General features: G+C 69.3%; 45 protein-coding genes. 20 read left to right on the top strand and 25 right to left on the bottom strand.

What is annotated here, in order from left to right:
• Positions 1–126: 126 nt before the first annotated feature.
• Complete coding sequence (locus ACFWY9_RS09195; RefSeq protein ID WP_378326636.1) at positions 127–669, bottom strand: DoxX family membrane protein; 543 nt, start codon at positions 667–669, stop codon at positions 127–129.
• Positions 670–902: 233 nt separating this feature from the next.
• On the opposite strand from ACFWY9_RS09195, the gene ACFWY9_RS09200 reads away from it, so the two are divergent.
• From ACFWY9_RS09200 to ACFWY9_RS09220, 5 genes are all read left to right on the top strand, one after another.
• A complete protein-coding gene (locus ACFWY9_RS09200; RefSeq protein ID WP_378326635.1) occupies positions 903–1,661 on the top strand; it encodes a MerR family transcriptional regulator in 759 nt (252 codons plus the stop codon).
• Positions 1,662–1,804: 143 nt separating this feature from the next.
• Positions 1,805–2,995 carry an AAA family ATPase gene (locus ACFWY9_RS09205; protein WP_378326634.1) on the top strand — a complete coding sequence of 397 codons (1,191 nt, stop codon included), beginning with the start codon at positions 1,805–1,807 and terminating at the stop codon, positions 2,993–2,995.
• A gap of 241 nt (positions 2,996–3,236) precedes the next feature.
• A complete protein-coding gene (locus ACFWY9_RS09210) occupies positions 3,237–3,398 on the top strand; it encodes a hypothetical protein (protein WP_345396244.1) in 162 nt (53 codons plus the stop codon).
• A gap of 244 nt (positions 3,399–3,642) precedes the next feature.
• Entirely contained in the window at positions 3,643–4,572 is a 930-nt protein-coding gene (locus tag ACFWY9_RS09215; RefSeq protein ID WP_378338589.1) for a GNAT family N-acetyltransferase, read from the top strand.
• 1 nt (position 4,573) lies between these two features.
• Positions 4,574–4,870 (top strand): hypothetical protein, encoded by a 297-nt coding sequence (locus tag ACFWY9_RS09220; RefSeq protein ID WP_378338590.1) that lies wholly within the window; start codon positions 4,574–4,576, stop codon positions 4,868–4,870.
• A gap of 6 nt (positions 4,871–4,876) precedes the next feature.
• On the opposite strand, the gene ACFWY9_RS09225 is transcribed toward ACFWY9_RS09220, so the two are convergent.
• The 3 genes from ACFWY9_RS09225 to ACFWY9_RS09235 all read right to left on the bottom strand — a co-directional run bounded on the left by ACFWY9_RS09225 (position 4,877) and on the right by ACFWY9_RS09235 (position 7,480).
• Positions 4,877–5,458, bottom strand: a complete 582-nt coding sequence (locus ACFWY9_RS09225) for a peroxidase-related enzyme (protein ID WP_378326631.1) — start codon at positions 5,456–5,458, stop codon at positions 4,877–4,879.
• Between the two features lie 91 nt (positions 5,459–5,549).
• Positions 5,550–7,205 (bottom strand): monocarboxylate uptake permease MctP, encoded by a 1,656-nt coding sequence (gene mctP, locus ACFWY9_RS09230; protein WP_378338591.1) that lies wholly within the window; start codon positions 7,203–7,205, stop codon positions 5,550–5,552.
• Positions 7,202–7,480 (bottom strand): DUF3311 domain-containing protein, encoded by a 279-nt coding sequence (locus ACFWY9_RS09235; protein WP_378326629.1) that lies wholly within the window; start codon positions 7,478–7,480, stop codon positions 7,202–7,204. The genes mctP and ACFWY9_RS09235 overlap by 4 nt, the downstream gene beginning before the upstream one ends.
• Before the next feature lie 184 nt (positions 7,481–7,664).
• On the opposite strand from ACFWY9_RS09235, the gene ACFWY9_RS09240 reads away from it, so the two are divergent.
• Both ACFWY9_RS09240 and ACFWY9_RS09245 read left to right on the top strand, forming a co-directional pair.
• Positions 7,665–9,269 (top strand): alpha/beta hydrolase, encoded by a 1,605-nt coding sequence (locus tag ACFWY9_RS09240; RefSeq protein ID WP_378338592.1) that lies wholly within the window; start codon positions 7,665–7,667, stop codon positions 9,267–9,269.
• Positions 9,270–9,418: 149 nt separating this feature from the next.
• Complete coding sequence (locus ACFWY9_RS09245) at positions 9,419–9,688, top strand: helix-turn-helix domain-containing protein (RefSeq protein WP_378326627.1); 270 nt, start codon at positions 9,419–9,421, stop codon at positions 9,686–9,688.
• Here ACFWY9_RS09245 and ACFWY9_RS09250 read toward each other — a convergent pair.
• The 4 genes from ACFWY9_RS09250 to ACFWY9_RS09265 form a co-directional block, all read right to left on the bottom strand.
• Positions 9,648–10,259: an EndoU domain-containing protein gene (locus ACFWY9_RS09250; RefSeq protein ID WP_378326626.1), complete on the bottom strand. Its 612-nt coding sequence runs from the start codon at positions 10,257–10,259 to the stop codon at positions 9,648–9,650. The genes ACFWY9_RS09245 and ACFWY9_RS09250 overlap by 41 nt on opposite strands.
• 78 nt (positions 10,260–10,337) lie before the next feature.
• Positions 10,338–11,579 carry a hypothetical protein gene (locus ACFWY9_RS09255; protein WP_378338593.1) on the bottom strand — a complete coding sequence of 414 codons (1,242 nt, stop codon included), beginning with the start codon at positions 11,577–11,579 and terminating at the stop codon, positions 10,338–10,340.
• Between the two features lie 113 nt (positions 11,580–11,692).
• Entirely contained in the window at positions 11,693–12,298 is a 606-nt protein-coding gene (locus tag ACFWY9_RS09260; protein WP_378326624.1) for an ATP-binding cassette domain-containing protein, read from the bottom strand.
• Positions 12,295–13,185 carry a TIGR03621 family F420-dependent LLM class oxidoreductase gene (locus tag ACFWY9_RS09265; RefSeq protein WP_378338594.1) on the bottom strand — a complete coding sequence of 297 codons (891 nt, stop codon included), beginning with the start codon at positions 13,183–13,185 and terminating at the stop codon, positions 12,295–12,297. The genes ACFWY9_RS09260 and ACFWY9_RS09265 overlap by 4 nt, the downstream gene beginning before the upstream one ends.
• Before the next feature lie 115 nt (positions 13,186–13,300).
• Between ACFWY9_RS09265 and ACFWY9_RS09270 the strand changes: the two genes are divergently transcribed.
• Positions 13,301–13,579 (top strand): hypothetical protein, encoded by a 279-nt coding sequence (locus tag ACFWY9_RS09270; RefSeq protein WP_378326622.1) that lies wholly within the window; start codon positions 13,301–13,303, stop codon positions 13,577–13,579.
• Positions 13,580–13,650: 71 nt separating this feature from the next.
• Here ACFWY9_RS09270 and ACFWY9_RS09275 read toward each other — a convergent pair whose 3' ends face one another.
• The 8 genes from ACFWY9_RS09275 to ACFWY9_RS09310 form a co-directional block, all read right to left on the bottom strand.
• Positions 13,651–15,474, bottom strand: coding sequence for a phosphoenolpyruvate carboxykinase (GTP) (locus ACFWY9_RS09275; protein ID WP_378326621.1), 1,824 nt, complete (start codon positions 15,472–15,474; stop codon positions 13,651–13,653).
• A 391-nt stretch (positions 15,475–15,865) separates the two neighbouring features.
• Positions 15,866–16,585, bottom strand: coding sequence for a hypothetical protein (locus ACFWY9_RS09280; RefSeq protein ID WP_378338595.1), 720 nt, complete (start codon positions 16,583–16,585; stop codon positions 15,866–15,868).
• A gap of 173 nt (positions 16,586–16,758) precedes the next feature.
• Complete coding sequence (locus tag ACFWY9_RS09285; RefSeq protein ID WP_378326619.1) at positions 16,759–18,597, bottom strand: dynamin family protein; 1,839 nt, start codon at positions 18,595–18,597, stop codon at positions 16,759–16,761.
• The gene (gene grpE / locus ACFWY9_RS09290; RefSeq protein ID WP_378326618.1) at positions 18,594–19,073 is read right to left on the bottom strand and encodes a nucleotide exchange factor GrpE; all 480 of its coding nucleotides are present in this window, start codon (positions 19,071–19,073) and stop codon (positions 18,594–18,596) included. Before grpE ends, ACFWY9_RS09285 begins: the two co-directional genes overlap by 4 nt.
• 23 nt (positions 19,074–19,096) lie before the next feature.
• Positions 19,097–19,753, bottom strand: a complete 657-nt coding sequence (locus tag ACFWY9_RS09295) for a TetR/AcrR family transcriptional regulator (RefSeq protein ID WP_378326617.1) — start codon at positions 19,751–19,753, stop codon at positions 19,097–19,099.
• Positions 19,750–20,229: a hypothetical protein gene (locus ACFWY9_RS09300; RefSeq protein ID WP_378326616.1), complete on the bottom strand. Its 480-nt coding sequence runs from the start codon at positions 20,227–20,229 to the stop codon at positions 19,750–19,752. Before ACFWY9_RS09300 ends, ACFWY9_RS09295 begins: the two co-directional genes overlap by 4 nt.
• A gap of 45 nt (positions 20,230–20,274) precedes the next feature.
• Positions 20,275–20,919 (bottom strand): hypothetical protein, encoded by a 645-nt coding sequence (locus ACFWY9_RS09305; RefSeq protein WP_378326615.1) that lies wholly within the window; start codon positions 20,917–20,919, stop codon positions 20,275–20,277.
• Positions 20,920–20,991: 72 nt separating this feature from the next.
• A complete protein-coding gene (locus ACFWY9_RS09310) occupies positions 20,992–22,608 on the bottom strand; it encodes a dynamin family protein (protein WP_378338596.1) in 1,617 nt (538 codons plus the stop codon).
• Between the two features lie 115 nt (positions 22,609–22,723).
• Between ACFWY9_RS09310 and ACFWY9_RS09315 the strand changes: the two genes are divergently transcribed.
• Positions 22,724–23,920 carry a sensor histidine kinase gene (locus ACFWY9_RS09315; RefSeq protein ID WP_378326644.1) on the top strand — a complete coding sequence of 399 codons (1,197 nt, stop codon included), beginning with the start codon at positions 22,724–22,726 and terminating at the stop codon, positions 23,918–23,920.
• Entirely contained in the window at positions 23,917–24,573 is a 657-nt protein-coding gene (locus ACFWY9_RS09320; protein WP_378326613.1) for a response regulator, read from the top strand. Before ACFWY9_RS09315 ends, ACFWY9_RS09320 begins: the two co-directional genes overlap by 4 nt.
• Positions 24,574–24,672: 99 nt before the next feature.
• On the opposite strand, the gene ACFWY9_RS09325 is transcribed toward ACFWY9_RS09320, so the two are convergent.
• Together ACFWY9_RS09325 and ACFWY9_RS09330 are read right to left on the bottom strand one after the other, a co-directional pair.
• Positions 24,673–25,572 carry an SDR family oxidoreductase gene (locus tag ACFWY9_RS09325; protein WP_378326643.1) on the bottom strand — a complete coding sequence of 300 codons (900 nt, stop codon included), beginning with the start codon at positions 25,570–25,572 and terminating at the stop codon, positions 24,673–24,675.
• Between the two features lie 5 nt (positions 25,573–25,577).
• Positions 25,578–26,165, bottom strand: coding sequence for a TetR/AcrR family transcriptional regulator (locus ACFWY9_RS09330; protein ID WP_378326612.1), 588 nt, complete (start codon positions 26,163–26,165; stop codon positions 25,578–25,580).
• 273 nt (positions 26,166–26,438) lie between these two features.
• Between ACFWY9_RS09330 and ACFWY9_RS09335 the strand changes: the two genes are divergently transcribed.
• The 6 genes from ACFWY9_RS09335 (at position 26,439) to trmB (ending at position 31,453) form a co-directional block, all read left to right on the top strand.
• A complete protein-coding gene (locus ACFWY9_RS09335) occupies positions 26,439–27,380 on the top strand; it encodes an ABC transporter ATP-binding protein (protein WP_378326611.1) in 942 nt (313 codons plus the stop codon).
• Positions 27,381–27,402: 22 nt separating this feature from the next.
• Positions 27,403–28,152: an ABC transporter permease gene (locus ACFWY9_RS09340; RefSeq protein WP_378326610.1), complete on the top strand. Its 750-nt coding sequence runs from the start codon at positions 27,403–27,405 to the stop codon at positions 28,150–28,152.
• Between the two features lie 174 nt (positions 28,153–28,326).
• A complete protein-coding gene (locus ACFWY9_RS09345) occupies positions 28,327–29,244 on the top strand; it encodes an ABC transporter ATP-binding protein (RefSeq protein ID WP_378326609.1) in 918 nt (305 codons plus the stop codon).
• The gene (locus tag ACFWY9_RS09350) at positions 29,241–29,984 is read left to right on the top strand and encodes a hypothetical protein (protein ID WP_378326608.1); all 744 of its coding nucleotides are present in this window, start codon (positions 29,241–29,243) and stop codon (positions 29,982–29,984) included. The genes ACFWY9_RS09345 and ACFWY9_RS09350 overlap by 4 nt, the downstream gene beginning before the upstream one ends.
• Positions 29,985–30,206: 222 nt before the next feature.
• Positions 30,207–30,725: a hypothetical protein gene (locus ACFWY9_RS09355; protein WP_378326642.1), complete on the top strand. Its 519-nt coding sequence runs from the start codon at positions 30,207–30,209 to the stop codon at positions 30,723–30,725.
• Positions 30,726–30,745: 20 nt separating this feature from the next.
• Positions 30,746–31,453 carry a tRNA (guanosine(46)-N7)-methyltransferase TrmB gene (gene trmB / locus ACFWY9_RS09360; RefSeq protein ID WP_378326607.1) on the top strand — a complete coding sequence of 236 codons (708 nt, stop codon included), beginning with the start codon at positions 30,746–30,748 and terminating at the stop codon, positions 31,451–31,453.
• A 514-nt stretch (positions 31,454–31,967) separates the two neighbouring features.
• Here the strand turns inward: trmB and ACFWY9_RS09365 are convergent.
• Together ACFWY9_RS09365 and ACFWY9_RS09370 are read right to left on the bottom strand one after the other, a co-directional pair.
• A complete protein-coding gene (locus tag ACFWY9_RS09365) occupies positions 31,968–34,277 on the bottom strand; it encodes an FtsX-like permease family protein (RefSeq protein WP_378326606.1) in 2,310 nt (769 codons plus the stop codon).
• A 76-nt stretch (positions 34,278–34,353) separates the two neighbouring features.
• Positions 34,354–35,064 carry an ABC transporter ATP-binding protein gene (locus ACFWY9_RS09370; protein WP_378326605.1) on the bottom strand — a complete coding sequence of 237 codons (711 nt, stop codon included), beginning with the start codon at positions 35,062–35,064 and terminating at the stop codon, positions 34,354–34,356.
• Between the two features lie 179 nt (positions 35,065–35,243).
• On the opposite strand from ACFWY9_RS09370, the gene ACFWY9_RS09375 reads away from it, so the two are divergent.
• From ACFWY9_RS09375 to ACFWY9_RS09385, 3 genes are read left to right on the top strand one after another with little or no spacing between them, the layout of a single operon-like run.
• Positions 35,244–37,043, top strand: a complete 1,800-nt coding sequence (locus tag ACFWY9_RS09375) for a sensor histidine kinase (RefSeq protein ID WP_378326604.1) — start codon at positions 35,244–35,246, stop codon at positions 37,041–37,043.
• Entirely contained in the window at positions 37,040–37,696 is a 657-nt protein-coding gene (locus ACFWY9_RS09380) for a response regulator (RefSeq protein WP_378326603.1), read from the top strand. The genes ACFWY9_RS09375 and ACFWY9_RS09380 overlap by 4 nt, the downstream gene beginning before the upstream one ends.
• A 25-nt stretch (positions 37,697–37,721) precedes the next feature.
• Complete coding sequence (locus tag ACFWY9_RS09385; RefSeq protein ID WP_378326602.1) at positions 37,722–39,032, top strand: amidohydrolase family protein; 1,311 nt, start codon at positions 37,722–37,724, stop codon at positions 39,030–39,032.
• On the opposite strand, the gene ACFWY9_RS09390 is transcribed toward ACFWY9_RS09385, so the two are convergent.
• From ACFWY9_RS09390 to ACFWY9_RS09410, 5 genes are all read right to left on the bottom strand, one after another.
• Positions 39,029–39,715: an SDR family oxidoreductase gene (locus ACFWY9_RS09390; RefSeq protein ID WP_378326601.1), complete on the bottom strand. Its 687-nt coding sequence runs from the start codon at positions 39,713–39,715 to the stop codon at positions 39,029–39,031. The two genes, ACFWY9_RS09385 and ACFWY9_RS09390, sit on opposite strands and share 4 nt — an antisense overlap.
• 280 nt (positions 39,716–39,995) lie before the next feature.
• Positions 39,996–41,345, bottom strand: a complete 1,350-nt coding sequence (locus ACFWY9_RS09395) for an SdrD B-like domain-containing protein (RefSeq protein ID WP_378326600.1) — start codon at positions 41,343–41,345, stop codon at positions 39,996–39,998.
• 112 nt (positions 41,346–41,457) lie between these two features.
• On the bottom strand, positions 41,458–43,560 hold the full coding sequence (locus tag ACFWY9_RS09400) for a PhoX family protein (RefSeq protein ID WP_378338597.1): 2,103 nt from the start codon (positions 43,558–43,560) through the stop codon (positions 41,458–41,460).
• 121 nt (positions 43,561–43,681) lie between these two features.
• Positions 43,682–44,902, bottom strand: a complete 1,221-nt coding sequence (locus ACFWY9_RS09405; protein WP_378326598.1) for an MFS transporter — start codon at positions 44,900–44,902, stop codon at positions 43,682–43,684.
• On the bottom strand, positions 44,892–45,362 hold the full coding sequence (locus tag ACFWY9_RS09410) for a MarR family winged helix-turn-helix transcriptional regulator (RefSeq protein WP_378326597.1): 471 nt from the start codon (positions 45,360–45,362) through the stop codon (positions 44,892–44,894). Before ACFWY9_RS09410 ends, ACFWY9_RS09405 begins: the two co-directional genes overlap by 11 nt.
• A gap of 65 nt (positions 45,363–45,427) precedes the next feature.
• Between ACFWY9_RS09410 and ACFWY9_RS09415 the strand changes: the two genes are divergently transcribed.
• On the top strand, positions 45,428–46,066 hold the full coding sequence (locus tag ACFWY9_RS09415) for an HAD family hydrolase (RefSeq protein ID WP_378338598.1): 639 nt from the start codon (positions 45,428–45,430) through the stop codon (positions 46,064–46,066).
• Positions 46,067–46,191 lie beyond the last annotated feature (125 nt).

Raw genomic sequence — 46,191 nt, forward strand, 5'->3', positions numbered from 1 at the left:
CGGGGGTCCGCCCGCGCGCGAGTCGTTTCTGTGGGGGTGTGGGGGCCTGGCCGTCGCGGGGGCGCCGCGGTGCTGCCGCGCCCCCCGCACCCCCCCCCCCCCCCCCCCCCTTCAGCACGCTTGGGGTCAGTCGCCAGGCAGGGCCTTGGCGGCCTTCTTGCGAAGCTTCTTCGCGCGCTTCTCGGCCTTCTTGCCGAGGTCTTCCGAAAAGTCGCCGGCCTTCTTCGCGGCGCGACGCGCACGCCAGCCCACCGACGGCTTACCCGCGGTGTCGCCGATCGCGAGCAGCAGCCCACCGGCCAGACTCGCGTTCTTGATGAACTGAATCTGTTGCTGCTGCTTCTCCGCCGGGTCCTTGCTCTCCCAGAACCGGTGCCCGGCCAGCGTCGTCGGCACGAGACTGCCGAGCAGGGCCAGCGACGCCAGGCGCGGCGCCTTGCCCGCGGCGAGCGCGAGCCCGGCGGTCACCTTCACTGCGGCGTCGATCCGGACGAGGGTCGCGGGATCACGCGGCACGGCGTCCGGGACGATGCCCTCGACCTTGTCGAACGTGTCGGTGAGGAACGGTTCGACGGCCTTCGCGTGCCCCTGGGCGTCCCTCAGCGCACCGATCCCGCCGAAGATGAAGATCGAGGCGAGCAGTGGTCTTGCCACACGGCGGAGTATCACGGTCCTTGCCTTCCTTGTTCCGAAGCCTGCAACGCGAACCTACGCCCTGAATGCCCCCACAGCCCGGCACCAAACCGGTACTAGCGGCCTATGTCCGAATATTGCTCCAGCCCTAGATAGCGGTAGACGGCGTTAGCGAGCGAGATAGAGCACTAGCGGCACGAGGGTTGACTTTGACGTTACGTCAACTTTTAACCTGGTTTCACCGACGAGATCAGGAGGGAGGCGGGCAGATGACGCGGTCGGAGTGGTCCATCCAGGACCTCGCCAAGTCCGCCGGGACGACGAGCCGGACGTTGCGCCACTACGGCGCGATCGGCCTGCTCGAGCCCAGCCGGATCGGCGGCAACGGCTACCGCTACTACGACGAGCACTCGCTCGTCCGGCTGCAGCGGATCCTGCTGTTGCGCGAACTCGGCCTCGGCCTGCCCGCGATCGCCGAGGTGCTCGACGGGCAACAGGACCGCGTCGCTGCCCTCGAAACGCATCTGGAGCTGCTGGAACAGGAACAGCAGCGGCTGGCGCGACAGATCGAGTCGGTCCGCACCACGGTGAAGAAACTGAAGGGAGGTGAACGACTCATGGCCAACGAAGTGTTCGAGGGATTCGACCACACGAAGTACGAGAAGGAGGTCACCGAGCGCTGGGGCGCCGACGCCTACCGCAAGAGTGCCGACTGGTGGCGCTCGCTGAGCGACGAGCAGAAGAAGGCGTTCCAGCAGGAGCAGCTCGACATCGCGGCAGCGTTCGGCGAGGCGCACTCGACCGGACTGCCGGTCGACGGCGCCGAGACACAGGCGATCACGCAGCGGCTGTACGAGTGGCTGCGGCCCGCGGCGTCCTCGGTGTCGAAGTGCTACTTCGCCGGTCTCGGCCAGCTGTACGTCGACGACCCGCGTTATGGCAAGTACGACGAGAAGTACGGCGCGGGCACGGCGGAGTACATCCGCGACGCGATGCGTGTCTACGCCGAGCGGAACCTGACCGACTAGACAGGTCAGGGGGCGGGGCTGCAGACCCGCCCGTCTCCCGCGAACGGCGGGTACTCGTCCATCCGGGCCAACCTGGCCAACACGCGCTAGGTCCGTATCCGCAAATATCGGGCTCACGCTAGATACCCCGATAACGTGGCAGAGTGGACCCGATCCGCAATCCCTTCGCCCCGGGCGCCGGTCAACGGCCGCCCGAGCTGGCAGGCCGCGAACGCGAGCTGAAAGCGTTCGAGGTGGTGCTGGAGCGGGTCGCGCGCGGACGCCCCGAACGCAGTCTGGTCCTGACCGGACTGCGCGGGGTCGGCAAGACGGTGCTGCTCGGCGAGCTGCGCTCGATGGCGATCAAGCACGGCTGGGGCGCGGGCAAGATCGAGGCACGACCGGACGCGGAGCTGCGGCGGCCGCTGTCGGCGGCACTGCACCGGGCGATCCGGGATCTCGCGGTACGGCACCGCGCGCCGGACCGCGTCGAAGATGTGCTCGCCGTGCTCAAGGCGTTCGCACTGCGCGCCAACAAGGCCGACGCGAAGCTCCGCGACCGCTGGCAGCCCGGCATCGACGTTCCGGCCGCGCAGGGCCGCGCCGACTCCGGCGACATCGAGATCGACCTGGTCGAGCTGTTCACCGACGTCGCCGAACTCGCCGCCGACGTCGGCACCGGCGTCACCCTGCTCATCGACGAGATGCAGGACCTCCAGCCGGACGACGTCTCGGCGCTGTGCGCGGCCTGTCATGAGCTGTCGCAGTCCGGGGCACCGCTGGTCGTGGTCGGGGCCGGGCTGCCCCATGTACCCGCGGTGCTCTCGGCGTCGAAGTCGTACTCCGAGCGGCTCTTCCGCTACGCGCGGATCGACCGGCTCGACCGCGAGTACGCCGACATCGCGGTGATGGCGCCGATCGAGCGCGAGGACGCCGGGATCGAGCCCGAGGCGCTGGACGCGTTGTTCGACGCCTCGGGCGGCTATCCGTACTTCATCCAGGCCTACGGCAAGGCGGCCTGGGACGCGGCCCCGGCCGATCCGATCACCGTCAAGGACGTCCAGGTCGCCGCCCCCGAGGCCGAAGCCGAGCTCGCCGTCGGATTCTTCGGCTCGCGCTACGAACGCGCGACCCCGGCAGAGCGCGAGTACCTGCTCGCGATGGCCGAGCTGACCCAGGGCCGCGACGAGGCGGCAGGCACCGCCGATGTGGCCGTCTACCTGGGCCGTAAGCCTTCGTCATTGTCACCGGCGCGGGACAGCCTGATGAAAAAGGGCCTGGTGTATTCGGCCGAGCGCGGGCAGATCGCGTTCACGGTGCCGCACTTCGGCCACTACCTGCTCGGCCGCGACTGAGCTTCCCGTACCTCTCTCACGGAGTATGCGCCTGCCTAAGGCTCTATAGCTTGAAAGCTAGAGATACTTAGACAGCTCTAGGCCGTTAGCGAAACGTGACCGGCGACACGAAGTCTCTCCGGCGATAAGCCAAGTTTGCCTACGATTCATCGGCAAGTGCGCCATATCACCGTCGATTCGTTCGCTTCCTTGTGAAAAAAGGTGCATACTAGAGACACAGCAACCGAGACCCTCGAAGGGGATGCAGAAACCGATGAACAACATCGCCGCCAAGCTCCGTGCCCGCCGCGCCGAGGCTCGCACTCGCCGGGCGCTGAACCGGGCGATTGACACCGCGGCCACCGCGACCGTTCGTCAGGAACTGATCGCCATCGCTCAGGCGCGCCAGGGCTACATGCGCTGACGCGTCACCCACGTAGTCGACACCCATTCGAGTGACCTACACCACATAGTGCTCAGGGTGTAACGCCACAGAAAGTTGTGTCGATACCCCCTACGACCCCGTGATGCTGGCGGACCCCCGACCTGGCAGCATCACGGGGTTTCCATATGTCCGGGTGGACGTGCAAGAACCCGGCAAATGAGTTGCTCATGGCCACCATCCGGAGTAATGATTGACCGCGTCAACGAATTTGTTGAGGTGGTCAGTGAACGACACGCAGCTTGCCGACCGGGTCGCCACGGTCCGCGCCTTCAACCGCCTGTACACCGGGGTCATCGGCGTTCTCGACGAGGGACCAGCCGACGCCGAGTACTCGCTGAGCGAAGCGCGGGTGCTGTTCGAACTCGCCCAGCACGACCAGGTCTACGTCACCGACCTGCGCAAACAGCTCGATCTGGACGCCGGGTACGCGAGCAGGCTGCTCGCCAGGCTGGAGACCCGGGGGCTGGTTGTCCGGGAACGCTGCGACGAGGACGGCCGCCGCCAGCTCGTCCGGCTGACCCCGGCGGGCACCGACGCGTTCGCGATGCTCAACGAGCGCAGCTCCCAGCGCATCGGCGGACTGCTCGAACAGTTCCCCGACGAGGACCAGCGACGGCTGCTCGGCGCGATGGACACTATCGCCGGAGTGGTGCGCGGGCGCCCCGCAGCGCCTTCGCTGGTTTTACGGTCCCCACGTCCGGGTGACCTCGGGTGGGTGGTGCATCGTCACGGAGCGTTGTATGCCCGGGAGTACGGGTTCAACGACCGGTTCGAAGCACTGACCGCGCGGGTCGTCGCGGATTTCGCCGACCGTCGCGACGATCCCGGCCAGGCCGGGTGGATCGCCGAGGTCGACGGCGAGCGGGTGGGCAGTGTCTTCTGCATGCGCGCCGAGGACCCGCAGGTCGCGAAGCTCCGGTTACTGCTCGTGGAGCCGAGCGCGCGTGGTCTCGGCGCAGGCAAGCGGCTCGTCGGCGAATGCGTGGAGTTCGCCAGGGCGACCGGATACACGGCGATGGAGCTGTGGACCGTCTCGGTGCTCACGGCAGCCCGCGACATCTACCGCAAGAACGGCTTCCAACTGGTCGGCGAGGAGCCGACCGAGAACTTCGGGCCGAAGCTGATCGGTGAGACCTGGCGGTTGGAGCTGTGAGATGTTCGTCGTCTACTGCGCCGAATGCGATCGCCGGACCCTGCTCGGCGTGGACGAGGTCGACTGGGTCGAGAACCTGACCCCCGGCATGATCTCGGTGTCCGGGCACTGCCCGCGCGGGCACGAGGTGGTCGTGCTGACCGGCGACGCCTTCACCCCGCACGAGGACCCACGCTACTACGGACCCGCGCCGCGGCTCTGGACGAAACCGCTCAGCCGCGTCCGCGCGCTCTTCGGCCTGCTGCTGGCCAGATTCGAGGTCCGGCGTGACCTGCCGGGCCCGTTCTACCGGTACTGATCCGGCTCACGACTCGCGCGGCAGCCTGCCCAGCAGGTAGAACTCGGCGTTGGGCCGCAACGCCGTGAGGTGCGCGAGCCGGTTCGACATCGCGAAGAGCGCCGTGATCGCGCCGACGTCCCAAATCTCGTCGTCCGTCAGGCCCGCCTCGCGCGCGGCGTCGATGTCGGCCTCGCCGAAGAGCGCGGAATCCTGGGCCAGTGCGAGCGCGAGGTCCACGATCGCCCGGCCGCGTTCGTCGAGTTCGACCTGCCAGGGGTTGCTCGACACCCGGTCCGCGAGCTGCGGGTCCTTGGCGCGGACACGCAGGATCGCGCCGTGCGCGACGACGCAGTAGGTGCAGTGGTTGGCGCCCGAGGTGGCGACCACGACGAGTTCGCGTTCGGCCTTGCTCAGCCCGTCGGAGCGGTCCATGAGCGCGTCGTGATAGTCGAGGAAGGCCCGCAGTTCGGCGGGCCGATGCCCGAGGGCGCGGAAGATGTTGGGCACGAACCCGGACTTCCGCGCGATCTCGCCGACTCGCTCGCGCAGGTCCTCGGGCAGGTCTTCGAGGTCTACCACCGGAAACCGGCTCACCGACTCGCTCATGGGTCCCACGCTAGTCGCCCGGACGCCGTGAAGGCCTCCTTACCGGCACTGGTTGCCGGTAAAGAGGCCTTCACGGACTGTCCTCTGTGGACTAGTGGACGCCGATGGGGCGGAGGTCCTTGTCGTGCTCGTCGGCGTGGTAGTCCTCCGGCTCGGTCTGGTCCGTGCCGTTGACGACCTTCAGCTGCCGCGCGATGACGGTGACGATCACGGCCACCACGATGTTCGCGATCAGCGCCACGAACCCGGGGTAGATCTGCACGGCCGAGCCCGCGAACGGGTGCCAGCCGAAGATCGACAGGTCGCCCATCGGCAGCGCCGAACCGCCGAAGTGCTTCTTGCCGTTGGCCGGGTTCGGGATGCCGTAGAGCATGATCAGGCCCCAGCCCATGCCGACGACCCAGCCCGCGATCAGGCCCCACCGGTGGAACCACCGGGTGTACAGCGAGAGCGCCACCGCCGGCAGGGTCTGCAGGATCATCACCCCGCCCATGAGCTGCAGGTCGATGGAGAACTGCGGGTCGATGAACAGGATGAACGCGACCGCGCCGAACTTCACGATCAGCGAAGCGAGCTTCGCCTGCTTCGCCTCCTGGCCCGGCGTCGCGTTCTTCTTGATGTACTCCTTGTAGATGTTGCGCGTCCACAGGTTCGCCGCGGCGATCGACATGATCGCGGCGGGCACCAGCGCGCCGATCCCGATCGCGGCGAAAGCGATGCCCGCGAACCAGGACGGGAACTGGGTGTCGAACAGCACCGGCACGATGGTGTTGCTGTCCGGTTTGCCGGTCGCGTTGTTGTTGATCGGCTTCACACCGGCAGTGATCGCGACGTAGCCGAGCAGCGCCAGCAGGCCGAGCAGCAGCGAGTACGCCGGGAGCGCGACCATGTTCCGCTTGATCACGCTGCGCCCGCGCGAGGCGAGGACGCTGGTGAGCGAGTGCGGGTAGAGGAACAACGCCAGCGCCGAGCCGAGTGCGAGCGTCGCGTACTGGAGCTGGTTGTTCGAGGTCAGCAGGACCGACCCGGACGGCTTCCCGGTGGCCGGGTTCGGCTTGGCCAGCTTCGCCGCCGCGGAGTCGAAGATGTGCGACCAGCCGCCGAGCTTGATCGGCAGGTAGATGATCGCCACCAGGATCACGATGTAGATCAGGATGTCCTTGACGAACGCGATCAGCGCGGGCGCGCGCAGGCCCGACTGGTAGGTGTAGAGCGCCAGGATCACGAACGCGATCAGCAGCGGCAGGTGCCCGACGATGCCGGAACCGTTGAGGCCCATCGTGCGCAGCACCGACTCGAGGCCGACGAGCTGCAGCGCGATGTAGGGCATCGTCGCGACGATGCCGGTGATCGCGACGAGCAGCGCCAGCGTCGGCGAGCCGAACCGGCCGCGGACGAAGTCGGCGGGGGTGACGTACCCGCGCGACCGCGAGACCGACCACATGCGCAGCGCCGGGAGCAACACGATCGGGTAGACAATGATCGTGTAAGGCAGAGCGTACATGCCGAGCGCGCCGGCGCCGAACATCAGCGCGGGCACCGCGACGAAGGTGTAGGCCGTGTAGAGGTCACCGCCGAGCAGGAACCAGGTGATCCACGAGCCGAACTTGCGCCCGCCGAGACCCCATTCGTCGAGATGGTCGAGCGTGTTGCCCGCCTTCCACCGCGAAGCGACGAAGCCGAGCACCGTCACCAACAGAAAAAGAAGGGTGAAAATGACCAGCTCCGGCCATTGCAGGTTGCTCATTCGCCGCTCCCCGCGTCGAGGTCGTCCACACTCAGCCGATCCGGCTCGTCACTGACCGGTTTTCCTTTGGTGGCCCAGTAGACGATCGCGGTGCTGAGCACACCGACGAGCACCATCGCGAACTGGAACCAGTAGAAGAACGGCATCCCGAACAGCCGGGGTCCGTCCAGATTGAACAGTGGTGTGACCAGCACCAACAGCGGGACGATCAGGAGCAGGTTCCACGGGCTGAACTGGAACCCGCGCACCTTCCCGCCTTGTTTGGCAGACGACATCAGACCTCACCTAACACTCGCGCGACACCGCGTCCGCACGACACTAGAACCTGGGTACGACATCGTCACCCCAGTCCGGTATCGATTCGATCAGTGATGGTGACGATGCCGACGAAGGGCGGTTGCCGCCTCTGCCCCCGACGGATATCAATAGCCAGAGATTCCGACACAAAGGGGCATCCGGATGACGAAACTCCGCTATGCGGTGGTGATCCCGGCCGTGGCCGGCACCCTGCTGGCCGGGTTCACGCCTGCCTTCGCGGGCGAGGAGGCGAAGCAGCCTCTGAACTCCACGAACATTCCAGCGCAGTACGCGAACCAGAAGCTGGCCTGGCACAAGTGCACGTCGAGCGAGCTGCCGACACCGCCGCCGCCGGGCGCCGAGGACATCGAATGCGCGACCTACCAGACGCCGCGCAACTGGTACCGCGCCGACGACAAGATCGACCTGACCATCGCCGTCAGCCGCCTCAAGGCGACCAGCGGCAAGGCGACCGACAGCGTGGTCACCAACCCGGGCGGTCCCGGCGCACCCGGCCGCAACTTCCCCGCCCGGTTCCGTAACCAGGCCAAGCTGCGGGCCAACCAGGAAATCGTCGGGATGGACCCGCGGGGCACCGGCAAGAGCACGAACATCACCTGCGGTGGCGCCATCGGCACGGGCAGCGACCTCGACCCGCGGGACCGCCGCAAGGAGAACCTCAACCTGATCCTGGACGCCACGCGGTACGCGGCGCACTCGTGCCAGGTCAAGTCCGGTGAGCTGGGCCCGCTCATCAACACCGACCAGACCGTGCGCGACATCGATCTGCTGCGCGTCCTGCTCGGCCGCGACAAGATCAACTGGGCTGGTTACTCGGCGGGTACCTGGCTGGGCGCGCACTACGCACAGCAGTTCCCGACCCGCACCGGCCGCTTCCTGCTGGACTCCTCGACGGAGTTCACCACGACCTGGCAGAAGTCGTTCGACTGGCAGCCGCTCGGCTTCGAGCGCCGCTTCCGGCAGGACTTCCTGCCGTGGCTGGCGAAGTACGACAAGCTCTACCACTTCGGCACCACCGGCGAGGAAGCTCGGCAGACCTACGAGCAGGTCCGCTACGCGCTGACGCAGCACCCGGTGACGCTGGACGGCACCACAGTGTCGGCCAACGCGCTCGACTCGTTCATCGCGAACCAGCTCTACAACAAGCGGAACTTCGTCCCGCTGGCCCAGTACCTGGTCAACGTCCGGACGCTGACCCAGGGCGGCGCCTCGCAGCAGCAGAAGGCCGAGGCCGCGAAGCAGGTCAAAGCCAAGGTCAACGACAAGGTGGTTGGCCCGCAGCCGCTGATGGTGCCGAGTGACGGCGACGCCTACGACGCGAGCTTCTGGACCATCCCGTGCAACGAGGGACCGTGGACCGGCAGCCCGAACAGCGCCATCCGGCAGTCGCAGAAGCTGATCGACCAGCAGAAGCCGCTGCTCGGCGCCGGCTGGTTCATCCAGCCGTGCCTGTTCTGGAACAACCCGCCGGCCCCGCTGCCGCCGATGACCGGCAAGGGCGTGCCGCCGGTACTGATCGTCGAGTCGGAGCACGACCCGGCGACGCCGATCGAGGGCGCGCAGCGAGCGCACAAGGCGTTCGAGAACTCGCGCATGATCACCGTGACCGGCGAGGGTGACCACGGCATCTACGCCGGCGGCAACGCGGGTGTGGACAAGGTGGTGGAGGACTACCTGGTGGACGGGAAGGTCCCGAACGACCAGAAACTGCCCGGTGTCCCACTTCCGGTGCCTGCCGGCGCCTGAACCCCCTAGGGATTGTGGCCCCGTCGAGCTTCGGCTCGGCGGGGTCTTTCCACATGGGCTTTTCACACCTGTGCACAGAGTTGTCCACAGGGGGTGGATAACTCTGGTGATCGTTGGGGTGGTAGCGGGGTGGTATTACTATTGGCCCCATGGTGCGTGTACCGCTGACGGACGAAGAGCGCGAACGTGGCGAGCGGCTGGGGCTGGCCCTGCGCGCCGCGCGGGCAGGGCGCAGCATGGCCGACGTCGCGGCGGAGGCCGGGATCTCGGTCGAGACGCTGCGCAAGATCGAGACCGGGCGGATCCCCACACCGGCGTTCTTCACGGTCGCCGCGATCGCGGACGCCGTCGGCCTCTCGCTCGAAGAGCTGCGAGTGGCTACCGAGCCGCCGAGGCCGTCACTGTCCCAGGCGAGTTAGGCCGCAGCCGCTCCAGGATCTTGTTCCGGTCGTTCAGGAAGGCGAAGCCGGGGAGCGGGATCTCGTAGGAGTAGAGCAGCCGCTCGAGGTCGGCGAACTCGTCGGTGCTCAGGTTCAGGTCGACGCTGACGGCATGCGCGGCGAGGACGTCGACGAGTTCCTCCCACTCGCCCGCCCACAGCAGCGCGCGGTAGTGCGTGAAGTCCGCCGCCGGGATCCGGTCGGCCAGCTGGTCGAGCACGCGGTCGGCGTAGTAGGTGATCCGGCTGTCGGTGAGGTCCTCCAGCGTCGGATTCGCCGGGTCCTTCGGGGTGTCCGGATTGCGCACGACGCCGGGGCCGCCGACCGGATAGGCGGTCCGCACCTGGCCGTCCTCGTCGGCCAGCACCACGACGTGGACGCCGTAGCGTTCCCCGGCGCAGCGCCAGCGGCCGTTGTGCTGGCGGCGACGTGGCTCGCCGGGAAGGTTCGCGACGTCCTCGATCACCGCGATGATCTGCCGGTCGCTCCAGCCGTACGGGAACTCGCTGGTTCCCCGGCGTCCGACGCCCGGTGCGTGCCCGCCACCCACGCGCTACTCCTCTCGTCGCAGAGAGGGTAGCCCGCGAACGGCCGTGAAGAATGCCCCGAAAGCGGGAACGGGACGGGCCTAGCCCTTCACGGAGAGCACCAAAATGCCGATGACCAGCACATCGACGCCGCGGACGAACTGCCGCGCCATGCTGAAACCTCGGCCGTCCGTGTAGTCCATTTCCTTCCGGGTCACCGCGCGCAACACGGCCAGTACCGCCAGTGGCACCGCGAGCCAGACGATGACCGGGACTGTGGCGCCCACCAGCAGGGATACCGCCACGAGCAGTGCCGACCAGCCGAGCGCGAGGATCGCGAGCAGCAGGCCGTGTGTCACGCGCAGTTCCCAGTCGGACGTCGCGAGCCAGCGGCGGCGGCCGGGGTTGCGCCACAGCACCCCGAGCCCGCCGCCGAACGGCACCAGTGCGATGAACGCGCCGAGCCCGACCAGGATGGCCGCGGGCAGCGTGGGTACCGCGACCCTGGCGACGGCGACCCCGAGCGCGAGCAGGACCGCGGCGCCGAGATACCGCGTCCGGCCGGCGAAACCGGCCCACGCCAGGCGCAGCGCGGTCGGCCGGCGCAGCGACAGCCGTCCGACCGGGGCCGACTCGGGCAGGACGAGCATCGGGTCCATGAACGTCACCGCGACGGCACGCAGCACGCGGACGTTCCAGCCCTCGACCAGCGTCAGCCGTCCGGCTCCGGTGACCGGCTCGCCGCCCAGCGCGAGGCCGCACGCGACGATCAGGACACCACCCGCGACGTACTGCACGGTCAGCGGGCCGAGCGCGGCCGCGGCGATCACCAGCCCGGTCACCGCGAGCACGAGCGGGCCCGCGACGTCGGCACGGAGCGCGGTACGGCGCGCCGTCGCGAAGATGAGCACCGCGCATGCGGCCACCAGCGCGACACCGGCGGTCCACACGTCGCGGCCGCCGCCTCCCGCGGCGACGACCAGCGCGACGGCGTAGCCCGCGGCGAGCACGACCGCCGACCACACGACCAGGAGCCGGGCGCCGACCACCCGGCGCCGATCGGCGCGGGCGAAGTCCAGCCAGGTCAGTTCGGCCGGTTCGGCCCAGACGAACCCCCGCCGCAGCAGCACCCGCCAGGCGAAGGCCAGGCAGATCGCGAACAGCCCCAGCACCGCCGGAAAGTCCGCTGTGGACTGTCCGAAGAGGATTCGATGCCATCGGTCGAGGTTGAAGAAAGCGGTGAAGAGGAAGCCGAAACCGAACAACGCGTAGAAGGTTCCGTAGTCCCCGCTGAAGATCCCGCCGAACCGCCGCCTTCCCGGCACACGCGTGCGGACGCCCACTGTTGCTAATCCGACTAAAAGTAGGCGGACCCCGGGCAATAGGTAACCGTTGCTACGCAAGCCGGATAGCCGTGACTGTAGTCGGATTAGCAATGAACGGCACAGCGTCACCATCAGAACAGCTCTAGGACGCTGTCCGCGGCTTCGAGCAGCGGCGGATGGTGGGTGGCCAGCACGACGGCCGCGCCCGCCGCGGTCGACCGGCCGATCAGCTCGACCAGCCACTCCTTGCCCGCGACGTCCAGCGCACGCTCGGGCTCGTCGAGGATGAGCACCTGATGCGGCCGCGCCGTCGCGCCGAGCAGCAGGAGACGGCGGCGCTGGCCCGCGGAGAAGCTCCCGGCGGTGACCTCCGCCCGCTCTTCGAGCCCAGCGTCGGCGATGAGCGCGCGGAAGTCGCCGAGGTCTGCGCCGAACGTCCCGGCAAGCAGCTCCAGGTGCTGCACCGGGGTCAGCTCCGCGAAGAAGTCCGAGTCGTCGAGCAGCACGGACACCTTGCGGCGGAAGGCGACCTTGCGCTCGTCCGGCGGAGCGCCGTCGACGAGCACCCGGCCGCGCTGGGGTTTCTGCATCCCGTACAGACAGCGCAGCAGTGTCGACTTGCCCGCCCCGTTCGGCCCGACGATCACCGCGCATTCGCCGGGGTCGACGGAGAAATCCAGCTCGTCGAACAGCCAGACGTCCCCGGCGCGGACGCCGATCGCCCTCGCGTCGATCATCGGCCACGCACCAGTTCGAGCACCGGCGCCAGCCGCGCGGCATGGCGTTCCAGCACGCTGAAATAGCTGATTCCGAAGCGTGTCCGCGTGGCGACGAGTTGCTCGGCGATCTGGTCCGGCGTACCGACCAGCACGGTCGGCACGTCCGCCAGCTGTTCGATGGTCAGCTCTCCCTTGATCCGCTCGCGTACTTTTTCCAGCCCTGCCTGGCGATCGCCGGTCACGTCGACGTAGCGGGGAGGCAGGTTCAGCTCGACCTCGCGACCGCCGAGCTTGTCGCGGACGAACTCGACGCGCTCGCCGATCGTGGCCGAGTCGACCGGAATCAGGGTCCGGGTGTCGGTCCTTCGCGTGCCGGTGAAGCCGATGATGTCGGCGTGCTCGGCGGCGAGGGTGAGCACCCGGTCGCCGAGCCCGGCGATCAGCAGTGGCGGGCCGGCCGCTTGGACGGGCGCGGGTTCGTGCTCCGGGTCGGCGAAAAGCCGCTTGAGTTTCTTGATCGTGTGTCCGAGGGTGTCGACGCGGTCGCCCGCGGCGGTCCACGGAATCCCGGCGTCGTCGAATTCGGCCTTGACGTACCCCGCGCCAAGGCCGAGTTCGAGGCGTCCCCCGGTGAACTGGTCGGTGCCCGCGGCATCCCGGGCGAGCAGGGCCGGGTTCCAGAAACCGGCGTTGAGCACGAACGTGGCCAGGCGCACCCGCTCGGTCACCTCGGCCGCGAGGACCAGCGCCGGAAAGGGCGGGGCCATGCCGAGGTGATCGGCCACGCCGACGACGTCGTAGCCGAGCTCTTCGGCCTTGCGGCACTTCTCGGCCCACGCGGTCCGCGACCCGGGCACGGTCATGGTCACGCCGAATCTGAACGGTCTCTCCCCGGCGTCGGACATGGTCCTCACGGTACTCACCCGAAAGCAGGCGATGTCTACGACGGTAAACACCGGCTCCGCGACTTCAACCGGTCGGCTACGCGCGTTACGACGTGCGGCGCAATAGCGTGGTCACATGGCCGAAAATCCTATCGAACGCGCCGAACGGCGGCGGCTCGAAGCCGCGCAGGCACTCGTCGACGCCTCGGCGGCGCGTGGCTTCCTGTTGCACAGCGAGGACGAGGTCTTCAGCTGGGGAATCGAATTCCGTGACCGGAAAGGAAAATCGCACGCACTGACCAGTTTCGCCGACAGCAGCGGTTACAGCCTGCACGATTCGGCACTCAGCGCGGTGGCGAGGGAGAACATGTTCAGGCCGCTGAACCTGACCTATCTCGACGAAATCCATCGCTGAACTTACCCATTAAAAGGACGAAGGGGACGTCCCCCGCGAAACGAGGCACGTCCCCTTCGAACAGAACCGGGTCAGCCGAGACGCTGGCGCAGGGCGTCGAGCTCGTCACGCAGCGAGCTGGGCACCTTGTCGCCGATCTTCTCGAACCACTCCTCGATCAGCGGCAGCTCCTGACGCCACTCCTCGGCGTGGACGTCGAGCGCGGCCTGGATGTCGGCGAGCGGCTCGGTCAGGCCCTCGGTGTCGAGGTCCTCGGCCTTCGGCACGAAACCGACCGGGGTCTCGGTCGCGTTGCCCTTGCCCTCGACGCGCTCCAGAACCCACTTCAGCACGCGCGAGTTCTCGCCGAAGCCCGGCCACAGGAACCGGCCGTCGTCGCCGCGGCGGAACCAGTTGACGTAGAAGATCTTCGGCAGCTTGTTCGCGTCGGCGTTCTTGCCGAGGTCCAGCCAGTGCTTGAAGTAGTCACCGGCGTGGTAGCCGAGGAACGGCAGCATCGCCATCGGGTCGCGACGGACGTTGCCGACCGCACCGGCCGCGGCGGCCGTGGTCTCCGACGACATGGTGGCGCCCATGAACACGCCGTGCTGCCAGTCGCGGGCCTCGTTCACCAGCGGCACCGTGGTCTTGCGGCGGCCACCGAACAGGATCGCCGAGATCGGCACGCCCTTCGGGTCGTCCCACTCCGGCGCCAGGATCGGGCACTGCGACATCGGCGTGCAGTAGCGCGAGTTCGGGTGCGCCGCCTTCTCCTCGGACTCCGGCGTCCAGTCCTGCTTCTTCCAGGACGTGGCGTGGGCGGGCTTGTTCTCCATGCCCTCCCACCAGATGTCGCCGTCGTCGGTGAGCGCGACGTTGGTGAAGACGGTGTTGCCCTTTTCGATGGTGCGCATCGCGTTCGGGTTGGTGTGCCAGTCGGTGCCGGGCGCGACGCCGAAGAAGCCGAACTCCGGGTTCACCGCGTACAGGCGGCCGTCCTCGCCGAAGCGCATCCACGCGATGTCGTCGCCGAGGGTCTCCGCGCGCCAGCCGGGAATGGTCGGCTGGAGCATCGCGAGGTTGGTCTTGCCGCAGGCGCTCGGGAAAGCGGCCGCGACGTAGTGGACCTTGTCCTCCGGCGAGATCAGCTTGAGGATCAGCATGTGCTCGGCCAGCCAGCCCTCGTCACGGGCGATGACCGAGCCGATGCGCAGCGAGTAGCACTTCTTGCCCAGCAAGGAGTTCCCGCCGTAGCCGGAACCGTAGCTCCAGATCAGCCGCTCCTCGGGGAAGTGCGAGATGTACTTGATCGGGTTGCACGGCCACGACACGTCCTTCTGGCCGGGCTCCAGCGGCGCGCCGACGGAGTGCAGCGCGGGGACGAACTCGCGCTCGGTGCCGTCGGGCGCGACGAACTTGTCCAGTGCGGCCTTGCCCGCGCGCGTCATCACGCGCATCGAGGCGACGACGTAGGCGAAGTCGGTGATTTCGATGCCCAGTTTGGGGTTTTCGTCGCCGAGCGGGCCCATGCAGAACGGGATGACGTACATCGTGCGTCCCCGCATCGAGCCGCGGAACAGCTCGGTCATGGTGGCCTTCATCTCGGCCGGGTCCATCCAGTTGTTGGTCGGCCCGGCGTCCTCCGCGCGCTCGGAACAGATGAACGTCCGTTCCTCGACACGGGCGACGTCATTCGGGTCGGACGCGGCCCAGTAGGAGTTCGGCTTCGCGTCCAGTTGCACGAAAGTGCCCGCTTCGACCAGTTCCGCGTTGATCCTGGCGGCTTCTTCGTCGGAACCGTCCACCCACACCACGCGGTCGGGGGTGGTCAGCTCGGCGACCTCCCTGACCCAGGACAGCACGCCACTGTGCGTCGTCGGCGCGTTGTCCAGTCCGGGGATGGCGACTGCGGTCATCTCTACTCCTGACTTCCGACGACAAAAGAGCCCACACCGGAACGACGCTGTTCAGGTGCGGGCCTCATTGCCGGCGACCGAATGGCTTCGCACACCGGCTGGGGACCGGTGTGCGGGTTTTGGGATTCCCCGAGAGTAGCCGGATGACCGGCAGGTAACCGAGAGCTGACCTGTCGGTTCTCTCACAAGAACGATAAGGGAATCGATTCAGTCGTCACCGGAACGGGCCATCCGCCGAAAATTCTTCGGTGAGCGGGGCCACATCACACGGGCCGGGTCACACATTCGATGCCGAATTGCACCCCGCCGGGTATGGCAAAGGCCCGGCACGCGTGCGCGCCGGGCCTCGAGTGAATCGCAGGAATGTGACCTGGATTACATTAGTTTGCCATTAGTTGGGGCTGATCCACTGCCCGGTACCGGAGTCGATCTTGGCCACGCCCTCCAGCGTTTCGGTGCCGGGGCGGCCCCACGCGGCGTCGCTCGCCGGGTCGCCACCGGACATCGCCGCCGACGGCGCGGACTCGGAATCCATGACACCGCTGCCGGTCTGCGTCCACTGGCCGTGCCCGGTGTGCTCGAACGTGGTGGTGTGCCCGCTCGCGTCGGTTTGCACCGCGATGTCGGCTTCGCCGTCGCCGTTCTTGTCGGTGAAGGCGATCGTGCCGCCGTCCTTCGTCTGCACCACCGCGGTGTCGTTGTGGCCGTCGTGGTCGGTGTCGATGGTGGCGACCCCGGCGTCGACCTCGCCGCTGGGCAGGTCCGCGTGGATGTGCCCGCCGGAACCCGAGTCCCGGCCGGAGTCGTCCCCGCCGGTGTGGTGCCCGCTCGAGTGGACCCACTGGCCGCTGCGCTCGTCGTACACAGCCTGGTCGACGGCGTGCCCGGTGGAGTCGATCACGACGTACTGGTCGGCGACGCCGTCGTGGTTCGTGTCGATGAAGGCCTGCGCGGTGCCGTCATCGTGCTGGACCAGCGCCGTGTCGTTGGTGCCGTCCTCGTTGGCGTCGTAGTTCACCTCGGCCTGGTAGTCCTGGCCGTCGACGTGGACGGTCATCGCGTTCGGGCCGCTGGCGTCCGCGTCGGTGCCACCGCTCTCGTCGACCCACATGGGTAATCCCCCTTACCGACCGGGTACTGCCGGATGTCGCTGACCTGTTTGTCGAGGATATGACTCACCGTATGCCGGTTCGGTTCCGGTCCACAACAGGTTGTCCACAGACCCACCCGTGTGGTCACGCTCCGGCGCCGCCAGGTGTCGGAACGCGTCTCAGCGGGTGACGGTTAGTGGTTGTCGCGCAGCGAGCGGATGTGGGCGAGCAGGGTTTCGGCGCGGTCGCGGCCTTCGCTGACGTCCTTGAGCCGCTTCGAGACGATGGCGATCTTCTTGGCCCGCTCCTGCGCGCCCATCTTGATCGTCTTGTCGACTTCCTTCAGCTCGGCCTCGATGGCGTCGATGCGGCGGCCGAGCGCATCGTCGAGTGCCATCGACAGCTGCTGTTCGGCCTCGATGAGCTGTTCGGCGACCAGCTGGTCGAGCGTGGAGCGCGCGTCGGCGATGGCCTCGACGAGCCACTGCTTCATGTGCTGTTTGTCCGACGCGTGTTTGCGGGTGCGCGCCATCCACCAGCCGGCGCCGAGGCCGATGATGATCGTCGCGGGCAGCACCACCGGGTTGAGGATGGCGACCCCGGCCAGCGGCAGCGCGGCGATCTTGCCCGCCCCGACGCCGCCCGAGATGCCCATGAAGACGAGCAATTTGTCTTCGGCGGTCGGCGGTTTCTTGTCCGGCGGGCGCAGGACGACCGGCGGGCCGCCCGCTCGCAGGAACTGCGCGCGGATGACGTCGAGTTCCTCCGGCGAGAACAGCTCGGCCAGCGAAACGTTGGTGACCTGGTTCAGCCGCTGGGAAAGCTGCATCGAGATCCGCTGCGACGTCGTCTGCAGCGCGATGTCGACCTGCTGGGGGAGCGCGGCCAGGTCGTCGCGCTTGGCGGCGTCGATCACCTGGCGGAAGTGCGACTGCGCGTCGCGCATCTCGCGGCTGCTCTCGTGCCCGATCTCGACGCGGGTGCGCTGGACCTCGGCCCGCAGTTTCAGCTGCCAGCCCCGCGTCGACGTGCGGCGGTCGGCGGTCAGCTGATCCCGGCGTTCGCGCAGCTGTTCGGCTTCGGCCTCACCGGAGGACAACGCGCGGCTCTCGGCCTGCAGTTTCGCCTTCAGCTCGCCGAGCGCGCTGGACAACGCGCGCAGCGTGTTGGCCTCGCCGAGCATCGCGGAGCGGCCCACCAGGAGTTCCTGCAGCGCGACCTGCAGCGGCGCGATCCCGGACTTCTCCCGCAGCATCGCCGCCATCTGCTCGTTCGGCGCCTTCGCCGCGGTCTCGAACATCCTCGCCGAAACGGGGTGGAACACCGCGTCGGCGAAGCGGGGCGCGTGCTCGGCGAGCAGCTGACGGTCGGCCTCCATGACTTCACGCCAGCCACGGAAGGCGTCCACTTTGGACAGTGCGAACACGACCGTCTCGACCCGGTCGCCGACGTCGCGCAGGAACTGCAGCTCGGTCGAGGTGAACGGCGCCGAGGCGTCCACGACGAACAGCAGCGCCGTCGCGCCGGCGGCGGCTTCCTTGGCGAGTTCGCCGTGCATCGAGTCGAGCCCGCCGACGCCGGGGGTGTCGACGATGGTGATGCGCTCCAGCAACGGGACGGGCCCGCTCACCTCGACATACCGAGGCGGGATCTGTCCGGGCGGCAGCTCGTGCGCCGCGGAGACCCAGTTGATCAGCTGGCCGAGGTCGATCGGCACCGGCGCGAGCTGGCCGGGGTAGCACGCCTGCGCACCCCACTGCTGCGCGTGTTCGAAGACCAGATACGTCGCGGTCGCGACATCGGCGTCCACAGGGGACAGACCCGGTGCCGAGATCAGGGCGTTGACCAGGGAGCTCTTCCCGCGGTTGGTCTCGCCGACGACGACCACCGACGGACGCCCCTGCCGCGCCTTGCGGATGTCCTCGACCCACTTCGCGGCCTGTGGATCGGCTTCGCGGACGACGCCGAGCAACTGCTCCTGCGCGGCTTTGACCTGCGCGGGAAGAGTCGGCGCACTGACGGGAGCGTTCACAGTGTCTTATCCGGCTTCTTCGCGTACACCGTGACGATGGGCGCGCGCAGCAGCTTGCCGTGATCGGCGAACCCGGCGATCTCGGTCTCGGCGACGACGCCGTCGAGCGCGGGATCCTCGGTCGCGACGGCACCGCCCGCCTCGTGCTGTGCCGGGTCGAACCGTTCGCCGTCCGGGCGCAGCGCCTGGACGCCGATGCCGGCGAGGCCGTGTTCGAGCCGCTCGACCACGCCGCCGCTGCGGGCGCGGTCCAGTGCGTAGAGGCAGAGCTGGATCAGCGTCTGGCGGTCGGCGAGTGCGCGCTCCAGGTCGGCGGAATCGACGTGCGCGGCTACGGATACGGCGTCCACATCGGGCTTCGACGCGTCGTCGGCGTCTTCGGTTCCCGCACGATCGGCTGCCTCGATCACAGCCGCGGCGATCTGCCCCGTCGGCTCGTCGGTGTCCTCACCGCCGCCCTTGCGAAACCACGCCATCGCGACCCCCGTCCGGAACCCCGTCACTCCGGGGAGATTCCACCAGTCTGGGGCATCTGTGCGCCACCGGGGGCCGAAACCGCGGAATCCGGGCGCAGGAACCGCGTCAAGATCACCTTGAGCATGGCCCGCTCGGCGGCGACGTCGAGTTCGGGATCCATGTTCGCCCGGCTGATCAGCGCGTCGATGAGCGCGGTGATCCAGTTCGCGGCGGACAGCGGCGGGATCGACGCGTCGATCAGCCCCGCGTCGGCGGCACGCTGGACGAGCACCTGGAGCCCGTCGCGCGTCGCGGCTTCGTTGCGCCGGATCAGCGCGGCGAACTCCTCGTCCCGCGCGGCCTGCGCGGCGACTTCGAGCACGAGCCGGACCAGGATCGGCTCGGCGACGTCGGCGGAGAGACGGTCGACGACGGCGAACAACGCCGCGAGCGGGTCCTGCGCCTTCGCGGCCTCGGCGAGGAATCCGGCGGTCCGCTCCCCGTCCTCTGCGAAGATCGCGACGAAGACCGCGCGTTTGGTGGGGAAGTAGTGGAAGAGGCTGCCCGAGGAAATCCCGGTGGCGCGGCAGATGTCCGCGGTCGTCGTCTTCTCGAAGCCCTTTTCGGCGAAGCACCCGACGGCCGCGTCGAGAATCGCCTGGCGCTTGGCCGCGTGTTTGGCCGGGTCGACCTTTCTCATCGCTCCGCCGGTGGCTCGTCCAGCCAGGGGAAACCCTGTCCGGTAAAGCCCTTCGCCAGGTCGGTTTCGGAGAGGTCGGTCTTCTCGCGCACCAGTTCCTTGCCTTCGACACCGAGCAGCACGAGTTCCTTGTCGTCCTTGAACACCGCGGTCACCTCGGCCTCGATGCGCCGCTTCTTCTTGCCCCGCTGGAGCCGGACGCTGCCCGGTGCGACGGTCACGATCAGCCGCTGGTCCGCCCAGACCGCGGCGAACAGCCAGCCCGCGACCAGGCCGAGGACGAGCAGGCCGACCAGCGCCCACGGTTTCGGGATCTGCGCGATCAGCTGGAACGGCTTCTGCCACGGGAACCAGGCGAGCGAAACCACCCAGCTCGCGATGGCGTAGAGCCCCGCCCCGATGGCAGCGCCTGCCAGCGGGCACGCGAACCACGAACCGCGCCGGACCCAGCCCGGCTCGTCGATGACCGTCTCCATACCGGACATTATTAGACCGGCTGCTCGGTTTATCAAACTCGGGGGTCAGACCAGCTCGTCGATCACCTCGCGCAGCGCGGCCTCCAGCCGCGGCCCGTCCTCGGCGAATCGCGACGACACCAGGACCTGGTCCTCGGCCGCCCGCAGCCACACCGGCCCGGCCACGGAGATCTCGATGACCGCGAGCCGGAACGGGTACGCGCGCCTGCCGAGGCGGACCTCGGCCTCCCGGACCAGCTGGCCGAGGCGTTCACCGGCGACGATCTGGCGGCGGTAGAACCCGGGTGCCCACGGGTCGCCCTGCCGCTCGCCGGCGCCGCGGAACGCCGGCCCGCGCGAGGAGGCGAAATGCCGCGACGCCGGCGCGGCGAAGTACTCCATCGCGTGCCGCATCGCCGCCCCTTCGCCCAGCCCGCCGCGCCGGTAGCGGCCGCGCGGGTTGCGGGGATCGGGATCGTCGCGGACGCGGAGGAACCCGAGCAGTTCGTTCCACCAACCGCACCAATCGCGCTGGATCGCGGCCCGGTCGAGCCCCGGTGGGATGTGCACCGGGACGTCCGGCTCGACCGGTGGCAGCACCGGCCCGTCTTCCACGGACAGCGCGAGGGCGTCACGCACGTATAGCGCGACGTCGACCTCGGATTCGCTGCCCCAGCCGACCCGCCAGGACGTCGTGTTTTCTAGGCGCACAGAATCCAATGTACGCCGGGAAACCACCGGTTCCGGCCGCGTTCGCGCTGGTACGCAACCAGGAATAACCCCTCAGCCCTGCGGTTCGCGAATCTGTTGCCAGATCAGGAAGTACGCCCGGTGCACGACGTGGGCGACGCGGCTTTGCGCCGGTGTCGCGCCGAAGGACGCGAACGAACGCCACCAGCCCGCGCGTTCAAGCGCGTGCGCGGTGAGTTCGGCGCGGCCCGCCCCCGGCATGCCGAGCTGCGCGCCGATGTCGGCGTTGCTGCCGACCCGCAGGACCTCCTCGGTCAGGTCCTCCGGCATGTCGACCGCGCCGGACGCGACCAGCGTCAACGCCTCCAGCAACCGCAGCTGGTGCGCCTCGGGCTTGGCGAGCAGGACCTCGATCGCGTCGTGGACGCGCTGGCGTTCCGCGGGATCGCCGGAAGTGTGCGCGAGCGCGGTGACCGAGGCGAGCGCGGCCGCCGCCTTGATCCCGTCGGCACGGGCGGCGAACACGATCGACAGCCGCTGCCGGACGGCTTCGAGCCCGGAGGCGTCGAGCAGCACGCGCCGCAGCGCGCCCGCGGTGATGCCCGGCTCCGCGCGGATCGCCTCGACCGCGCGCCGGACGCCGAACAGGTCGAGCTTTTCCAGCAACCGCAGGCGGGTCCCGGCCGGGACGTCGCATTCCCAGCTGGTGAAGATGTCCGCCGAGATCAGCATCGTCTCGAGGATGTCTTCGTCGAGTTCGGCGAGCTGCCGCAGCGCCTCGGCGTCGGCCGAGGTGAAACCGCCGGACTCGGCCGATTCCGCGATCAGGCCGATGACCGGGAGGACATCGGCGACGCGCGGTTTCAGCGTGCTCGCCTGCTTTTCGGCGAGCATCGTGGCGGCCTTCCACACGTCGCCGCCCGCGCCCTCGACCGACTCGGGCGCGATCGTGTCGGCCTTGTTGAGCACCGCGATCGCGTTCACCGGGCCCGCCTCGCGGCTCGCGGTGGCCGCGGTGAACGCGGCGAGGGCCTGCTGGTCGTCGGCACGGACGCCCTGGGTGACGACGTACAGCACCGCCTCGGCGCCCGCGACGGCGCTGCGCGAGGTGTCGTCGAGCTCGTTCGAGCCGTCTTCCGCTTCGTCGTCGTCCTTGCGGTGTTTGGCCGCACCCAGCAGCTGTTCGGTGCGGGACACCGACGCGGCGTCGAGCGAACCGAGGCCGGGGGTGTCGATCACCGTCATGCCCTGCAGGACGGCGTTGGTCAGGTAGGCCTCGATGTGCGAGACCTGGTCGATGTCGACGCCGAGTTCGGCGGGGATCATGCCGTCCGCGGCGAAGGGCAGCACCTGCTTGCGGCCGTCGGTGAAGACGATCTCGACGCGGTCGACCGTGCCGTACTGGAACCGGGTCACCAGCCGGGTGCACTCGCCGATGTCCGTCGGTGCGACGCGGCGGCCGATCAGCGCGTTGACCAACGTCGACTTGCCGGACTTGATCCGGCCGGCGACCGCGACCTGCAACGGGCCGCCGAGCCTGCGCAGCACTTCGGCGAACCCGGCCGCGGTGCGTGGCGAGACCTGCGACTGGAGCCGGTGGCAGAGGTTCGCCACGGACATCGACAGCGGGCCCGCGAGACGCCCCTGCTCCGCCGCTGACGTCACGAAGTCCTCCCCTCCCGAAAAGTCGCGCGCACCGAATCGTGCCATGTCCGTCATCCTCGGGTCGCACCGAAGGTGCTACCGCCGACCGACGCGCCGGGACCCGGCGGGGACCTACTGTGTCCAGGTGCGACGGTTCAGCCTCTGGTTGCGTGCTCACCCCATGGTGGGCGATTCCGTGCTGGCCGGAATCGTCGGCTTCATCGACCTCCTGATCCTCGTGGTCGGCGAGCTCGACGGCGAGTCCCTCGGCATGCCGCCGTGGTACGTCGCGCTCCCGATCGACCTCGCGATCATCCTGGCGCTGGTCTACCGCCGGAAATCGCCGCTGTGGTCGGCGTACGTGCTGCTGGTGATGGGCACCATCCACAGCACACTGATGCTCGGGGTCTCCGGGGTGGCCGGGCTGGCGATCAGCATCTACTCGGTGGTCGTCTACGTCGGCCGCCGCCAGGGCCTGCTCTACGTCCTCGTCCTGACCGTGGCGAGCGCGATCCAGCTGGTGGCCGAACGGTCGCCGGATATGGTGGCCCAGGCCGTGATCGCCGTGTTCGGTGTCGCGCTGTGCTGGGTGCTCGGCGAGTTCGTCGGCGCCCGCCGCGCCTACGACGACGAGGTGCAGGCGCGCCTGCACCTGCTGGAGACCGAACGCGATCAGGCCACCCGGATCGCGGTCGCCGAGGAACGCGGCCGGATCGCCCGCGAACTGCACGACGTCGTCGCGCACGCGGTGAGCGTGATGGTGGTGCAGGCCGATGGGGCGTCGTACGCGCTGAAGTCGGATCCGGAGCTGGCGGAACGCGCGTTGCGGACGATCTCGGAGACCGGCCGGGGCGCGCTGGGCGAACTGCGGCGGCTGCTCGACGTGCTGCGCAACGACGAGGGTGACGGTGAGCCGCGGGTCCCGCAGCCGGACGCGCACGCGCTGGCCGACCTCGCCGAGCGGATGCGGGAGGCCGGGGTGGCGGTGACCCTCGACGTCGAAGAGGATCTGGGCGATCTGCCCGCCGGGGTGTCGCTCGGCGTGTACCGGATCGTGCAGGAGTCGCTGACCAACACGCTCAAGCACGCGGGTGCCGGGGCGAGCGCCGACGTGCGGGTGCACCGCGTCGGCGAGTCGGTCGAGGTGCTGGTCCGCGACGACGGCGCGGGACGAGCGGAAGAACTGGTCTCGGCGACGGCGGCGACCACGTCGTCACAGCGGACCGTGAAGGCCCCGATCCGGCTCAAGGTGCCGGGCGGGAACGGACTGATCGGGATGAGGGAGCGCACGAACGTGTACGGCGGAACGCTGGAGGTCGGCCCCGCCGACGGTGGCTGGCAGGTGCGGGCGGCGCTGCCGGTGAGGTTGACGTCGTGATCCGGGTGATGCTGGTCGACGACCAGGAGCTGATGCGTGTCGGCTTCCGGATGGTGCTGGGCGCGCAGGAGGACATCGACGTCGTCGGCGAGGCCGGGGACGGCGCGCAGGCCGTGCGGCTCGCCGAACAGCTGCGCCCGGACGTCGTGCTGATGGACGTGCGCATGCCGATTCTGGACGGCGTCGAGGCGACCAAGCGGATCGTCGCGGCCGGCACGGCGCGGGTCCTCGTGATGACGACGTTCGATCTGGACGAGTACGTCTACGCGGCGCTGCAGGGCGGGGCGAGCGGGTTCCTTCTCAAGGACACCCAGCCCGATCACCTGATCTCGGCACTGCGGTCGGTGGCGAGCGGCGACGCGGTGGTGTCCCCGTCGGTGACGCGGCGGCTGCTGGACCGGTTCGTCGGCGCGGGCGGGAGCCCGATGCGCGACGCGACCGAGCTGGATGTGCTGACCGAGCGGGAACGCGAGGTGCTCGTGCTGATCGCGAAGGGCATGTCGAACCTGGAGATCGCCGAGTCGCTGTTCCTGTCCGAGGCGACGGTGAAGACCCACGTGGGCCGGATCCTGGCGAAGCTGGAACTGCGAGACCGCGTACAGGCGGTGGTCCTGGCCTACGAGACAGGACTGGCGAGACCCGGCGTCAGCTGACCTGCCGGGGACGTGCCCCTTGGTCAGGCACGTACCCGGGTCCGGTCCGTGGGTCCCGAGAGAATCAGAGTCCCTCGGGGCCCACGGACTCTCAGCGTCTCAGCGGAACGCGGCCGGATCGGCCGTCGCGGGGTCGAGGCCCGCCTTGTGGACCTCGGTCATCCAGCGGCCGAAATCGGGCCGCGAGCCGTCGGCGTCGGTGATCCCGTACTCGTGCATCAGGGTCCACGAGGCCAGTGTCCGGCCGGCGAAGCGTGCGACGTCGGGATCGGTGGCCAGCGCCGCGACGCCCCGCGCCACGTAGGCCGGCGTCTCCGAGATCGCGAAGTCGACCGGCGCGGTCTTGCCCACCGCGTCCCGCCAAGTCTCCTCGCTGACGCCGAACAGGTCGAGCATCGCCTCCGAACGCAGAAAGCCGGGGCTGACCGCCAGCCCGGTGCAGCCGTGCTCGGCCAGCTCCGCGCCCAACGCACGGCCGAGCGCGCGGATACCGCATTTCGCGAGGTAGTACGGGATTCCGGCGCCGACGTAGTCGTCGTTGTCGCCGTCGGTGACCTCCAGGACGAGCCCACCGGGGCGCCGCACCACGAGCGGCAGCAGGCGATGCAGGGCGATGAGGTGGGTCTCGACCGCGTTGCGCACCAGCGTCAGCGCATCGTCCAAAGAGGACTCCCAGTACGGCGACTCGAAGTCCGCGAACGGGTCGCCGCCCCAGACGTCGTCGACCAGGATGTCGATCCCGTCCGTGATCCGCTCGCGCAGCGTGTCCACATCGGACACCGAAGTGAAGTCACAGCGCACCGCGACGCCCTTGCCACCCGCCGCGTCCACCAGCTCAGCGGTGTCCTCGATGGTTTCGGCGCGTTTCATCGGCGACGCCGTCGTCCGCGTCGTGCGTCCGGTGACGTACACCGTCGCGCCGAGGCGGCCCAGCTCCACCGCGATGGCCCGGCCGCAGCCGCGCGTCGCGCCCGTGACCACGGCGACCTTGCCCGCCAGTGTTTTCACTGCCCCTCCTTTCCCCGCCACGCGGACAGCACCGCGTCGACGTCTTCCTCCAGCCGCCGGGCGAGTTCGCCTTCCGGACGGATCGACCAGTCGAGAGCCGTCCCGTTGACCACCGCGAGCACCGTGCGGGCCGCGCGCCGCGACGCGGGCGCGTGCGGCAGGTGCGGGGCCGCGGCCTCAACCAAAAGGCGTAGTTCGTCCTCCACCGCGGCGTAGTGCTCGCCGAGCAACGCACGCAGCGCGGGATCGCCGATGTCGACGCCGAGCTGGCCGAGGTGGTTTGCCGCCGTCTCGGCGTCCCCGAGCCCTGCGTACGTCTGCACCAGCGCGGCACGCAATCCCGCGACGCCGCCGTCCGCCGCCTCGGCGTACTCGCGCATCCGGGTGACCGTCTCCCGGGTCGAATGTCGGCTCAACGCCTGCAAGAGGCCGGTTTTCGAGCCGTAACGCTGGCTGAAGATGCCGACCGCGACCCCGGCCTCGGCGGCCACCTGGGCGAGCGTGAAGCCGGGACCGACGCGTCCGATGACGGTCGCCGTCGCGGCCAGAAGCCGTTCGTCGGTGATGCTCCGCGGTCTCGCCATGCCATTATTGAATCACAGTTCATTAACCGGTGCGCAAGAACCCCGGGGATCGAGTTCAGGGTTGACTCAGGGTCATCACCGATCGCGCCAGTGCCCGAGAGCGAGCAAGGTACTACTCAGGTCGGGTGACAGGTTCGATCCTCAGGATGACGCGCCGAGAGCCCACGATCAGTCACGATGGGTCCCGTCAAACAGCTGAGGGTGAAGCGGCGAGACCTCGTCACGCTGCACCACGCACGTCACGACGCACCAGCCGCTTCAGAGGGAGCAGACATGATCGAGGCAACGAGCCTCACCAAACGCTACGGCGCAACGCTGGCGGTGAACAACCTTTCGTTCAGCGTGGCGGCGGGCAAGGTGACCGGGTTCCTCGGCCCGAACGGGGCGGGCAAGTCGACCACCATGCGGATGATCCTCGGCCTGGACAACCCGACCTCGGGCCAGGTCCTGATCGGCGGCAAGCGGTACCACGAGCTCAAGGAGCCGCTGCGCACCGTCGGCGCACTGCTCGACGCGAAGTGGGTGCACCCCAACCGGTCGGCGCGGGCGCACCTGAGCTGGATGGCGAAGTCGAACCGCATCCCGGCCTCGCGCGTGGACGAGGTACTCGACATCGTCGGGCTGACCAGCGTCGCGGGCAAGCGGGCAGGCGGGTTCTCGCTCGGCATGTCGCAGCGGCTGGGGATCGCCGCGGCACTGCTCGGCGACCCGGAGGTGCTGCTGTTCGACGAGCCGGTGAACGGCCTCGACCCCGAGGGCATCCTGTGGATCCGGCAGTTCATGCACCGGCTGGCCGACGAGGGCCGCACCGTGTTCGTGTCCTCGCACCTGCTGTCGGAGATGGCGCTGACCGCGAGCCAGCTGGTGGTGATCGGCAAGGGCCAGCTGATCTCCCAGTCGTCCACAGAGGACTTCGTGGCGCGGGCCGCGGAGAACACCGTCAAGGTCCGCTCGCCGCAGCTGGACCGCCTGCGTGACGTGCTGCTCAAGGCCAGCGCGCAGGTGACCGCCGAGAACGGCGCGATCCTGGTGTCCGGAATGGACAGTGACAAGATCGGCGAGATCGCCGCGGCCAACCAGCTCGTCCTGCACGAGCTGAGCCCGCAGACCGGCTCGCTGGAGCAGGCGTTCATGCAGATCACCGGCGACGCCGTGGAGTACCACACCGGTCTCGACGCCGAGGCACAGCACGTACTCGACCCGGCCGCCCACTGACTTTCCCGAGGAAACGAAGATCATGACTCTGCTCGCGGTAGAACGCATCAAGCTCTTCACCACTCGCTCGCCGTGGTGGTGCGCCCTCATCACGCTCGGACTCGTCGTCGGCCTCGCCGGGATGTTCGCCGCCGCGGCGCCCGACGGCATCTCGATGGACGTGCAGACCACCCAGATCGGCTACCAGTTCGGAGCCGCCGTGATCATGGTGCTCGCGGCGCTCTCGGTGACCACCGAGTACCGCTTCGGCACCATCCGGACGACCTTCCAGGCGGTGCCGCACCGCGGCTCGGCGCTGGTGGCCAAGACGGCCGTCGTCGCACTGCTCTCGCTCGTCATCGGCGAGATCGCCGGGTTCGGCGCCTGGGGAATCGCGAAGCTGATCCGCCCGCAGGACAACCTCGCGCTGAGCACCACCGCCGACTGGATCAACGTCGCGGGCGTCGGCGTGCTGTTCGCCTTCGCCTCGGTGATCGCGGTCGCGGTCGGCATCCTGATCCGGCACAGTGCCGGCGCCATCGCCCTGCTGCTGATCTACAGCCTGGCCGCGGAGAACCTGATCCAGCTCATCCCGAAGGCCGGACCGAAGATCCACCAGTGGATGCCGTTCAACGTCGCGGACAAGTTCCTCCGCGGCGGCGGGAACCTCGAACAGGGCAGGCCGCTTTCGGACGCCCCGCTGAGCCCGGGCTGGGCGCTGGCCTACTTCGCCGGATTCTCGATCGTGCTGCTGGCCATCGCGATCGGCGTCGCCAAGAAGCGCGACGCGTAACTAAAAGACCCACCACAGGGAAAGATCCGGACGGAATACGGCGGGGGCCGCACCGGCTGGACAAGGGGAAAATAGGGGAAGAGTAGATCCGGGTCACCAATCGGGGGGTGACCCGGATCTCTCCATTTCGGCGTAAAGTCACCTCCGTCCAAAACAGGAGGGGGGAGGGCTTCGGTGATCGAAGCGAGAGGGCTGACCAAGGCCTACGGCGCCACGGTGGCGGTGAACGAGCTGACGTTCACCGCGCGGGCGGGGCGCGTCACCGGCTTTCTCGGGCCGAACGGCGCCGGGAAGTCGACGACAATGCGGATGGTGCTCGGCCTCGACGCCCCGGACGCGGGGGACGTCCTCATCGACGGCGAGCCGTACCGACAGCTGAGCGATCCACTGAGGACGGTTGGCGCGATGCTGGACGCGACGTGGCGGCACCCCGGCCGCTCGGCGCGGGCGCACCTCCGCTGGCTCGCGGCGACGAACGGGATCCCGGACCGGCGGGTCGACGAGGTGCTCGCGCTGGTCGGGCTCGACAGCGTGGCGAAGAAGCGGGCCGGGCAGTTCTCCCTCGGCATGCTCCAGCGGCTCGGCATCGCCACGGCACTGCTCGGCGATCCCCGGGTGCTGCTCTTCGACGAGCCGGTGAACGGGCTGGACCCCGAAGGCATCGTCTGGATCCGCCAGTTGATGCACGCGCTGGCCGCCGAAGGGCGGACGGTGTTCGTCTCCAGTCATTTATTGCCGGAAATGGCGCAGACCGCGCAAGATCTTGTCGTGATCGGCCGGGGCAGGCTGATCTACCAGGGCACGATGGAGGACTTCGTCGCGCGCACGAGCGAGCACGGCGTCCGCGTCCGGACACCGCACGCCGAGGCCCTGCGCATCGCGCTGAGCGAACGCGGCACCGCGTTCACCGAGCACGACGGTGCGCTCGTGGTGTCCGGAATGGACAGTGACGCGCTCGGCGAGCTGGCGTTCACCGCTGGCGCGACGCTGCACGAGCTGAGCCCGATCACCGGCTCGCTCGAACGCGCGTACATGGAACTGACCCGGGAAGCGACCGAATTCACGATGCACGGGCAGGAGGCCGCGCGATGAACGTGTTGCGTGCCGAGCGGATCAAGCTCTTCAGCACTCGCGCGCCGTGGTGGTGCACCGCGCTCGCGATCGTCGCGCCCCTGGTGTTCACCGCGATCTTCATGGGACTCGCCGGGCCGGAGTTCCAGATCAACGTGGGCAACACGCAGGCCGCGTCGGCGCAGGGCCGGACGGTGGTGCTGGTGCTCGCGGTACTGGCGGCGACAACGGAGATCAACTGGGGCACGCTGCGGCTGACGTTCCAGGCGGTGCCCTCGCGCGTGCCCGCGCTCCTGGCGAAGGTGACCGTGGTCGGCGCGCTGTGCACGTGCATCGGCCTGGTCGTCGGCTTCGGCTCGTGGGCGATTTCCCTGGTGCTGCAACCGAGTGCGGATCTCGCGCTGCACACCGGCGCGGACTGGCGTTCGGTGCTCGGGCAGTGCGTGACCTTCCTGCTGACCGGAGTTCTCGGCGTCGGCGTCGGATTGTTGTTGCGCAGCACCGCTCTCGCGCTGACCTTGGTGCTCGTCTGGACGCAGGTGCTCGAGGGCCTGGTGATGCTGATTCCCCGGGTGGGCAAGGACATCTACCAGTGGATGCCGTTCTACGCGGCCGACCAGTTCGCCGGCGGAAACCTGCTGCGGACGACGTTGCGGCTCTCGCCACCGATGGGGCCGTGGGGATATCTGGGCTATTTCGCGGCGATCAGCGTCGTCGTGTTCGCCGCGGGTGTCGCGGTGACCCAGCGCCGGGACGCCTGAACCCGACCACCGGGAGTGACGGGCGATGGTATACCGCAGGCAAAGGAGTTAAGACCATATTAAGAGCCTGTGGCTTCCCTCACAGGAAGCGGACATAATGCCGTGACCAGGAAATATTCGTAGAGAACGAACCGGAACCCGTCTCAGCTCCCGTGGAGGTGATCCTTGGCGGTGGACACCGGTCAGGATGTAGGCAGCACGATTCCCCGCGCCCGCACGGAAATGGCGGCGCCACGGCTGGAACCGATGCTCGATCTCGAGTGGTCGCAAGCCATCGAGCTCCCGCGGACGGCGGCGTCCGCGACGGGCCCCGGTGAGCTTCGGCGCGCGTGGGTGCATCGTGCCCCCGAAGATCGAGTGGTGACGTTGTTCCGCAAGGCGGGTGGCATGCACGGCCCGGTGCCCGCGCCATGGTGGTTACGCGCGGTCGCGGACGGGAAACTGGAATCGCGGGAACTCGGTTTCCGCATCGAAGATCGAATAGCGCAGTTGCTCGGCAGGCGACCGGGCTGGGAATTCGTACCCTGGGCGGCCGACGGCGAATCCGGGTATTGGGAATTCATGCCGTCCGAGCGCGGCAAGTCCGGGCACGCCATACCCACCACGGTGCTCAACACCGATCGCCACCCCGGCTGGATCGACGTCCTGCCCGCACACAGCGGCACCACGCCCGAGCCCATCGCGGTCGCCGGGCTGGCCGGTCTGCGCGCCCGGCTCGGGGAGTTCGAAGCCGTCCGCTAGCGCGCCGTAGGGTTGGGCCCGTGGAGAGCGAGGACCAGCCACGACTGCGCAGCGTGGTCAGCTATGTCAAACGCGGCGGCCGGATGACCGTCGGCCAGCAACGAGCCTGGGAAGAACAGTGGCCGTCGCTCGGCCGCACGGTCACCGAGCTGCCGCCGGGGCCGGTCGACTTCGACGCCTGGTTCGGCCGCTCCGCTCCGGTGATGCTGGAGATCGGGTCCGGCATGGGCGAGACGACCTCGCAGCTGGCGGCTGCCGCGCCGGAGCTGAACTACGTCGCCGTCGAGGTGTACGACCCCGGCCTCGGGCAGCTGATGCTGCGTGCGGAGAAGCTCGGCGTGACGAACCTGCGGCTCATGCACGGCGACGCGGTGATCCTGCTGAAGGAGCACGTCGCGCCGGACTCGCTGGCCGGGGTGCGGCTGTTCTTCCCGGACCCGTGGCCGAAGAAGCGCCACCACAAGCGGCGGATCGTGCAGCCGGACTTCGTCGAGCTGGTGGCCTCGCGGCTCGCGCCAGGCGGCACCTTCCACCTGGCGACCGACTGGGAGCACTACGCCGAGCAGATGCTGGAGGTGTGCTCGGCCGCGCCCGCGCTGCGCAACCGCCACGCCGACGAGCCGGGTGGCTGGGCGCCGCGCCCGGACTGGCGCCCGGTGACCAAGTTCGAGCAACGGGCCGACGTCGAGGGCCGGATCTCCCACGACCTGATCTTCGAACGCCGCTGACACCGCCGCGACGGTGACACCGGATCGTGGTTTTCGAGGCGGAGTTGTCCACAACCGGCTGAACCCTGTGGACAACCCCGTCCTGACGTGCCGAGCACCTGGTCAGGATGTCCGTGAGTGCTTCATTGAGGTTTTCTCGGTAGGTGTGGGGCGCGGCTTTGTTGGTGGGCGCTTCCCCAGGGCCACTGCGGGCCCGCGATGTGTCGCGAACGCCCCGTTCGGGACGTTCATCGTCGGCAACGGAGCGTTCGCGACATCGGACGAACGGCGCCGACGAGCGTGGCAAGTCCGAGGGACGCCCTCGGCACACCCAGACCAGCGCACCGAAGACGCCCGGCAGCACCCAGGGGCCCAGAGCCCCTGGCGAGAAAACCCCGATGCGGCCTTCACCGACCAGTGGCGACACCCCGCAAACGCGCTGAAGGGGACCTTCCCCGCACCCCGAGCGAGGAAAGTCCCCTTGCAGCTACCCCCGTAACTCGCCCCTCCCCCGAATCGAGGGGCGAGCACGTATCTATTCGTCGGCCAGCGGCTCCGCCTGCACCCGTTTCAGCGCGGGCGTGCAGACCGACGCCCCGAGCAGCGCCACCAGCACCCCGAGTACCACCGGCGCCGCGATCCACGGGCTGAGCACTATCGAGCCCTTGTTGACCAGGCTGAACAACCCGATCCCGACCAGCGTCCCGACCGCTCCGGCACCGATCGTCGCCACCAGCGCGGGCAGCGCGGCCTCCATCCGCAGCGCCTTCGCCAGCACGCGCACCGGCGTCCCCGCCGCGATCAGCGCGCCGAAGGTGCGCCGCCGGTCCATCACCGAGCCCGCGGTCGCGACCGCGGCACTGCACCCGGCGAGGATCCCGGCGGCGAGCAGGCCGATGACGGTGACCCGGCGCAGGTCGCCGAGCTCGACCTCCTGACGGTGCAGCCGCTGCTCGCGGCTCCAGATCAGCTCGCCGCCCGCGGCACTGACGAGTGCGGTCCGCACGACCTCGCGGTTCGCGTCGGTGGTCGGCGCCACCACGCTGATGTATTTCGGCTTGACCTCGGCAGGCAGCACGGCCGGGTCGATGATGAACGAACCCGTGAGGTCCTTGTCCGCGTTGGTGATCTTGTGGACCGGCGTGTTCGGCGCGAACGCGGCGGCGGACAGCTTCTGTGCGCCGGGATCGCCGGTGACCTTCCACTGGGCGAGATCGACCGGCGCGTCGCCGTAGATACCCGGAGCACCCTGGCACGAGCCCGCGACGCCGAACCGAGTCAGCTTCGCGGCCTCCGCGCAGGGCATGACCAGCGCGGACCGGGCCTGCCTGCTGCGGCCTTCACCGGACACCAGTGACACGGTCGCCACCGGGAGCGCCCGAGCCGACTGGCCGTACTTCGCCAGCGCCGCGTTGGCCTGGTCGACCGCCTGTGCCGAGTGGGCGCTGTCGGTGTCGAAGTAGAGCACGGAGTCCTGGAACGACCGGCCGCCACCGGCCAGCGACTCGAACGTCGGCAGCAGCGTCAGCGCCATCGAACCGGCGAACACCGCCAGCACGATCCCGGCCGACGACCGATACGCGCCCTTCGGGTCCTCCCGCAGCCGCCGGCCCGCCAGCAGCGCCGCCGGGCGGCGCCAGATCCGCACGAACGTGCCGCCCACCGCGGACGTCACCCACGGCCCGACCACCATCGCGGACCCGACCAGCAGGAACAGCCCGCCCATCACCAGGGCCATGCCGTTGGAGTTCTCCTTCGACGTGGAAATCGCGTAGAGGAAGAACAATCCGGCCGCGGGCAGCGCCAGCAGGCGCCACCACTTCAGCGGCTTCGGCGTGTGGTTGCCCGCCGCGAACAACGGCGTCTTCAGCACCCGGCGCAGGCCGAGCACCCCTGCCAGCACCACCAGCACCGGCAGCGCGACGACCAGCGCGGCGGCCAGCCCGACCGGCAGTGCGAAGTCCGAGGTCTGCCAGGTGCCGCCGTCCCACGGCACAAAGGTCGCCAGCGCGGCCAGGCCCGGGCTGACGGCGAGCCCGGCCAGCGCGCCGATCGCGGCCGACAACGTGGTCTCGGCGGCGACCATGCCGGTCACCTGGCCGGGGGTGGCCCCCGCCAGCCGGATCGCGGCCAGCCGCCGTTCCCGCCGGGCCGCGGTGAGCCGGGCCGAGGACGCGACGAGCACCAGGCTCGGCACGAGCAGCACGATGATGCCGACCCAGGCCAGCAACGTGAGCATGCCGTCGACGCTTGCCTTGCCCTGCGGGAACGAGGTCACCGGACGGGCGCTCTCCGGTATGGAGTCCGGCGACTGGCCGGCGAACGCGACCAGCTGCTCCGGGTACTTCAGCGCCTCCGGCCCCAGCTCACCGACCACCTTGCCGTACCGGTCGGCGAGGTGGGCCGAGGTGTCGGACTGGATGAGCTTGGCGAGCGCGGGCGACACGTAGGCCTGACCCGGCCCGGGCAGCCCCGGCAGGCCGGGGGACGGCTTCAGCGCGGTGGCGTCGCCCTTCCCGGTCAGTGCGACGTCGACGCGGGCGATCTCCTGGCCGTGCGCGTAGTCCTTGGAGTCGAGCATGAGCATCGGCACCGAGTTGCGTGCCTGTGCAGCGGACGCGTCGTAGTCCTGGGATTCCTGCTGCGAGCTCGTGGTGTAGTGCCCGTAGTAGTAGCCCTCCTGCCAGATCGCGCGCTGGGCGCGAACCTGCGTGGCGAAGGGCAGCGCGGCGAGCAGGAGCACCAGCGAGGTCGCGACGGCGACACCGACCGCTGTGAGGATCGCCGAGGTGCGGGTGCGCCGGTCGATGCGCAGGACCCGCAGTGCGAGGCGGAGCGAGTTCATGCGATCGCCTCGCTCCGCGAGACAGTGTTGAATCCTTTTTGGCGCATGATATCCATGATTCGCTTGCAAGCGGCGCTCATGCCGCGACCTTCGAAGCGATCAAGCCGTCACGAATGGCGACAGTGGTAGGCAATGATTCGGCGAGGTCGCGGTCGTGGGTCACCACGATCACCGCGGCACCCGTTTCGCGGGCCGCGTCGAGCAGCGCGTCCATGGTCTCGCGGCCGGTGCGGGTGTCGAGCGCGCCAGTCGGTTCGTCGGCGAAGATCACCTTCGGCCGGTGGGTCAGCGCCCGCGCGATCGCGACACGCTGGGCCTGCCCGCCGGACATCTCGCCGGGACGCCGGTTCTCCATGCCCTTCAGCCCGAGGCGTTCGAGCCAGATCCGGCCCGCGTCGATGGCTTCCTTGCGGCCCTTCCCAGCCAGCAGCGACGGGAGCGCGACGTTCTCCTCCGCGCTCAGCTCGGAGACGAGCATGCCGGACTGGAAGACGAACCCGAATTCGGTGCGGCGCAGTTCGCTGCGCTTCTTCTCGCCGAGCTGGTCGACCCGTTGACCCGCCAGGTAGATCTCGCCCGAGTCGGCGCGGAGGATTCCGGCGAGCACGTGCAGCAGCGACGTCTTCCCGGAGCCCGACGGGCCGACGATCGCGACCGCGTCGCCCGCCCGGATGTCGATGTCGACCCCGGCCAGTGCGTACTGGGCGCCGTAGCGCTTCACCAGCCCACGGCCGGAAAGAACGGGAGCGCCGGTCCACTGTGGATTGTTCGGCTGTCGCGGGTGCACTGTGGTTCTCCTCGTCGTTCACCGTGTTTGACCAACGGCGACGAGCTTCGCCGAAACGGGAATGTGTCCACTTCGGGCAGACGGCCAGTGCTGCGCCGCCCGGCATCGGCCGATCGGCCGACCCGGTCCGGGCCACACGGCCAAGGTGCGGGGCGCGGGCGATCCTCTACCGTTTCGTTGTGGCCGCCGAAAACACCGAGACCTCGTTCTACGCACGCGCCAGAGAGTTCGCGCGGCGGCTCGGCGTGCCCGCGATCGTGTTGTTCGGCGCGCTGCTGTTCGACATCCTGTTCCTCGGCAGCGCCGCGATCGACGACGCCGGCCCCAAGTGGGTCGACCTGTGGCTGTTCCCCGGCATCTTCGCGATGGCGGGCTGTGTGTGGTGGTCGCGCTCCCGCGCCGCCGTCGCCGCTGCTGCCGGGGCAGGCGTGCTGGTCCTGTCCAGCGTGCTGATCCGGTACACGCACGCGCCGACGTACTCGAGCCTGCTGGCGAACCTTTCCATCACCGAGGTGGTGGCCGGGGTCGAGTTGGTCTACTTCGCGGCGCGAAAGACCCGTCTCGGTGTCGCGTTCGCGGTGATCGGCTCGCTCGTGGTCGGCGCGCTGTGTGCGGTCTTCGGCCGTGTCCACACCTACTACCTCAGCGGCAATCAGGTCGTGACCAGCATGTTCGTCGGCTTGGGCCTGCTGGCCGGCGCCACCGTGCTCGGCCTGATCGCCCGGCCGCGCAACCTGCCGAAGCCGAAGACACGCTGGCTGGCCGACCACCAGTCACCGACGGTCCGGCTGATCGCCGAGACCCTGCGCAACCAGTGGCCACTGGTGGGCATCCTCGCGCCGCTGTTGCTGATCGACTTCATCACCACCTACAACAACAACTTGCGCCCGCTGCCGATGCTGGTCTGCTCGATCGCCGCCGCGGGCATTGTCCTGATCGCCCCGCGTTTTCCGGGACCCGCCACGGTGGCGTTGGCGGCCGTGTTCTTCCTGACCACGCTCGTTTCGCCCTTCGCCGGGCGCGGCATCCTCTGGGGCGGTGGGTTGACGCTGCCCGAGGTGGCAGCCGGGATGGGCATGGTCGTGCACCTCATCCGTCTGGTCCCGGCGAAGCGCGCCTGGCCGAGAATCGGGTTGCTCGCCGTAACGGTCGCGATCAGCGCCACGTTCGGCGGCGACGCGAAGGGTGGCCGGGTCAGCTCGGAGCTGCTGGGCATGTTGTTCGTCGTCGCGGCGCTTCTGCTCGGGCTCGCGGTGGCCACCGGGCTGTTCCTGCGCTCGCGGGACCGCGAACGCAAGCAGGTCATCAAGTCCGCGGTCACCGACGCGCAGACGTCCGAGCGGATGGCGCTGGCCCGCGAGCTGCACGACGTCGTCGCGCACCACGTCACGGGGATCGTGGTGCAGGCGCAGGCGGCGAAGATGATGGCGGCGAAGGACCCGCAGATCGCGGTCGAGGCGATGGGCCGGATCGAGCACGCCGGGACCGAGGCACTCGTCGCGATGCGCCGGCTGGTGAGCAGCATGCGCGGGGACACGCCCACCGGGTCGAGCGAGTTCAGCGAGCAGGCGACCACCGATCTCGGGGCGGACCTGCGCAGGCTCGTCGAGGGCTCCCAGCACGGTGTCGAGACTTCGACCCACATCGACCTGCCACCGGATCTGCCGCACGAGGTCGGCCGGTCGGCGCTGCGGCTGGTCCAGGAGGCGCTGACGAACATCGGGAAGCACGCGTCGGGTGCGACGGAAGCCCTGGTCGTCGCCGAGGTCGCCGGGCAGGAACTGCACCTCCAGGTGACCGACAACGGCCGTGAGCCGGACCGCCGTCCGGCCGGGGGATCGGGAGGATACGGTCTGGTCGGTATGCGCGAACGGGTCGCGTTGCTGCACGGCAGGATCTCCGCGGGCCGGGCCCCGGACGGGGGCTGGCGGGTCGAGGCCTGGCTGCCGCTCGCGGAGCAGAGGAACGAGGACGAGTGATCCGGGTACTGATCGCCGACGACCAGGAAATGGTGCGGATGGGGTTCCGCATGATCCTGGACGCGCAGGACGACATCGAGGTGGTCGCCGACGTCGCGGACGGCGTCTCGGCGGTGGCGAAGGCTCGCGAACTGCGTCCCGACGTGTGCCTGCTCGACATCCGCATGCCCGGCCTCGACGGGCTCGAGGTCACCCGGCAGCTGGCAGGCCCGGACGTCACCGACCCGCTGAAGGTCGTCGTGGTCACCACGTTCGACCTCGACGAATACGTGCACACCGCGTTGCGCAACGGCGCCAGCGGCTTCCTGCTGAAGGACGCCGGGCCCGCGCTGCTGATCGAGGCGGTGCGCGCGGCGGATCGCGGCGACGCGCTGGTGTCGCCGCAGATCACCGTCCGGCTGCTGAAGCACTTCGACGGCAGCAACGGCAAGGCGAAGCGCAACGCCCCGCCGCCGTCCGAACCGCTGACCGCGCGCGAGATGGACGTCGTGAAGGCGGCGGCGCGCGGTTTGACGAACACCGAGATCGGCGCCGAGTTGTTCCTTTCGCTGTCCACGGTGAAGACGCATCTGGCCTCGGTGCAGAGCAAGGTCGGCGCGCGCAACCGCGTCGAGATCGCGGCGTGGGCCTGGCGGAGCGGTGTCGTCGACTGACAGGGTGAGCCCGTAAGATCTCGTCATGTCGCGCCGTTTTCACGCCCCCGTCGTCCTGCCCGCCGATCCCTCCTGTTCCCTGCTGCGTGACGCGGTCGTAGATGTCGGCGAAGACGGCCGCATCACCTTCTGCGGTCTTCGCGCCGAGGCACCGGAATGGTCCGGCGCGGTCACCGAGCTGACCGGGATCCTGCTGCCGGGCCTGGTCAACACGCACGCGCACAGCCCGATGACGCTGCTGCGCGGGATGGGCGGGGACCTGCCACTGCTGCGCTGGCTGCGCGAGATCATCTGGCCCGCCGAGGCGAAGCTGCGGCCGGAGGACATCCGGGCCGGGATGCTGCTCGGCTCGCTGGAAATGCTGCGGCACGGTGTGACGACGAGCGCCGAGATGTACTTCGAGGGCGAACAGCTCGCCGACGCCGTACTCACCACCGGTGGGCGCGTGCTCATCGCGCCGCCGGTGATGGACCTGCCGACGTTGGGACTGACCTGGCGTTCGACGCTCGGCGCGATCGACAAATGGATCGACACCGACGGGCTACGCTTCGGCGCCGGTGACCGGATCGAGCTGAGCTACGGACCGCATTCGGCGTACATGCTTTCCCCGGAAGGCCTCGCGGCGACGGCGGAATCGGCCGCGGCCCGCGGCGCGCTGGTGCACATCCACGTCGCCGAGGCGGCGCTGGAGGACACCGCGCAGCGCGAGGAGTTCGGCTCGGTGCCGAAGCTGCTGGAGCAGGTCGGCATGCTCCAGGGCCGGATGCTCGCGGCACACGCGATCCATCTGTCCGATGAGGACATCGAGTTGTTCGCCAAATACCGGGTCGGGGTGGGGCACTGCCCGGGTTCCAACGCGAAGCTCGCCTCCGGGATCGCGCGGATCGCGGAGCTGCGTGCCGCGGGCGTCGACGTCGGGATCGGCACCGACGGCCCGGCCAGCAACGACGACATCGACCTCTGGGAGGAAATCCGGCTGACCGCGATGTTCGCCCGGCTGGCGACCGGCGATTCGACCGTGCTCACCGCGGCCGACGTCTTCATGCTCGCCACCCGCGGCGGGGCCGCGGCGCTGAGCCGCCCGGACATCGGCGCGCTGGAGCCGGGCCGCTGGGCCGACATGGTGCACGTCGACGTCGACGGCCCGGCGTTCGCCGCCGGCCTCGACGTCCCGGACGAACATCTGCTGTCGAACCTGGTGTGGGCCGCGGGATCGCGGTATGTGCGGGACGTCTGGGTCGCGGGCGAGCAGGTCGTGGCGGACGGCGAATCGACGCGGGTGGAGCGGGCCAAGGTGCAGGCCGCGGCGGGCGAGGCCGCGGCCCGGCTGCGCTAGCGGTTCGTGCGGGGCCGGAGCACGACCTCGGTGAGGTGTGCCTCGGGGCTCGCGGTCACGGCCGTGCGGACGGCGGCGGCCACGGACTCGGGACGCAGGTAGCGGCCGGGGTCGTAGTCGTTGCCCTCGCTCGCGACGAGCGCCTGCTGCATCTCGGTGTCGGTACGCCCCGGGTACACGGACGTCACCCGCAGGGCCTGCTCCTCCTCGCGAAGCGAGTCGGCGAAGGCACGGACGGCGAACTTGCTGGCGGCATACGGCCCCCAGCCGGGCCGCGCGTTCTGCCCGGCACCGGAGTTGATCACCACGACGTGCCCCTTCGCCGCGCGGAGCGCGGGCAGCAGCCGCCGGGTGAGCTCGACGACCGCGAGGACGTTGACGTCGAAGTTGTCGCGCCAGTCCTGCGCGGTGGAGTCGGCGAGCGTGGCGACCTTCGCGACGCCGGCGGAGTGGACGAGGACGTCGAGTTTGCCGATCGCGGCGGCGGCCTTGTCCAGTGCTTCGGGATCGGTGAGGTCGACCGGCCATACGCTGCTGTTCGGGACCTCGGCGGCGATCTTGGCGAGCGCGTCGGCGTCACGGCCGCCGAGGAGGAGACGGTGGGTCGGGGCGAGTGCGCGGGCGATCGCCGCGCCGATGCCGCGGGAGGCACCGGTCACCAGGGCAAGGGGAAGCTCGGTCATGCTCCCCACGGTAAGGGCGGTGGTGGGTTGGGTCCGGGTGGGGTGCTGAAGGACCCCTTCGGTGCACTCAATGCACTGAACGCGTCCTTCAGCACGGCGAACGCACCGAAGGCGTCCTTCACGGACTGCCCGAGGCGTTGTCCACAGGTAGTCGGCCGTTGTGGACAACTCCGGCCTCAGCGGCTCGTTTTCGGGGTTTCGTCGTACCCCGGCGATAGAATGGTCTTGGGGTCGCCCCCCGGAGCGGGTGGGGGACACCCCCACGTAGCGAAGGAGTGGGTCAGGGGGTCGAGGCCAGGCGGATGCCGGGGATGAGGCCGAGGTCCAGAGCCAGGTTTTCGCGGTGCGCGGCGTCGATCGTGGTCGGCGGGGTGCAGCCGGTCACGGGGTCGGCGTCGGAGTCGCGGGCCGGGTCGCCGAGGTGCGGGCGGGTCGGCAGGTAGCCGGAGTGGGTGGGCGGCAGGGCCTTCACGTCGAAGCAGACCTGGTATACGCCCGGCTTCAGCTTGTCGAAGAGGTACTTTCCGTCGGCGCCGGTCGTGGTGGTGGCGACGGTGTCCCCGCCAGCGGATTTCAGCAGCACGCGCACGCCACGGATTCCCGTCTCACCACGGTCCTGCACACCGTTGCGGTTCCCGTCCGCCCAGACGTAGTCGCCGATCCGGCCGATCGCGGGCGGCGGAGTGACCACAATGGACGATGAGGCCGACTTCTCCGGCAGGGTGCCACCCGGGTAGGCCGCGGTCACCGTGGCGGTGCCGACGTGGCCGTTGTCCTGCTCGGTGACGTTCGCGTGCTCGCACAGGACGTCCCGGCTTTCCCCTGCCGCGAGCGGAAAACCGCTGTCGGGCAGTGCGCACCACGGATCCCGCACGGCGACGTTCTCCAGTGCCTGCGTGCCCTCGTTGGTGACCGTGACCTTGAACCGCGCGGTGCCGCCCGCGGGAATGGTCGCGATCGAGGCCCACTCACCCGTTGCCGGGTTCTGCACCTGCGACCGCACCGAGTACGCGGCCAGCTGCAGGTAGACGCAGTCCCACATCACCCACGTGTAGTTGGTGGCGGCGAAGAACTTCACCGACGTCGCGGAGTCCGGCGCCACCACCGGCGCGAAGTCCTGGCGTTCGAGCCCGCCCTGGTCGACGTCGCGGCCGACGTCGAGTTTGTGCTCGAGCACCTGCTTGCCGCCGCCGTCGTAGAACCGCAGACCGGTGGCCAGTGCCCGATCGGGATAGGAAAGATTCGCTTTCAGCGTCCCGGTCCAGGCGGTCAGCGTGTAGGCGCCGCCGGGGACGAACTTCTGGTCCTGTTCGGCGCTGCTGACCATGCGGTCCGGGGTCTGGACCAGCGCGTACTTCGCGCCATCGGCGGGATAGGTGCCGTCGGTGAACAGCCGTGGCGTCTTCACCCCGGGTGTCCGCGGCGGCACGGGCGCGGCCGGAGTGAAGAGGTAGCCCTCGGGGGCACCGCGCTGAGTGACCTTTTCCACGCTCGGGTTCGCGGCGATCCCGCCGGTGCATCCCGGCGCGACCGGCCCCGGTTCGGTCACCCCCGAAGCGGTGGGGGTGACCGAACCGAGGACGAGGGACACGGCGGCGACCACCACAAAGCCCGCACGTGCCCTGTTCACCGGACGCTCCTGCCTGCCGACAGCTACCAACCGTGGAACACCACGAGCGAAGTTAGCCGCCGGAGCGCGGCCGCGGCATCGCTGAACAGGGTCGAATGCTCGCCACGCTCGGTTACCGGACGCCGATCTGGCCGACCAGCCCGAACCGGCCCTTCTTCCACACCGACACGATCGCGGGCCGCGGCTGCGCCGATCCGCCGTCCGGCCAGTGCGAGGTCGGGTTCGCCGAGCTCGCCGCGTTCTCGCCGGGGTGCTGCACCGCGACGAGCACCAGGTGGTCGGTCACCACCGGGCCGCAGGTCTCCGCGCCGACCGGCACCGAGAGGAACTGCTTGACGTGCCCGCGTTCCGGCCCGTCGACCGGGACCGAGAACAGCCCGTCGTTGGCGCCGAGCGCGTTGCCGTCGGTGGCGATCCACAGGTTCCCGTGCCGGTCGAACGCGACGTTGTCCGGGCACGAGATCGGGCTGACCTGGTCCTTCGGGAACCCGCCGAAATAGGTGTCGGCAGTCGCCGGGTCACCGCAGACGAGCAGCAACCGCCAGGTGAACTTGGTCGACGCGGCGTCGCCGCGATCCTCCGCCCATTCGAGGATGTGGCCGTTCTTGTTGCCCTTGCGCGGATTCGCCTCGTCCGCAGCGGCTTTGCCCGCCGCGCCGCGGTCGCTGTTGTTGGTGAGCGCCGCGTAGATCCGGCCGTTGACCGGGTTCGGCTCGATGTCCTCCGGACGGTCCATTTTGGTCGCCCCGGCTTTGTCCGCGGCGAGCCGGGTGAAGACGTAGACCTCTTCCGCGGTCATACCGTCCACAAAGGACTTGTCGCCGCTGGCCAGCGGAATCCATTCGCCGACGCCGTCGAATTCGCCGTCCGAGGGGAGCTTGCCGGTGCCGTCGATCTCGCCTGCCGGGCTGTCGCCGGTGAACTTGCCGACGTAGAGCGTGCCTTCGTCGAGCAGCGCGGAATTGTGCCGCCGCGCGTGCGCGCTGTCGCCCTTCTTGTACTTGCCCTTCGAGACGTACTTGTAGATGTACTCGAAACGCTCGTCGTCACCGGAATACACCGCGACGCGGCCGTCCGCGGTGATCTTGACGTTCGCGGCCTCGTGCTTGAACCGGCCCAGCGCGGTGTGCTTGATCGGCGTCGAATTCGGGTCGTGCGGGTCGATTTCGACCACCCAGCCGAACCGGTTGGGTTCGTTGGGCTCCCGCGCGACATCCCAGCGCTTGTCGAACCGTTCCCATTTCCGGGTGCTCGCCCCGGTGCCGACCGCGTACCGCTTGAGCCGCGACGCGGTGGCGGGGTCGGCGACCTTGTCGGCGTTGGCGAAGTACTGGTGGAAGTTCTCCTCGCCGGAAAGCACCGTGCCCCAGGGCGTTACGCCGCCGGAGCAGTTGTTCTGCGTGCCGCGTACCTTGCGCCCGGTCGGATCCGCCGAGGTCTTCAGGAACTTCGACCCCGCGGCCGGGCCCCGCACCTCGAACTCGGTGTCGAGCGTGATCCGGCGGTTGTAGCGGCTCGGAACCGCCCGCAGGGCACCGAAAACCGGGTCACGGTAGGTCTGCACGACGGACAGGCCGTGGGCGGCCCAGGCGATCTTGACCTGCTCCTCGGTCGGGCTCGCCGGGTCGTACTGGTCGGCGGGGAAAAGGTGCACCTCGGTGGTGTACTCGTGGTTGACCACCAGCAGATTGCGGACACCCAGCGGATCCTGCGGGATCAGCCCGACGAAGTCGTTGTTGTAGCCGAACTGCTTCGCCTGTGCCGCCGCGGTCTGGTTGCGGAAGTCGAACTTCGGCGCGCCGGGCACCACCGCGTCGCCCCACCTGATCACGACGCTCTGGTCATAGCCCTCGGGAATGCTGACCTGGTCGAGCTTGTTCGGCGGCACCGGGTCGAAGTCGGTCCCGGGCGCCGGGCGGTCCGGGTGCCCGGGCCTGCCCGCCGCGGCGGGGACGGCACCGGCGGCGGGGGTGGCGGCCGCCGTGCCGGAGAGAGCGGCGAAGCCGCCCGCCGCCGCGGCGAGCACCGCGCCCGCCTTCAACGCTCCGCGCCGGGACACCACGTCCTTGACGACGTCACCGAAGTACTCGTTGCCGGACGGGTTCGGTGCCGGGTGCGCACAGGCGTTGCCACAGCGGTACTCGCAGGTGAGGGGAGAACGTCCGCCGGGGTGTACGGGGTACAACGGCAGCGGACGTCCACGCTCGAAGGACACGGGGCCTCCAGGGTCACTCAGTCGGGAACGAGCCGACCGTAAGTGCCCGAAGCCAGCCGATTCGGACAAACAGGTGAACAACGGGTGTATTCCGCCTGTGTGCCCGAATGGTTACGGCTGGTCAGAACTCTTCGTCGCCCACCAGCGCGGCTTCCTTGGGCACCGTGTGCGGGTCCGCCTGCCGCGTCCGGACCATGAGCAGCCCACCCGCGCCGACGCACAGCACCGCGGCGACCACGAACGGCGCGTGCGGCGAACCGAACCAGTCCGCGACGTGCCCGACCAGGGTTGCCGCGACGGCGCCGCCGAGCCAGCGGCAGAAGTTGTAGCCCGCGCTCGCGACCGGGCGCGGCGCGTCACTGATCGACATCGCGGTCCCGGTGAACAACGTGTTCAGCAGCCCGGAAACCAGGCCCGACAGGATGATCCCGACGACGATGACCGGCTTGCTCGGCACCGCGAGCACGACCATCAGCACCGCGTAACCGAAGACCGCGAGCGCCGCCGCGTGCCGCTCACCGAGCCGGGCCGCCAGCTTCGGCGCGAACGCGACACCCGCGACCGCGACGCAGACACCCCAGCCGCAGAAGATCAGGCCGACCGCGATGGCGCTCCAGCCGAGGACGAACGGCGACCAGGCCAGCACCGCGAAGAACGCCGCGGTGTAGAGCGCGGACGCGATGGAAGTCCGCAGCAGTCCGGGGTGACGCAGCGCGCGGATCGGGTCGAGGAGCTTGATCGGATCCCGCTTCTCGTGCGCGTCGCTGCGCAGATAGACGGCGCACAGCACGAGTCCGCAGGCCATCAGGATCGCGGTGCCGACGAACGGGCCGCGCCACGAGATGCTGCCGAGCAGCGCGCCCAGCAACGGGCCGACCGCCAGGCCGAGGCCGAGCGCGGCCTCGTACAACAGGATCGCGCCCGCCTGCCCGCCGGTCGCCGCGCCGACGATCACGGACAACGCGGTGGCGATGAAGAAGGCGTTGCCGAGACCCCACACCGCACGCAGTCCGACGAGCTGTTCGATCGAACCCGCCGCCGCACACAACGCCGTGGCCAGCACGATCAGCGTCAGCCCGACGAGCACCGTGCGCTTGGCGCCGAACCGCGCGCTCGCCGCGCCGGTCACCAGCATCGCGATGACCTGGACGCCGAGGTACGACGAGAACAGCAGCGTCACCTGCGACGGCGTGGCGTTCAGTCCTTTGGCGATGGACAGCAGGATCGGGTCGACGAGCCCGATCCCCATGAACGCGATGACCGCGGCACCCGCGGTGATCCAGACCTGCTTGGGCTGTCCTTTGACGGCGTCCAGCAGGCTCGCGTGTCCTTCAGCGCTCATCGGGGATCAGTTCCTCCTTCTTGAATCCGATCGGCTTGGTTTCGACCAATTTGGTGAGGGCGGGCAGCGCGGCCTCGATGGCGGCGCGGTCGGCGTCGTCGAGCTCCATGAGCCGCTCGCGGAGGAATTCCTCCCTGGCGGCGGCCAGTTCGGCGTAGAAGCGGTTGCCCTCGTCGGTGACCTCGACGAGCACGGCCCTGCCATCGGCCGGGTCGGGTGTGCGGCTGACGATGCCCATCCGTTCGAGGCGGCGGACGACATCGGTCATCGACGGCATCCGGACGCCTTCCAACTCGGCCAGCGCGCTCATCCGGCGCGGCCCGCCCTCGATCAGCTCACGCATGACCGACCCCTGGGTCAGGGTGAGCGTGAGCTGCGGGGTCTGCCGGCGGATGACGTAGTACAGCCGGAAGAACAGGGGGCGGAGCTCATGCGCCAGGTCGGCCACTCGGGAAGTCACTTAGCTATGCTAACAAATTTAGTTAGGGTGTCGAAGTAATTCCACTCACAGCTACCCTGCGAGGTATGGACGCGGTGATCTTCGACCTCGACGGCGTACTGGTCGACTCCGAACGGATCTGGGACGAGGTGCGACGCGCGGTCGTCGCCGAACACGGCGGAACGTGGCGACCCGAGGCGACCAGGGCGTTGCAGGGGATGAGCACCCCGGAGTGGGCGCGCTACCTCGTGGAAGAACTGGGCACACAGCTCACGCCGGGCGAGGCGGCAACGCTGGTCGTCAAGCGGATGGCCACGCGCTACGCCGAGGACCCGCCGTTGATCGACGGCGGAGTGGACGTCGTGCGCGCTGTCGCGGACCGGTGGCCGGTGGCGATCGCCAGCTCGTCACCGCCGCTGCTCATCAAGGGCTACCTGGACGTCACCGGCCTGCCGGTGGCGGTCGCGGTGTCCTCGGAACAGGTCGGCGCCGGGAAGCCTGCCCCCGACGTCTACCTGCGGGCGGCCGAGCTGCTGGACGTCCCGGCGGCGGACTGCGCGGCGGTCGAGGACTCGACGAACGGGCTGAAGTCGGCGATGGCCGCGGGGATGGCGGTGTACGCGGTCCCGAACCCGCACTTCCCGCCGGACCCCGAAGTGCTGAAGGAGGCCACCGCCGTGGTCGACGGCATCACCGCGCTCCCGGCCGCGCTGGGCGTGGGCTGAAGGGGACTTTCGTCTCGTAGGACGTACTGAAGGGGGGGGGGGGCTTCGGGGGCTCAGCGCGCCGCACCCCCCCCGCCACCCCCCCGACAGCGCCCCGCTCGAGCGGACGCGGGAGAAGGGGACGG

Source organism: Amycolatopsis sp. NPDC059027 (assembly GCF_042739735.1).
GTDB lineage: Bacteria > Actinomycetota > Actinomycetes > Mycobacteriales > Pseudonocardiaceae > Amycolatopsis.

What these genes read in the sequence shown, in the direction of transcription:
- ACFWY9_RS09405 (WP_378326598.1), bottom strand. Translation starts at nt 44,902, where the DNA reads ATGAGCGCTGAAGGACACGCGAGCCTGCTGGACGCCGTCAAAGGACAG.
- ACFWY9_RS09200 (WP_378326635.1), top strand. Translation starts at nt 903, where the DNA reads ATGACGCGGTCGGAGTGGTCCATCCAGGACCTCGCCAAGTCCGCCGGG.
- ACFWY9_RS09330 (WP_378326612.1), bottom strand. Translation starts at nt 26,165, where the DNA reads ATGGCGAGACCGCGGAGCATCACCGACGAACGGCTTCTGGCCGCGACG.
- ACFWY9_RS09225 (WP_378326631.1), bottom strand. Translation starts at nt 5,458, where the DNA reads ATGAGCGAGTCGGTGAGCCGGTTTCCGGTGGTAGACCTCGAAGACCTG.
- ACFWY9_RS09335 (WP_378326611.1), top strand. Translation starts at nt 26,439, where the DNA reads ATGATCGAGGCAACGAGCCTCACCAAACGCTACGGCGCAACGCTGGCG.
- ACFWY9_RS09220 (WP_378338590.1), top strand. Translation starts at nt 4,574, where the DNA reads ATGTTCGTCGTCTACTGCGCCGAATGCGATCGCCGGACCCTGCTCGGC.
- ACFWY9_RS09275 (WP_378326621.1), bottom strand. Translation starts at nt 15,474, where the DNA reads ATGACCGCAGTCGCCATCCCCGGACTGGACAACGCGCCGACGACGCAC.
- ACFWY9_RS09270 (WP_378326622.1), top strand. Translation starts at nt 13,301, where the DNA reads ATGGCCGAAAATCCTATCGAACGCGCCGAACGGCGGCGGCTCGAAGCC.
- ACFWY9_RS09295 (WP_378326617.1), bottom strand. Translation starts at nt 19,753, where the DNA reads ATGAGAAAGGTCGACCCGGCCAAACACGCGGCCAAGCGCCAGGCGATT.
- ACFWY9_RS09340 (WP_378326610.1), top strand. Translation starts at nt 27,403, where the DNA reads ATGACTCTGCTCGCGGTAGAACGCATCAAGCTCTTCACCACTCGCTCG.
- ACFWY9_RS09280 (WP_378338595.1), bottom strand. Translation starts at nt 16,585, where the DNA reads ATGTGGGTCGACGAGAGCGGTGGCACCGACGCGGACGCCAGCGGCCCG.
- ACFWY9_RS09235 (WP_378326629.1), bottom strand. Translation starts at nt 7,480, where the DNA reads ATGTCGTCTGCCAAACAAGGCGGGAAGGTGCGCGGGTTCCAGTTCAGC.
- ACFWY9_RS09355 (WP_378326642.1), top strand. Translation starts at nt 30,207, where the DNA reads ATGGCGGCGCCACGGCTGGAACCGATGCTCGATCTCGAGTGGTCGCAA.
- ACFWY9_RS09240 (WP_378338592.1), top strand. Translation starts at nt 7,665, where the DNA reads ATGACGAAACTCCGCTATGCGGTGGTGATCCCGGCCGTGGCCGGCACC.
- ACFWY9_RS09365 (WP_378326606.1), bottom strand. Translation starts at nt 34,277, where the DNA reads ATGAACTCGCTCCGCCTCGCACTGCGGGTCCTGCGCATCGACCGGCGC.
- ACFWY9_RS09350 (WP_378326608.1), top strand. Translation starts at nt 29,241, where the DNA reads ATGAACGTGTTGCGTGCCGAGCGGATCAAGCTCTTCAGCACTCGCGCG.
- ACFWY9_RS09300 (WP_378326616.1), bottom strand. Translation starts at nt 20,229, where the DNA reads ATGGAGACGGTCATCGACGAGCCGGGCTGGGTCCGGCGCGGTTCGTGG.
- ACFWY9_RS09260 (WP_378326624.1), bottom strand. Translation starts at nt 12,298, where the DNA reads ATGATCGACGCGAGGGCGATCGGCGTCCGCGCCGGGGACGTCTGGCTG.
- ACFWY9_RS09415 (WP_378338598.1), top strand. Translation starts at nt 45,428, where the DNA reads ATGGACGCGGTGATCTTCGACCTCGACGGCGTACTGGTCGACTCCGAA.
- grpE (WP_378326618.1), bottom strand. Translation starts at nt 19,073, where the DNA reads ATGGCGTGGTTTCGCAAGGGCGGCGGTGAGGACACCGACGAGCCGACG.
- ACFWY9_RS09310 (WP_378338596.1), bottom strand. Translation starts at nt 22,608, where the DNA reads ATGGCACGATTCGGTGCGCGCGACTTTTCGGGAGGGGAGGACTTCGTG.
- ACFWY9_RS09315 (WP_378326644.1), top strand. Translation starts at nt 22,724, where the DNA reads ATGGTGGGCGATTCCGTGCTGGCCGGAATCGTCGGCTTCATCGACCTC.
- ACFWY9_RS09390 (WP_378326601.1), bottom strand. Translation starts at nt 39,715, where the DNA reads ATGACCGAGCTTCCCCTTGCCCTGGTGACCGGTGCCTCCCGCGGCATC.
- mctP (WP_378338591.1), bottom strand. Translation starts at nt 7,205, where the DNA reads ATGAGCAACCTGCAATGGCCGGAGCTGGTCATTTTCACCCTTCTTTTT.
- ACFWY9_RS09385 (WP_378326602.1), top strand. Translation starts at nt 37,722, where the DNA reads ATGTCGCGCCGTTTTCACGCCCCCGTCGTCCTGCCCGCCGATCCCTCC.
- ACFWY9_RS09210 (WP_345396244.1), top strand. Translation starts at nt 3,237, where the DNA reads ATGCAGAAACCGATGAACAACATCGCCGCCAAGCTCCGTGCCCGCCGC.
- ACFWY9_RS09245 (WP_378326627.1), top strand. Translation starts at nt 9,419, where the DNA reads ATGGTGCGTGTACCGCTGACGGACGAAGAGCGCGAACGTGGCGAGCGG.
- ACFWY9_RS09265 (WP_378338594.1), bottom strand. Translation starts at nt 13,185, where the DNA reads ATGTCCGACGCCGGGGAGAGACCGTTCAGATTCGGCGTGACCATGACC.